General features: G+C 39.6%; 52 protein-coding genes, 2 tRNA genes, 3 rRNA genes and 2 pseudogenes (2 of these 59 running past the window's edge). 34 read left to right on the forward strand and 25 right to left on the reverse strand.

All coding sequences use genetic code 11. From position 1 onward, the window contains the following. Both K6I41_RS18850 and K6I41_RS18855 read right to left on the reverse strand, forming a co-directional pair. Window positions 1–248 carry the 5' end (the start) of a fatty acid desaturase family protein gene (locus K6I41_RS18850; RefSeq protein WP_250374956.1) on the reverse strand. It extends 916 nt beyond the left edge of the window, so only the first 248 of its 1,164 coding nucleotides appear in the window; it begins with the start codon at window positions 246–248; the stop codon falls past the left edge of the window. A 33-nt stretch (window positions 249–281) separates the two neighbouring features. Beyond that, on the reverse strand, window positions 282–1,307 hold the full coding sequence (locus K6I41_RS18855) for a ferredoxin reductase (protein ID WP_250374957.1): 1,026 nt from the start codon (window positions 1,305–1,307) through the stop codon (window positions 282–284). Between the two features lie 173 nt (window positions 1,308–1,480). On the opposite strand from K6I41_RS18855, the gene K6I41_RS18860 reads away from it, so the two are divergent. Together K6I41_RS18860 and K6I41_RS18865 are read left to right on the forward strand one after the other, a co-directional pair. Continuing rightward, window positions 1,481–2,119 carry a TetR family transcriptional regulator gene (locus tag K6I41_RS18860; protein WP_005308931.1) on the forward strand — a complete coding sequence of 213 codons (639 nt, stop codon included), beginning with the start codon at window positions 1,481–1,483 and terminating at the stop codon, window positions 2,117–2,119. Window positions 2,120–2,256: 137 nt separating this feature from the next. Then, window positions 2,257–2,904 carry a TetR/AcrR family transcriptional regulator gene (locus K6I41_RS18865; protein WP_250374958.1) on the forward strand — a complete coding sequence of 216 codons (648 nt, stop codon included), beginning with the start codon at window positions 2,257–2,259 and terminating at the stop codon, window positions 2,902–2,904. 80 nt (window positions 2,905–2,984) lie between these two features. Here the strand turns inward: K6I41_RS18865 and K6I41_RS18870 are convergent, their stop codons facing one another. Beyond that, window positions 2,985–3,602: a thiol:disulfide interchange protein DsbA/DsbL gene (locus tag K6I41_RS18870; protein ID WP_005308926.1), complete on the reverse strand. Its 618-nt coding sequence runs from the start codon at window positions 3,600–3,602 to the stop codon at window positions 2,985–2,987. 180 nt (window positions 3,603–3,782) lie between these two features. Between K6I41_RS18870 and ubiG the strand changes: the two genes are divergently transcribed. The 12 genes from ubiG (at window position 3,783) to K6I41_RS18930 (ending at window position 14,733) form a co-directional block, all read left to right on the forward strand. Next, window positions 3,783–4,496, forward strand: a complete 714-nt coding sequence (gene ubiG / locus K6I41_RS18875) for a bifunctional 2-polyprenyl-6-hydroxyphenol methylase/3-demethylubiquinol 3-O-methyltransferase UbiG (protein WP_003655787.1) — start codon at window positions 3,783–3,785, stop codon at window positions 4,494–4,496. Next, window positions 4,493–5,194 carry an HAD family hydrolase gene (locus K6I41_RS18880; protein WP_128825355.1) on the forward strand — a complete coding sequence of 234 codons (702 nt, stop codon included), beginning with the start codon at window positions 4,493–4,495 and terminating at the stop codon, window positions 5,192–5,194. The genes ubiG and K6I41_RS18880 overlap by 4 nt, the downstream gene beginning before the upstream one ends. 68 nt (window positions 5,195–5,262) lie before the next feature. Further along, window positions 5,263–6,009, forward strand: a complete 747-nt coding sequence (locus tag K6I41_RS18885; RefSeq protein WP_004795498.1) for a YciK family oxidoreductase — start codon at window positions 5,263–5,265, stop codon at window positions 6,007–6,009. Between the two features lie 216 nt (window positions 6,010–6,225). Further along, complete coding sequence (locus tag K6I41_RS18890) at window positions 6,226–6,639, forward strand: RcnB family protein (RefSeq protein WP_004795500.1); 414 nt, start codon at window positions 6,226–6,228, stop codon at window positions 6,637–6,639. A gap of 240 nt (window positions 6,640–6,879) precedes the next feature. After that, window positions 6,880–7,209 (forward strand): RcnB family protein, encoded by a 330-nt coding sequence (locus tag K6I41_RS18895; RefSeq protein ID WP_004640333.1) that lies wholly within the window; start codon window positions 6,880–6,882, stop codon window positions 7,207–7,209. Between the two features lie 120 nt (window positions 7,210–7,329). After that, on the forward strand, window positions 7,330–8,685 hold the full coding sequence (argA, locus tag K6I41_RS18900; RefSeq protein ID WP_107882288.1) for an amino-acid N-acetyltransferase: 1,356 nt from the start codon (window positions 7,330–7,332) through the stop codon (window positions 8,683–8,685). Between the two features lie 333 nt (window positions 8,686–9,018). Further along, the gene (locus tag K6I41_RS18905; RefSeq protein WP_151823249.1) at window positions 9,019–9,987 is read left to right on the forward strand and encodes a sulfonate ABC transporter substrate-binding protein; all 969 of its coding nucleotides are present in this window, start codon (window positions 9,019–9,021) and stop codon (window positions 9,985–9,987) included. A gap of 72 nt (window positions 9,988–10,059) precedes the next feature. Further along, the gene (locus K6I41_RS18910) at window positions 10,060–11,043 is read left to right on the forward strand and encodes a sulfonate ABC transporter substrate-binding protein (RefSeq protein ID WP_111856276.1); all 984 of its coding nucleotides are present in this window, start codon (window positions 10,060–10,062) and stop codon (window positions 11,041–11,043) included. 26 nt (window positions 11,044–11,069) lie between these two features. Then, complete coding sequence (gene ssuD, locus K6I41_RS18915) at window positions 11,070–12,245, forward strand: FMNH2-dependent alkanesulfonate monooxygenase (protein WP_250374959.1); 1,176 nt, start codon at window positions 11,070–11,072, stop codon at window positions 12,243–12,245. Then, a complete protein-coding gene (gene ssuC / locus K6I41_RS18920; RefSeq protein WP_005308906.1) occupies window positions 12,242–13,039 on the forward strand; it encodes an aliphatic sulfonate ABC transporter permease SsuC in 798 nt (265 codons plus the stop codon). Before ssuD ends, ssuC begins: the two co-directional genes overlap by 4 nt. A gap of 13 nt (window positions 13,040–13,052) precedes the next feature. Next, window positions 13,053–13,853 carry an ABC transporter ATP-binding protein gene (locus K6I41_RS18925; protein WP_250374960.1) on the forward strand — a complete coding sequence of 267 codons (801 nt, stop codon included), beginning with the start codon at window positions 13,053–13,055 and terminating at the stop codon, window positions 13,851–13,853. A 259-nt stretch (window positions 13,854–14,112) separates the two neighbouring features. After that, window positions 14,113–14,733, forward strand: coding sequence for a TetR family transcriptional regulator C-terminal domain-containing protein (locus tag K6I41_RS18930; RefSeq protein ID WP_013199284.1), 621 nt, complete (start codon window positions 14,113–14,115; stop codon window positions 14,731–14,733). A gap of 36 nt (window positions 14,734–14,769) precedes the next feature. Here K6I41_RS18930 and K6I41_RS18935 read toward each other — a convergent pair whose 3' ends face one another. Both K6I41_RS18935 and K6I41_RS18940 read right to left on the reverse strand, forming a co-directional pair. Continuing rightward, on the reverse strand, window positions 14,770–15,336 hold the full coding sequence (locus K6I41_RS18935) for a 5'-methylthioadenosine/S-adenosylhomocysteine nucleosidase family protein (RefSeq protein WP_013199285.1): 567 nt from the start codon (window positions 15,334–15,336) through the stop codon (window positions 14,770–14,772). 80 nt (window positions 15,337–15,416) lie between these two features. Next, complete coding sequence (locus K6I41_RS18940; RefSeq protein ID WP_250374961.1) at window positions 15,417–16,550, reverse strand: TDT family transporter; 1,134 nt, start codon at window positions 16,548–16,550, stop codon at window positions 15,417–15,419. 207 nt (window positions 16,551–16,757) lie between these two features. On the opposite strand from K6I41_RS18940, the gene ribF reads away from it, so the two are divergent. The 5 genes from ribF to K6I41_RS18965 all read left to right on the forward strand — a co-directional run bounded on the left by ribF (window position 16,758) and on the right by K6I41_RS18965 (window position 22,344). Continuing rightward, window positions 16,758–17,759: a bifunctional riboflavin kinase/FAD synthetase gene (ribF, locus tag K6I41_RS18945; protein ID WP_049838336.1), complete on the forward strand. Its 1,002-nt coding sequence runs from the start codon at window positions 16,758–16,760 to the stop codon at window positions 17,757–17,759. 61 nt (window positions 17,760–17,820) lie between these two features. Beyond that, the gene (gene ileS / locus K6I41_RS18950) at window positions 17,821–20,658 is read left to right on the forward strand and encodes an isoleucine--tRNA ligase (protein ID WP_013199288.1); all 2,838 of its coding nucleotides are present in this window, start codon (window positions 17,821–17,823) and stop codon (window positions 20,656–20,658) included. Beyond that, window positions 20,651–21,181, forward strand: a complete 531-nt coding sequence (gene lspA, locus K6I41_RS18955) for a signal peptidase II (protein WP_003655819.1) — start codon at window positions 20,651–20,653, stop codon at window positions 21,179–21,181. The genes ileS and lspA overlap by 8 nt, the downstream gene beginning before the upstream one ends. A 1-nt stretch (window position 21,182) precedes the next feature. Next, on the forward strand, window positions 21,183–21,665 hold the full coding sequence (locus K6I41_RS18960; protein ID WP_004640310.1) for an FKBP-type peptidyl-prolyl cis-trans isomerase: 483 nt from the start codon (window positions 21,183–21,185) through the stop codon (window positions 21,663–21,665). A 136-nt stretch (window positions 21,666–21,801) separates the two neighbouring features. Further along, the gene (locus K6I41_RS18965) at window positions 21,802–22,344 is read left to right on the forward strand and encodes an NADPH-dependent FMN reductase (protein ID WP_005308885.1); all 543 of its coding nucleotides are present in this window, start codon (window positions 21,802–21,804) and stop codon (window positions 22,342–22,344) included. Window positions 22,345–22,386: 42 nt separating this feature from the next. Here K6I41_RS18965 and K6I41_RS18970 read toward each other — a convergent pair whose 3' ends face one another. From K6I41_RS18970 to K6I41_RS19010, 9 genes are all read right to left on the reverse strand, one after another. After that, a complete protein-coding gene (locus K6I41_RS18970) occupies window positions 22,387–22,698 on the reverse strand; it encodes an ankyrin repeat domain-containing protein (RefSeq protein WP_005308883.1) in 312 nt (103 codons plus the stop codon). 27 nt (window positions 22,699–22,725) lie between these two features. Then, the gene (locus K6I41_RS18975; protein WP_005308880.1) at window positions 22,726–23,358 is read right to left on the reverse strand and encodes a hypothetical protein; all 633 of its coding nucleotides are present in this window, start codon (window positions 23,356–23,358) and stop codon (window positions 22,726–22,728) included. Window positions 23,359–23,458: 100 nt separating this feature from the next. Continuing rightward, a 5S ribosomal RNA gene (gene rrf / locus K6I41_RS18980) occupies window positions 23,459–23,573 on the reverse strand. 179 nt (window positions 23,574–23,752) lie between these two features. Further along, window positions 23,753–26,645 (reverse strand): 23S ribosomal RNA (locus tag K6I41_RS18985). 352 nt (window positions 26,646–26,997) lie between these two features. After that, window positions 26,998–27,073, reverse strand: a tRNA-Ala gene (locus tag K6I41_RS18990). 55 nt (window positions 27,074–27,128) lie between these two features. Further along, window positions 27,129–27,205: transfer RNA gene (locus K6I41_RS18995), tRNA-Ile, on the reverse strand. A 59-nt stretch (window positions 27,206–27,264) separates the two neighbouring features. Continuing rightward, a 16S ribosomal RNA gene (locus tag K6I41_RS19000) occupies window positions 27,265–28,802 on the reverse strand. The 16S, 23S and 5S rRNA genes sit together here with 2 tRNA genes alongside, the layout of an rRNA operon. A 419-nt stretch (window positions 28,803–29,221) precedes the next feature. Then, window positions 29,222–29,773 carry a peptidylprolyl isomerase gene (locus K6I41_RS19005; protein ID WP_216070975.1) on the reverse strand — a complete coding sequence of 184 codons (552 nt, stop codon included), beginning with the start codon at window positions 29,771–29,773 and terminating at the stop codon, window positions 29,222–29,224. Between the two features lie 149 nt (window positions 29,774–29,922). Then, a complete protein-coding gene (locus K6I41_RS19010) occupies window positions 29,923–30,993 on the reverse strand; it encodes an alpha/beta hydrolase (protein ID WP_198308456.1) in 1,071 nt (356 codons plus the stop codon). Between the two features lie 211 nt (window positions 30,994–31,204). Here K6I41_RS19010 and K6I41_RS19015 point away from each other — a divergent pair, with 211 nt between their 5' ends. Further along, on the forward strand, window positions 31,205–31,573 hold the full coding sequence (locus K6I41_RS19015) for a hypothetical protein (protein WP_005308431.1): 369 nt from the start codon (window positions 31,205–31,207) through the stop codon (window positions 31,571–31,573). 166 nt (window positions 31,574–31,739) lie between these two features. On the opposite strand, the gene K6I41_RS19020 is transcribed toward K6I41_RS19015, so the two are convergent. After that, window positions 31,740–31,970 carry a hypothetical protein gene (locus tag K6I41_RS19020; protein ID WP_000733015.1) on the reverse strand — a complete coding sequence of 77 codons (231 nt, stop codon included), beginning with the start codon at window positions 31,968–31,970 and terminating at the stop codon, window positions 31,740–31,742. 391 nt (window positions 31,971–32,361) lie between these two features. After that, on the reverse strand, window positions 32,362–33,228 hold the full coding sequence (locus tag K6I41_RS19025) for an MBL fold metallo-hydrolase (protein WP_005308428.1): 867 nt from the start codon (window positions 33,226–33,228) through the stop codon (window positions 32,362–32,364). Between the two features lie 107 nt (window positions 33,229–33,335). On the opposite strand from K6I41_RS19025, the pseudogene K6I41_RS19030 reads away from it, so the two are divergent. The 6 genes and pseudogenes from K6I41_RS19030 (at window position 33,336) to K6I41_RS19055 (ending at window position 39,821) form a co-directional block, all read left to right on the forward strand. Next, window positions 33,336–34,264 (forward strand): annotated as a pseudogene (locus K6I41_RS19030) (LysR family transcriptional regulator). A 127-nt stretch (window positions 34,265–34,391) separates the two neighbouring features. Next, entirely contained in the window at window positions 34,392–34,946 is a 555-nt protein-coding gene (grpE, locus tag K6I41_RS19035) for a nucleotide exchange factor GrpE (protein ID WP_004795539.1), read from the forward strand. Window positions 34,947–35,064: 118 nt separating this feature from the next. Continuing rightward, a complete protein-coding gene (gene dnaK, locus K6I41_RS19040; RefSeq protein WP_004795542.1) occupies window positions 35,065–37,005 on the forward strand; it encodes a molecular chaperone DnaK in 1,941 nt (646 codons plus the stop codon). Window positions 37,006–37,335: 330 nt separating this feature from the next. Then, window positions 37,336–38,253, forward strand: coding sequence for a matrixin family metalloprotease (locus K6I41_RS19045; protein WP_192455859.1), 918 nt, complete (start codon window positions 37,336–37,338; stop codon window positions 38,251–38,253). Window positions 38,254–38,364: 111 nt separating this feature from the next. Beyond that, a pseudogene (locus tag K6I41_RS19050) lies at window positions 38,365–39,345 on the forward strand (M57 family metalloprotease). 101 nt (window positions 39,346–39,446) lie between these two features. After that, a complete protein-coding gene (locus K6I41_RS19055; RefSeq protein ID WP_003656007.1) occupies window positions 39,447–39,821 on the forward strand; it encodes a hypothetical protein in 375 nt (124 codons plus the stop codon). 62 nt (window positions 39,822–39,883) lie between these two features. Here the strand turns inward: K6I41_RS19055 and K6I41_RS19060 are convergent, their stop codons facing one another. The 4 genes from K6I41_RS19060 to K6I41_RS19075 all read right to left on the reverse strand — a co-directional run bounded on the left by K6I41_RS19060 (window position 39,884) and on the right by K6I41_RS19075 (window position 44,174). Continuing rightward, window positions 39,884–41,176, reverse strand: a complete 1,293-nt coding sequence (locus K6I41_RS19060; RefSeq protein WP_250374964.1) for a lytic murein transglycosylase — start codon at window positions 41,174–41,176, stop codon at window positions 39,884–39,886. Window positions 41,177–41,878: 702 nt separating this feature from the next. Beyond that, window positions 41,879–43,000, reverse strand: a complete 1,122-nt coding sequence (locus tag K6I41_RS19065) for a 5-(carboxyamino)imidazole ribonucleotide synthase (RefSeq protein WP_250374965.1) — start codon at window positions 42,998–43,000, stop codon at window positions 41,879–41,881. Between the two features lie 9 nt (window positions 43,001–43,009). Then, window positions 43,010–43,525, reverse strand: coding sequence for a 5-(carboxyamino)imidazole ribonucleotide mutase (purE, locus tag K6I41_RS19070; protein ID WP_002115451.1), 516 nt, complete (start codon window positions 43,523–43,525; stop codon window positions 43,010–43,012). 286 nt (window positions 43,526–43,811) lie between these two features. Continuing rightward, window positions 43,812–44,174, reverse strand: coding sequence for a DMT family protein (locus K6I41_RS19075; protein WP_014207671.1), 363 nt, complete (start codon window positions 44,172–44,174; stop codon window positions 43,812–43,814). A gap of 240 nt (window positions 44,175–44,414) precedes the next feature. Between K6I41_RS19075 and mpl the strand changes: the two genes are divergently transcribed. Further along, window positions 44,415–45,788, forward strand: a complete 1,374-nt coding sequence (gene mpl, locus K6I41_RS19080) for a UDP-N-acetylmuramate:L-alanyl-gamma-D-glutamyl-meso-diaminopimelate ligase (protein ID WP_250374966.1) — start codon at window positions 44,415–44,417, stop codon at window positions 45,786–45,788. 69 nt (window positions 45,789–45,857) lie between these two features. On the opposite strand, the gene K6I41_RS19085 is transcribed toward mpl, so the two are convergent. Then, window positions 45,858–47,108 carry a low temperature requirement protein A gene (locus K6I41_RS19085; protein ID WP_151826732.1) on the reverse strand — a complete coding sequence of 417 codons (1,251 nt, stop codon included), beginning with the start codon at window positions 47,106–47,108 and terminating at the stop codon, window positions 45,858–45,860. Between the two features lie 135 nt (window positions 47,109–47,243). Here K6I41_RS19085 and K6I41_RS19090 point away from each other — a divergent pair, with 135 nt between their 5' ends. From K6I41_RS19090 to K6I41_RS19115, 6 genes are all read left to right on the forward strand, one after another. Continuing rightward, complete coding sequence (locus K6I41_RS19090; protein WP_250374967.1) at window positions 47,244–47,840, forward strand: phosphatase PAP2 family protein; 597 nt, start codon at window positions 47,244–47,246, stop codon at window positions 47,838–47,840. Between the two features lie 319 nt (window positions 47,841–48,159). Beyond that, entirely contained in the window at window positions 48,160–49,116 is a 957-nt protein-coding gene (locus K6I41_RS19095) for a TerC family protein (RefSeq protein WP_013199302.1), read from the forward strand. Between the two features lie 297 nt (window positions 49,117–49,413). Then, a complete protein-coding gene (locus tag K6I41_RS19100) occupies window positions 49,414–50,469 on the forward strand; it encodes a Rieske 2Fe-2S domain-containing protein (protein ID WP_250374968.1) in 1,056 nt (351 codons plus the stop codon). A gap of 56 nt (window positions 50,470–50,525) precedes the next feature. Further along, window positions 50,526–51,848 carry a guanine deaminase gene (gene guaD / locus K6I41_RS19105; protein WP_199944078.1) on the forward strand — a complete coding sequence of 441 codons (1,323 nt, stop codon included), beginning with the start codon at window positions 50,526–50,528 and terminating at the stop codon, window positions 51,846–51,848. A 216-nt stretch (window positions 51,849–52,064) separates the two neighbouring features. Then, window positions 52,065–52,592 (forward strand): hypoxanthine phosphoribosyltransferase, encoded by a 528-nt coding sequence (gene hpt / locus K6I41_RS19110; RefSeq protein ID WP_004795560.1) that lies wholly within the window; start codon window positions 52,065–52,067, stop codon window positions 52,590–52,592. Window positions 52,593–52,764: 172 nt separating this feature from the next. Next, window positions 52,765–53,016 carry a GlsB/YeaQ/YmgE family stress response membrane protein gene (locus K6I41_RS19115; protein WP_000269732.1) on the forward strand — a complete coding sequence of 84 codons (252 nt, stop codon included), beginning with the start codon at window positions 52,765–52,767 and terminating at the stop codon, window positions 53,014–53,016. 51 nt (window positions 53,017–53,067) lie between these two features. Here K6I41_RS19115 and K6I41_RS19120 read toward each other — a convergent pair whose 3' ends face one another. Together K6I41_RS19120 and dmeF are read right to left on the reverse strand one after the other, a co-directional pair. Then, a complete protein-coding gene (locus tag K6I41_RS19120; RefSeq protein WP_250374969.1) occupies window positions 53,068–53,766 on the reverse strand; it encodes a DsbC family protein in 699 nt (232 codons plus the stop codon). A gap of 95 nt (window positions 53,767–53,861) precedes the next feature. Next, window positions 53,862–54,827: a CDF family Co(II)/Ni(II) efflux transporter DmeF gene (gene dmeF / locus K6I41_RS19125; RefSeq protein ID WP_250374970.1), complete on the reverse strand. Its 966-nt coding sequence runs from the start codon at window positions 54,825–54,827 to the stop codon at window positions 53,862–53,864. A gap of 57 nt (window positions 54,828–54,884) precedes the next feature. On the opposite strand from dmeF, the gene K6I41_RS19130 reads away from it, so the two are divergent. Then, window positions 54,885–55,148, forward strand: coding sequence for a metal/formaldehyde-sensitive transcriptional repressor (locus tag K6I41_RS19130; RefSeq protein WP_013199307.1), 264 nt, complete (start codon window positions 54,885–54,887; stop codon window positions 55,146–55,148). A 49-nt stretch (window positions 55,149–55,197) separates the two neighbouring features. Here the strand turns inward: K6I41_RS19130 and mnmE are convergent, their stop codons facing one another. Together mnmE and yidC are read right to left on the reverse strand one after the other, a co-directional pair. Continuing rightward, the gene (gene mnmE / locus K6I41_RS19135; protein ID WP_250374971.1) at window positions 55,198–56,553 is read right to left on the reverse strand and encodes a tRNA uridine-5-carboxymethylaminomethyl(34) synthesis GTPase MnmE; all 1,356 of its coding nucleotides are present in this window, start codon (window positions 56,551–56,553) and stop codon (window positions 55,198–55,200) included. Window positions 56,554–56,643: 90 nt separating this feature from the next. Then, on the reverse strand, window positions 56,644–57,671 hold the 3' portion of the coding sequence (gene yidC / locus K6I41_RS19140; protein ID WP_004795565.1) for a membrane protein insertase YidC. 733 nt of this gene lie beyond the right edge of the window; the window shows 1,028 of its 1,761 coding nt (coding positions 734–1,761); the start codon falls outside the window, past its right edge — the gene reads right to left on this strand; the stop codon is at window positions 56,644–56,646.

The following is a 57,671-nucleotide window of genomic DNA, read 5'->3' on the forward strand; positions in this document are numbered from 1 at the left end:
CCTAGCATAGCCGTACCTAACAACCATACTGGTGGAATCCAGCCACCAAACATCAACATGCCACGTGATGCAATTTCGGTGTAGCGTACAAAATTACGTACTTTGTAAATATATTTTGAATCTTTTTCCCCGAGATCCTTCATCACTTCAAGACGAATTTCTTCAATACGGCGACCAAAAGCTTCTGTTTGCTCTGGGGTTAAATGTGCCGATTTTGATGTTGCTTTAAGTTCTACTGCCATATTCATAATGGTATCCTCAAATCTCTTTTATGTTTGTTTTTATAGATCAATAGTGACTGGGCTTAATGCCTGGTTCACGCATAACTTAATTGCACGATTTGGTTGATCGTCAATTTCACCTGTTAATATATTCTGGGTGACACCACTGACTTTGGTACACGTACATTGGTTGCATACACCCATACGGCAACCATGCTGTGGACGTAAGCCAGCTTGCTCTGCACTGCTTAATAATGTTGTCGTGGCAATAAAGTTTTGTTGCGAGCGACGAAATACGATGGGTTGTGCTTCATTAGACTGTTCGACTTGAACAGGCATGAAAAACTCTTGATGAAGCTGCGACTGAGCACTTTGCTGCGCATAAATTTCATTTGCCTGTTCCATCATGCCATGGTGTCCACACACATACGTTGCAGTCTGTGCGTAATCAGGAACCAACTTTTGCAATAGGTCTTCAGTTAAATGCTGCTTTTGCTCGGCTGTATTAAAAAAATGATAGTGAAGCTCGGGATGCTTTTCTGCCAAAGCTTTTAATTCAGCATGAAAAATTTCTGCACGATTAAAGTAAATGACATGAATCTGTTTAAGCTGTTGTTTCAAAGCTTGCTGCAAAAGTGAATAAATTGCAGTAATACCACTACCTGACGCAATTAAAATCGCGGGTTGTTGGCCTTGGTGCAAAGTAAAATCACCTTGAGGCTGTGAAATCTCAATGCACTCTCCGACATGTAATCGTTGAGCTGCACTAGACACCAAGCCTTGTACTTTAATACCTAAAGAGATTTCACCTTGAGGAGTTACTTCAATAATTGAATAACTACGCTGTTGGTAAACGCCATCTATAAGTAGTGTTAATAAAATACTTTGCCCAGCACGTACCTGATCGAACTTAAAATTACGATTCGGTTTAAGCTTAATAAACACCATATCGGTATGTAGAGACTGAACTGCGATAACTTCTGCAAGTACGCGTTTCCAAGCCCAAGTCACGTTAATTTTTTGCAAAACAAAATCAACGAAATCTTCTCGAACCAAATGTGGCTGATAACTAAGTGTTGCGTTCATACGTTCCTCTTTTGTATCTGGCTATTTATTTGAGTGAACACATGTTCGTATAGTGAACATATGTACACTATATTTATAAGCGTTCACTCAGTCAACACTTGTTCACTATTTTTTTTATGAAAGTTTGCTCTTTTTTGTTAGACTCTGGCTCACGGTTTAAATAGGTTCTTTTAATGTCGATACGGGATGAACGAAAACAGCAAAGTCGTCAGGCACTTCTAGATGCAGCCTTGCATCTGAGCACGTCTGGGCGTTCGTTCAGTAGTATCAGTTTGCGTGAAGTTGCACGTGAAGTTGGTTTAGTACCGACAGCGTTCTATCGTCATTTTCAAGACATGGATGAACTCGGTAAGGAATTGGTTGACCAAGTTGCCCTACATTTAAAAAGTGTTTTACATCAACTGGGTCAAAGTTATTTACAACATAAATCGACTAAAACTCAGACCAGCATTGAGCTATTTGTTCAGGCGGTAAATCATAGCCCTAAGCAGTGGCAATTTATGATTTCCGAGCGTTGGGGTGGTTCAGAAACGGTTCGTGCAGCCATTGCTAGAGAAATCGAATTTCTGATTGAAGATCTAACAACTGATCTGACTAAACTCGAAAATTTTAAACATATTCAACAACCTCAAGACTTAAATGTCCTATCCACTATTTTGACTAACATGTCATTTACATGGGCAATGACGTGGCTCAACCTATCAAAACAATATCAAGGTGAACAGCTCAAGCTCCAACAAACTGCCTTTATTGAAAATGCCTCTACACAAGTTCGCTTACTGTTTAGAGGGATTGCAAACTGGGAACGGTAGAAGCGGCAAATGACAAAAAACAGGTTATGTGGTAATACGTAAAGAGAGAAAGAAAAAGGCTAAAAATTTCGAGAAAAGTCTTTTTCTTTTTACAGGAAGTAAATTATTAGTTAGGCCAAACTGGTGTGGGAATACCTATGAATCTTGATCGTCATACACAGTTTTTGATGCGCAAAGAAAAAATTCTAAGCGTGGCAGAAAAGTTGTTACTAGAAAACAATCAGGAAATTACTCTAGATGAGTTAGTGGCCGAGCTAGATATTGCTAAAGGCACTCTTTATAAGCATTTTAGAAGCAAAAATGAGCTTCTACTTGAGCTCATTATTCAAAATGAAAAGCAAATTTTAGAAATTTCTAAAAAATATAATACAGATTTCAAAGAATACGCCCCTCATTACATGCTTCACCATTTGCTTACCCCTGGAAAAACCATTTTATTGCATCAACTTGAAGAAAATCTGACAATGACAGAGTCTAAGTTGAAGCATCTTTTCGAAGAGCTTTATGAAATCCGCCAACAGCGTATTTTATCAATTAAAGATATTACAGAAAATTATTTAAAATCATTAAATTACGACATGTCGATTCGTGATTATTTGTCTTATATCTGGTCACTGACTTACGGCGCATCATTGCTCTTAAATTCTACGTATTATCAGCGCTCTATTGGTTCTCGCCAAAAATTAATTAATTTATATATTAATCAGGCATTATCACTGCCAACTCAAACTGTTAATTTTGATGTTTTAAATTTTCAAATTGAAGATGAAAATAAGCAAAATTAATTGAAATATTTCGTGATAATTAAATAAATATAAAAATGGGCTTCATATGAAGCCCATTTTTGAAGTAAAGCCTAAACAACTTATTTTGCTTTACGTTCTTTCTCAATTAAATAATTAAGAACTTGAGTAACTTTACCATCTTCACCCTGCACAACGTATTTACCATTAACAACAACCGCAGGAACACCTGTTAATTGGTACTGTTGAGCAAGTTTATTTGACTCGGCAACTTTTGCAGTTACAGCAAATGAGTTGTAAGTGCTATTAAATTTCTGTTCAGGCACGCCATAACGAGTAAAGAACTTCGCCGCAGAAGCCTGATCAAAAATTTGCTGACCATTCACCTGAATCGCATGGAACAACGGTAAATGCGTGCGTTTACGTACACCTAATGCCTCAGATGTATAATAAGTACGTGCGCCTTGTTCCCATACTTTGTTCATAGCAGCTGGTGTACGTACAAAACGCACATCGTTAGGAATCTGTTTTAACCACGTTTGCATATGCGGTTCAAGTTTAAAACAGTGTGGACATCCATACCAAAAGAACTCTCGAACTTCGATTTTCCCCGGAACTTCCACTTTGCCTGGATTGGCAATCACGGTGTAGTCTTTACCAGCAACAAAATCTGCTGCCATTACACTACCCGATACGGCCATAATTGCTGCGCTTAAACCACCCAAAACCAATTTTTTCATTGCTACAGCTTTTCCTCTAAGTTGTTATGCATTAGCTTATGCTCTAAATATAAAACAAATATGCTAAATTCGTTTTGCTTCTGTGAAGTTTTTTATTGGGTTTATCGCTTTTTTCCCAATAATCGCTACACTAACGGCGAACTATATCCAAAAAGATAACCCAAGTTTAGAGGTAGCACCATGTCGCAATTGAATGTTGATTTACAAGAAATCGCAAAGTTTGAAGCACTTGCTGCCAAATGGTGGGATCAACATTCTGAATTTCGCCCACTTCATCAAATTAATCCACTACGTTTAAACTGGATTGATGAACGTGTAGGCGGCCTTGCTGGTAAAAAAGTACTTGATGTCGGTTGTGGTGGCGGTATTTTGGCAGAGAGCATGGCACGTCGTGGAGCAGATGTACTTGGTATTGATATGGGTGAGGCACCGCTAGCTGTTGGCCGTTTGCATGCTCAGCAAGACAATGTTCAAAATATTGAATATCGCCAAATTCCTGTAGAAGAATTAGCACAAGAACAAGCCGGTCAATACGATGTGGTCACTTGCATGGAAATGATGGAACACGTTCCAGATCCAGCATCTATTGTAAGAGCTTGTCAGGCTTTGGTTAAACCAGGTGGCCATGTGTTCTTCTCAACCATTAACCGTAACCCAAAATCTTATTTATTTGCCATTATTGGCGCAGAATACGTACTACGCATGTTGCCAAAAGGTACACATGATTATCATAAATTTATTCGACCATCTGAAATGGCACATGACATTCGTAATGCAGGTCTTACTCTAAAAGAAATGACAGGACTGCACTACAACCCACTGACCAAGCATTACTGGTTAGCACCAAATGTTGACGTTAATTATATGGTTCACACGATAAATACAGGTGCATGATGAAAGCTGTTTTATTTGATTTAGACGGTACTCTTATCGATACGGCTGCCGACTTCATTCGTATTATTCAGCAAATGTGCCGTGATGAAAGACGCCCAGTTGTTGATGCCGACCTCATTCGCACTCAGGTTTCTGAAGGTGCACGTGCAATGGTTAAATTGGTCTATCCAGAGTTGGATGTGGCCAATCCAATTTTCTTGGCACATCGTCAAAACTTTTTAGATATTTACGGCAATAATATTGTGGTTGATACAGACCTGTTTGAAGGCATGTATCCACTTTTAGAAGAGTTAGAAGCTCAGCAAATTCCGTGGGGTATTGTGACCAATAAGCCACGCGGATTAAGTGAATCTCTTTTAGAAAAGTTAAATCTGACCGAACGCTGTGCAGTTTTGGTGTGTCCTGAAGATGTCAGTAAAACCAAGCCAGATCCAGAACCAATGTATTTGGCTGCTAAACAGTTAAATATCCCAGCAAATGAAATTATCTATGTGGGTGACCATCCACGTGATATTGATGCTGGTCGCAATGCCAATATGTATACTATTTTGGCTGCATATGGCTATTTACCAATCGAACATCGTGATGATCTCGCTGCATGGCAGGCCGATTCGATTGTAAATACGGTGACAGAATTACACCATATGTTACGTCAAAAGCTTCCTGCTCTACAGGAAAATCAGCGTATGATAAGTTAAGCTAAGAGTTTTATAGGCTTTTTTAACAGTTGTTTGTTTTATCAATATAAAAAGAAGGAGGTTTACCAATGAAATATTCAGAATACCAACCTCGTCCGGATCTACTCAAAGATCGAATTATTTTAATCACCGGTGCTGGCGATGGAATTGGGCGAGCTGCCGCTCTGACTTATGCCCTACATGGTGCGACCGTTGTACTGCATGGTAGAACCTTAAATAAACTTGAAGTTATTTATGATGAAATTGAAAGCCTGGGTGCGCCGCAACCAGCGATTTTACCATTACAACTTTCAAGTGCTTCTGACCGTGACTATGATTTTTTAGTCGATACGCTCGAAAAGCAGTTTGGACGCCTAGACGGCATTTTACATAATGCAGGTATTTTAGGTGAACGCGTAGAGTTAGCACATTATCCAACCGAAACTTGGGATGATGTCATGGCAGTTAACCTACGCGCGCCTTTTGCTTTAACTCAAGCATTATTACCACTTTTGCAAAAATCAGAAAATGCCTCTGTTGTATTTACCAGTTCCGGTGTAGGCCGTGAAGCACGTGCTTTATGGGGCGCATATTCTGTCTCAAAAATTGCAATTGAAGCGGTGAGCAAAATTTTTGCAGCGGAACATACTTATCCGAATATCCGTTTTAACTGCATTAATCCAGGTGCAACACGTACTGCAATGCGTGCTAAAGCCTATCCACAAGAAGATCCGAAAACACTACCTACACCAGAGTCGATCTTGCCTGCTTACCTCTATTTAATGGGTGAAGATAGCTTGGCGCTCAATGGTCAAAGTATTGATGCACAGGATTAAAAGTTAAAGATGAAAAGCTAAAGAAAATTACAGCCGATCATCAAATCTGGCTTGCCTATACCTGAAAAGATATATTCAAGCCTTTTTTATTATTGATAAAAACTCTTGATCTATCCGTAATTTTAATTGAACCATTAAATGATCTTCACAGTTTCTCTGCATTTTGCGCGTAGAGTATTCAACATGAGAGACATCAGATGTAAACGAGGATGCATCATGAAAAAGTTGTTCACAATCTTAACCCTTTCCATAGCTGTACTGACCACAAGTATGGCGAGCTTTGCTGATCCTCCTTTTGACCGAGGCCATGGCCCCAAAGGTCCTAAAGGTGGAGGACCACGCGGTGAATGGAACGATCGTGGGCCAGGATTTGGACGTGATCATGATGAAGATCGTGTCCGTGACGAGCGCCGTATGCGCGAAGAACGTGGTTTTGAACGGCTTAAACAGCATCGCTGGCAGCCTGGCTATGTTATGCCACAGCACTATCGTGGCAATGGCTATAAAGTCGACTATAAAGATAGTAACTTGCCAAAACCAGACCGTAATCAGCAATGGTACAAAATCAACAATGACTATATTTTAGTTGATACTGATTCTAATAGTATTGTGAGTATTCGTGGTTTTTAAAGCGATAGAACCTCGCTATCGCTGAGCAAAAAGGATAAAGCCTTATGGTTTTATCCTTTTTTATTACTTATAGATTAAAAAAAACAAATAGATTTTTATATTCTAATATTTCATATTTTCTTAATTTCTTCTTATTTCATCGTTAGTTTTCACATTTATTCTTCGTAGCCTCCACGATTTATCTGTAATTGTTCACTAATCTTTAGTTATTGAAATTTAATTCATCACTCGAGGTTTACAATGAAAAAACTAACAACAGCGATTGTTCTTTCACTTAGTGGTTTAGTTGCAACAACAGCAATGGCAGCACCAAACGATCATAACCATCATGGCAACTACCAAAACCATGAAGTAAAAACCGTTAAAGTAATTAAAAAAGACGACCATCGTAATGTTTGGCGAGCAGGTCAAGTTGTACCACGTGAATATCAACACTCACGTTATGTGATTGACTATCGTCAGCATCAAAAATTAACGAAACCGGGTCGCTACCAAAAATGGTACAAAGTGAACGGAAATTATGTGCTGGTAAATGAACAAAGCCATAAAATCATTAGAGTGGTTCACTAATTTAAAAAAATTTAAACACCCAAACTTAGATTTGGGTGTTTTTTTATCTAAAACATGCGGCTTTAATCTTTTTTGTTTAGAATCATCTTTATATCTTTTTGCTGTTGATTCGAGATCGGTATGCCAAGCAAGTCTTTAGAAAAGTCGCATAATAACCCCCAGCATTATGTACACTGGTTTCGACACTCAGCACCCTACATTAATGCTCACCGCGATAAAACATTCGTACTGATGTTTGGTGGTGAAGCAGTCCGTCATCCTAATTTCGAACATATCATTCATGATATCGCGTTACTTCATTCTCTGGGTATTCGCTTAATTCTTGTACACGGCGCACGTCCGCAAATTAATCAAAATCTTAAAGAGAAAGGAATTGAAACCCCTTTTTATGACAACAGCCGTATTACTACGCGCGAATCTTTAAGCTGTGTCATGAGTGCCGTAGGCTCTATTCGCCTAGAAATTGAAGCATTGCTTTCTATGGGTTTAGCAAACTCACCCATGTACGGCGCTCGAATCGATGTCGTATCAGGTAATTTTGTGACTGCTAAACCCTATGGCATTCGTGATGGCATGGATTTCCAGCTTACAGGTGAAGTTCGTTCAATAGACACCGATGCAATTGAACGACACCTCGATAATCATAATATTGTGCTACTGGGACCAACAGGTTATTCCACTACAGGCGAAGTCTTTAACTTGCGGGCAGAAGAAGTTGCGACCAAAACTGCAACTTATTTAAAAGCAGATAAACTGATTTTTCTTGGGGAGCAACAAGGTCTTCTGAATGAAGATGAACAAATATTACGTGAATTAAGCCCACATCAACTAGACTACTATATTCAACAATATCAAACCATTAGTCCAACACTAACCCTGCATTTACAACAAGCAAAAAAAGCGTCTTTATCAGGTGTACACCGCGTTCATCTCATTTCCTATGCCTATGATGGCGCCCTTCTCGAAGAGTTATTTACTCGAGATGGTATAGGCACCATGATTACCGATGCGCATTATGAAGAAGTTCGTACCGCTCATATTAAAGATGTGGGTGGTTTAATGAATTTATTGCGTCCGTTGGAAGAAGAAGGCATCTTAGTTTATCGTTCACGTGAACGTCTGGAGCAAGAAATCAGCCAGTTCGCTGTTATTGAACGCGACGGTATGATTCTAGCGTGTGCTGCGCTTTATCCAATTCCAACCGAATTCAACGAAACTCGTTCTGCAGAAATTGCCTGTGTTGCAGTACATCCAAGTTACCGTAAATCAAATCGTGGTAGCCAAATTCTGCAATTTCTTGAAGAAAAAGCCAAAGAACAAGGTATTCGTCAGCTATTCGTTTTAACAACGCGTACCGCTCACTGGTTTTTGGAACATGGTTTTCATCAAGTCAGCGTTGATGAGTTACCTAATGCCCGTCAGGCGCTCTATAACTATCAAAGGAATTCTTTAGTCTTTAAGAAACTGCTTCCCTAGCCTTTGCTCTTTTTAAGATATTCTTATTTCAGATAAGCTTAGTTAAAAAAGTACAACCATGAACGCTATTAATTTATGGTTGTATTTTTTTAAATTTCTATTTTTAATGTTTTAATATTTTTTTATTTTATTTACATCAACTTACTTCTAATTTATTAAATATATTTCTATTAGATAAATCACTTTTTTGCATAAGTTTATAGCCTATTGTTTTTAGCTTTTTTTTGCATAAATAAAGACCGAATACTTATTTTTTCTGAAATAAAAATCCCTTTAGGGTATCTGCTCATCCAATTATTTTTTCTTTTTCTCTTTCGGGGAGCACGAAATCTCATGGCACTTTTCAACACCACTTCATGGGCAAAATATTCAGTCATCGCAGCCAGCCTTGCAGGAGTGATGATGTTAAGTGGTTGTGCCAAAAAAGAGGAACAGGCCACCACAACTTTAAATATTGGCTATCAAAAATATGGCATTCTTCCTATTTTAAAGGCTCGTGGTGACCTAGAAAAAGTACTAAAAGAACAAGGCGTGCAAGTAAAATGGGTTGAGTTTCCTGCTGGCCCTCAATTGCTTGAAGGCTTAAATGTAGGGAGCGTTTCACTCGGTGAAGCAGGTGAAGCACCACCTATTTTTGCTCAAGCGGCCAATCCAAATTTAGTCTATGTCGCAAACCAACCTGCTGCGCCAAAAGCCGAAGCATTATTGGTACAAAAAGACTCTCCTATCCACTCTATTAAAGATTTAAAAGGCAAACGTGTTGCTCTTAATAAAGGTTCGAATGTTCATTACCTATTATTAAAAGTTCTAGAGGCCAACAACTTAAGTTTAAGTGACATTCAACCAGTTTATTTACCACCATCAGACGCTCGTGCTGCCTTTGAAAAAGGTGCAGTAGATGCATGGGTCATTTGGGATCCGTTCTTTGCAGCAGCTGAACATCAAATTCAAGCTCGAGTTTTAGCGACTGGTGAAAATTTAGTAAGCAATCATCAGTTCTATCTAGCTGACCGTAAATTTGCAGAAAATAATCCGAAAGTTCTCAATACAGTTGTTCAAACTCTTAACCAGACAACTGAATGGGTGAGTTCACATCAGGATGAAGCTGCTAAATTACTCGAAAAACCTACAGCACTTGAGTTTGATGTACTGAAAACTTCCATTTCACGTATGGGTTTTGGAGTTCAGCCAATCTCTGACAAGGTGGCACAAGAACAACAACAAGTAGCTGATGCCTTTTATGCGCAAAAGCTCATTCCTAACAAGCTCACCATTCAAGAAGCCATTTTAAAACTGAAATAAACCCAGCTTGGGCACGGCTTAAATAATCCTATAAATGCTGTGCCTGGCCTCAAGGGGAACAAGGATATCAATATGCAACATCAGTCATTATTTAATAAGAGTCAGTGGGCACAATTAGCTAAACGTATCAGTGCAGTCACTGTATTAGGTTTAACAATCGCAGCACCCGCTTGGGCAATTGATCCAACTGTAAAAGAACTTCGTATTGGTTTTCAAAAAAGTTCGATTAACTTTGCAATTGCTAAACAGCAAAAACTATTTGAACAAGAATTTCCAAATGCCAAAGTGACTTGGAATGAGTTCCCTGCTGGACCACAAATTCTAGAAGCTTTGGCTGTCGGTTCCCTTGATGTCGGAGTTACTGGGGACACTCCTCCAGTCTACGCACAAGCAGCTGGAAAGCCTTTATATTACATTGCCTATGAAGCAGCTAAACCATTAGCATCAGCAATTTTAGTTCCTAAGAGCTCACAGCTAAAACAACTTAAAGACCTTAAAGGCAAACGTATTGCGCTGCAAAAAGGTTCGAGCTCACATTACTTACTTGTACAAGCTGTACGTAAAGCAGGCCTAAACTGGAGTGACATTACTCCGATCTGGCTTACACCTGCCGATGCTCGCGCAGCATTTCAAAAAGGTGCTGTTGATGCATGGGCCATTTGGGACCCTTACTTCGCTTCAGCACAACTAGAAGATCAAGCTCGTGTTCTTGCATCAGGTAAAGGCTTAAGCCCGAACTATACATTTTATTTAGCAGCTCCAGACTTTGTTAAACAACATCCGAAAGCTGTTTCTGGACTCATCAAACAAATCAATCAAGCTGACAAATGGGTTCAAAGCCATCAAGCAGAAACGGCAACAGCCATTGGCCAAAGCACAGGACTGAAGCCTGCAACCAGTGACTTATTTATTAAACGCCGCCCTCGTCCTTCATCAGCCGCTCCGCTGAACAGCAAAGTGATTGCTGAGCAGCAGCAACTCGCAGACATCTTTACTCAACAAGGCATCATTCCAAAGCCAATCAGCATCAAACAAGCTGTTTGGATTGCCAAGTAATTTCAATAGACATATAGGTAATGCACATGAAAATTTTCTGGTTTATTCCTACCCACGGTGATAGTCGCTATTTAGGTACAAGTAAAGGCGCTCGTCAGGTTGACCATGCCTATATGAAGCAAATTGCTGTAGCGGTAGATAATTTAGGTTACGAAGGTGTACTTATTCCAACAGGTCGTTCATGTGAAGATCCTTGGATTACGGCGGCTAGCCTGATTGATGCAACTCAACACCTTAAATTTTTAGTTGCGTTACGTCCAGGGGTAACAACACCGGCATTGGCAGCTCGCATGGCTGCAACATTTGACCGCTTGTCGAATGGTCGAGTGTTACTCAACTTAGTGACTGGTGGTGATGAGGCCGAACTACGCGGTGATGGTTTATATGAAGATCACTCAACGCGTTATCAAACTGCCAATGAATATGTAAAAATCTGGCGTGAAATTTTAACGCGTTCACATACAGGTGAAGCTTTTACATTCCACGGTGAACGCTTACAAGTAGATGATGCAAAACTACTTTACCCACCTGTTCAAAAGCCTTATCCACCACTTTGGTTTGGCGGCTCTTCAGACGTCGCTGTCGATCTTGCAGCTGAGCAAGTCGATACGTACCTTACATGGGGTGAACCACCAGAAGCAGTCAAACAAAAAGTCGAACATGTTCGTGCCAAAGCTGAGGCTAAAGGTCGTAAATTAACTTATGGCATTCGCTTACATGTAATTGTTCGCGAAACCAACGAACAAGCTTGGGCAGCAGCGAACGAGCTTATCCAATATCTTGATGATGCAACTATTGCTGCAGCACAGAAAAAATTTGCACAAATGGACTCTGTAGGCCAACAACGTATGGCAGCCCTCCACGGCGGTAACCGTGACAAACTTGAAGTATCTCCAAACCTTTGGGCAGGTATTGGCTTAGTTCGTGGTGGTGCTGGTACAGCACTTGTAGGTGACCCAGAAACAGTTGCTGCCCGCATTCAGGAATATGCTGATTTAGGTATCAATACTTTTATTTTCTCGGGCTATCCACATCTTGAAGAGTCGATCCGTTTTGCAGAGTTGGTCTTCCCATTATTACCAATCGAAACTCGCGCCAAACTTGCTCAGCCAAATTTAACCGGTCCATTCGGTGAAATTATTGCCAATAACTATGTTCCAGACGAGAAGAAGCAAAATAGTTCCGTCAAGGAGCCTGCATGAGCAAAGATGAGAGTATTGTTTCACGTGGAACAAAACAAATCGGGCAGCGTTTGCTGCCTTGGATTTTCCCTATTGTTCTATTGGTTGTTTGGCAAATTGCCTCAAGTTCGGGTCTTTTAGAGAACCGTATTTTGCCTGCACCGACTGCGGTGGTTTCCGCTTTTTGGCATCTACTCGTTAGTGGAGAATTATGGCATCACGTTAAGGTAAGTGCTGGTCGCGCTTTGATTGGCCTTTTGGTTGGTGGCGGCTTAGGTCTGCTCTTAGGTTTACTTAATGGCTCCTCACGCTTCGCCTCTACCCTGCTCGATACGACTCTGCAAATGATTCGTAACATCCCAGCATTAGCACTTATTCCACTCGTAATCTTGTGGTTCGGTATTGATGAAACAGCGAAATTATTCTTGGTCGCAGTAGGTGTTTTCTTTCCCATTTATATTAATACCTATCACGGTATTCGATCAGTTGACCCGCAATTGATCGAAATGGGTAAAAGTTACGGCCTTTCTCGCTGGCAGCTTTACAAAGAAATTATTTTGCCAGGTGCAATGCCTTCTATTTTAGTAGGTCTACGCTTTGCTTTAGGTTTGGTTTGGGTATTACTCATTGTCGCTGAAACCATTTCAGCTCAAGCAGGTATTGGTTATATGACCATGAATGCACGTGAGTTTTTACAAACAGATGTAGTTCTGGTCGGTATTCTTCTTTACGCCTTACTAGGCAAACTGGCCGATGTTTTAGCCCAGCTTTTAGAACGCTATTTACTACGTTGGCACTCTGGATATCAGAAATAAGGGAGCTTAGAACATGACAAATCTGAATTTAAATATTAATCAGAATGAAGTGCAGCTCATTCCGGAAGAACCAACAGAATCTCAAGAACCTGTATTAGGTGCAGAGATTCTGATTGAGCAACTTTATAAATTTTATGGCGAGGTAAAGGTCCTTGAAGATCTTGACCTACATATCCAGCCTGGTGAGTTTTTAGCAATTGTTGGTCGAAGTGGCTGTGGCAAAAGTACATTACTACGTTTAATTGCTCAACTTGAAAAAGCCAGTTTTGGAGAAATTAAATTCAAATCTGCTCGACATTTGCGTGAAGGCATTACTAACGATGATATTCGAGTAATGTTCCAAGACCCACGCCTACTTCCTTGGAGGAATATCCTTCAAAATGTTCAACTGGGTTTACCTAAAGCCCAACATGCTTTAGCAAAAGAATTACTGGAAAAAGTAGGTTTAAAAGAGAAATCAGGACAATGGCCTTCTCAACTCTCAGGTGGCCAACGTCAGCGTACCGCCTTAGCACGTGCACTATCGCATACACCACGCATTTTATTGCTTGATGAGCCTTTAGGTGCATTAGATGCTCTAACTCGGCTTGAGATGCAAAGCTTGATTGAGCGCTTGTGGAAAGAACAAGGTTTTACTGCCATTTTAGTCACACACGATGTAAGTGAAGCAGTGCAATTAGCTGACCGTATTATCTTATTAGATAAGGGCCAGATTGCTCAAAGTTTCCAAGTTAATCTTCCACGCCCGCGTAAAAAGAGCATTACTTTTGCCCAACTTGAACAACAAGTACTCGATGCAGTTTTGGCAACTTAAGATTACGATGAGTAATCAGAAATGCTCAGCCGAAAAATGCCCAATTTACGAGCAATAAAACTGCTGTTTTATTGCTCTTTTTTAGGGCGAAATTTAAAAAATATTTTTAAGAATAACAATAAACTAGTGAATCTCTCTATTTTTTGCACAATAGTATATCTATTACGCAAATAACTAGCCGTTTTTTGATTAAAAAAGCAAGACACCTGTGCACAAATCAAACAATTTCCCTTACAATGGGAGTATTATTTTTTTAATTATGCAGCAGATGGAACAAAAAAAGAGTACCCAAAAGCGCAATCAGCTTCTTGCTGCCGCCCTTGACGTATTTTCAGTCTATGGGTTCACTGGCGCAAGTCTGGATGAAATTGCCCAACTCGCCGACATGCATAAGTCGAATATTTTCTATTACTACGAAAATAAAGAGTCTTTATACGTAGAAGTGCTCACAACCGTTTTACAAAAATGGTTGGCTCCCTTACAAACTTTAGAAGCTGAATTAGAACCAGCCGAAGCCTTATCTCACTATTTAATACAAAAAATCGAACTGTCTCGTAGCCAACCGAAAGCATCTAGATTGTTTGCATTAGAAATCATTCAAGGCGCTCCTCATATTTTACCTATACTCAAAGGACCATTAAAAAAACTATTTAAGCGCAAAGCTAAAGTCATTCAGACTTGGCAAGAAGAAGGAAAGATTTCACCAGATATCGACCCAGAATTATTGATCTTAAACATTTGGGGCCTTACGCAAAACTATGCAGATTTTGCAACCCAAATGGAAATGGTGACCGGAAAAACACTGCGTAACCGAAGCATGTTCCAACGCTCAATTGAGCATACAGTCCACCTAATGCTCTACGGCGTATTGCCTCGTTAAAACCAAAAAAAGATCGGCAAATTTGCCGATCTTTTTTTAGAAGTGATTTTGATAAAGCGCTAAAAGTTTTTGAGCACCCAATAATAAATTTTCTTCCCAATCTACATGTGCTGTGTCATCTGCACCATCAGTAATATATTTCACCGAAATCAGGCGTACACCTAACTTATGGCAGACTTTGGCTAAGGCATATCCTTCCATATCCACCACATCACAAGCTACTTTTGGCTGACCCGTTTCAAATGAATCTCCAGTTCCGCAAATTGCTTTTGGCAAATCAGCAAAATGTGATTGAAGATGAATTTCAGCTGGCAAGTGATCATCTAACGGCGTTACACCTACTTCAAACCCTAGGGGTGAAACATCCATATCACGTTGTACAAAAGTTTTCACCTCGACTAAATCATGTCGATTAAATGCAGAGCTTCCAGCTGTACCTAGATTAATTAAAGTTTTGCAGCCAGTTTTTTGAATAACCTCAAATGCTTTAAAGGCAGCATTAATCTTACCAATACCACTGTAATGGACTTCAACACCTGCCTGCTCAAACAAACCTTTAGATTCATTAGGAAGTGCCATAATTAAAGCAATATCAGTGTTCATTCAAAAAGCTCAAATCAAAATTAAATAAATTAGAAAATAAGTATAAATCAGGTGCAAAAGCTTTTTGCACCTTTTCATCATTACTGCATTTTTTGTTGTAAGGCGATTAAACACGGAGAAAAGAACAGTTGGCCGCTATATGCGCCTGCTAGCGTTTTCTTCATTACCACACCCCACATTGTCAATAATAAAAGACTCAATGCCACAGCAACGTATTGTAAAAATACAATTTCAACCTGATGCCCTAAATTAAACAGTGCAAGAATAAATACGCCTAATGGAAAGGTTAAGCCCCACCAACCCAAATTGAATGGAATACCTGTCTTTGCGTGACGAAGCGTTGTTAAAATTGCAAGACCCAGCCACCATAACCCAAAGCCTAAAAGCACGAGACTGCCCACAATTCCTAAAGCTTGAAAGACATTCGCAAATTGGTGAAATCCTACGTTTGGTGCTACTCTTTGGGCCTGCTCTCCTAGCAATAAGAGACCTAAAGCACCTGTACCAATCGGTCCTAAAGACAACCAGCTAGAAATTGCGACTTCTTTTTCCGGTAACTGATGTAAAGCCATACGCAGCATTAAAATCGTCAAAATAGCGAATGCGGGTAAAACAGAAATCCCCCAAAGTACGTAACCCGCCATTAATAAATGAAAGCTATGCAAATCTGCTGGTAAATGAGCTACTAACATGCCGGCAGAACTTGCTGCTACTTCACATGCAACCACAGGTAAAAGCCAGCTTGCAGTCATGGTATGTAGCTGATGGTTCTGACGGCTAAACATACAAAACGGCACGATCCACGCAATTGCTAGCGCTAAAAAGACATCGACGTACCATAAAGCTTGAGCAATATGTATCGCAACTTCACCGTAAAGCCCAACACCGAAGCTTAAAAAGCCATTTAGTATTGTAGCGAGCCCCATCGGAATAGCACCTAAAAACAAGCTCATATTGGGATGATTAAATATTTGCTTCGCTTCATGAGGGAAAAGAAACCACCGCAATAAATAAAGAACTGAAAAAACACTAAATAGGGCAATATTGAATTGCCATAACCAAGTTGCTAGCGTGAATAAAAATGATTGAGCAAATGGAAGCTGAATTAAAATCATACTGACCACGCCAGTACCCATAGTCGCTGTAAACCAATTTGGAGTAAAATGTCGTATAACATCTTTGCTATGATTTAATTGGTAAAAGGGTTTTTTCATCTTAGTTCTCTAATCAAAGAGTGGATAAAGATATAGTAGAGCAAACCATTAATAAGAAAAATTGATTTATTTTTATTTAATTCATCAATATTTTAAATATACAGATATTCATGTTGAAAAATAACTGAGTAAAAACACAACAACAAGACGAATCTGTGAGATTATGGCAATATATAGCCCTTGCAAAAATAGCCATATTTTAAGTTCATGAAACTGCTTCGTCTTAATGCGTTATCGCCCAATTTTCAGTTACCTCAAACAGCGGTAACTATTGGTAATTTTGATGGTGTCCATTTAGGTCATCAAGCGATGATTGCTCAACTCAAAAAAATTGCTGCAGCACAAGGCTTAAAAACATTGGTTATGATTTTTGAGCCACAGCCTCTTGAATTCTTTAAAGGCTACGATGCCCCTCCTCGTATTAATTCACTACGAGAAAAAGTTGAATACCTAGCTGAGCTTGGGGTTGATTACATTGCAGTTGCTAAATTTGATCAGCATTTCCGTAGTATGAGCGCGTCTGCCTTTGCAGACTTATTAAAAGATAAATTAAACGCGCAGTCTTTGGTTTTAGGAGATGACTTTCATTTCGGTAAGGACCGTCAAGGAAACAGCGAATTTTTAAAAGAATACGGATTTGGGGTCACAAATTTACATACGATTGAGCTTGAAGGTGAACGCGTAAGTTCAACTCGTATCCGCCAAGTGCTTCAGGTAGGAAATCTTGCCTTAGCTGCTAAATTATTAGGTCGTCCTTACAGTATTACCGGACGTGTTCAATATGGCGACCAAATTGGCCGAACTCTGGATTTTCCAACGATTAACGTTCGGCTCAACCGCCACAAGCCGTGTTTAAATGGTATTTATGGCGTTGAAGTCATTTGTGAAACAACCTCACTTACTCAAAAAGTGCGTCAAGATACACCCGAAAAACCGGGAATTGCCGGATATCATGAAAACAGCCTATATGGCGCAGGACATGTCGGTACACGTCCAGCCATTCAGCAAGAACATCCAGAGTGGAGATTAGAAGTACATTTCCCTGATGTTTCTGCTAATCTGTATGGCTTATTTATGCGGGTGACTTTCCTTCACTATCTTCATGGTGAATTGAACTACCCTTCGCTTGAGGCACTTAAGGCAGGAATTGATAATGACGTGCAGCAGTTACGACAATACCGTAACGACACGACACAATTTCCTTTTTAATTCGAATTTTGATTGTAAAACATGTCGGCTCCCAAGCTGATTAAACTGGATGAAAACTTGCATGAGCGATAAGCAAACTCCTGAGAATGCAGTGGACTACAAAGCCACGCTAAACCTGCCAGATACTCAATTTGCAATGAAAGCAAATTTGGCAGTACGTGAAGTGAAATGGTTAGAAGAGTGGTATACCGACAACATTTATCAGCAGATTCGTGCATCGCGTATTGGCAAGAAAAAATATATTTTGCACGATGGCCCTCCATATGCGAACGGTACAATTCACTTAGGTCACGCAGTTAATAAAGTACTCAAAGACGTGATTGTAAAAAGCCGTACTTTGGCAGGTTTCGATGCACCTTATGTTCCCGGTTGGGACTGTCATGGCTTGCCAATCGAGCTAAAAGTTGAAGAAAAAGTGGGTAAAGTTGGCGAAAAAGTTGACGCAGCGACTTTCCGTAAGCTTTGCCGTGAATATGCTCTAAAACAAATTGATTTACAGCGTACTGACTTTAAACGTCTTGGTATTTTAGGTGATTGGGATAATCCTTATCTCACCATGAACTATAAACAAGAAGCCGATATTGTTCGTACTTTAGGCTTAATCCAGAAAAATGGCCATATCCAGCCGGGCTTAAAGCCAGTGAACTGGTGTATGGACTGTGGTTCAGCACTTGCCGAAGCTGAAGTTGAATATGAAGATAAAAAATCTGACGCAATTGATGTTGGTTTTGGTGTTGTAGATCTTAAAGATTTAAGTGCCCGTTTAAACGTAGAAGTTCAAGATCCAACTGATATCGTGATCTGGACGACTACGCCGTGGACATTACCAGCTAACCAAGCTGTTGCATTGCATGCCGAAATTGAATATCAATTGGTACAAGTGACTACTGAGCGCGGTAAGCAAAACTTCATTCTTGCTAAAGACTTAGTTGCTTCAGCAATTGAGCGTTACAAGCTTGAAAATCCTGTTGTTTTAGCTGACTTTACAGGTTCAGCTCTTGAAAACCTTACTTTACAACACCCTTTACTTACCGATCGTCAAGTTCCAGTGATTTTGGGTGAACACGTTATTGCAACAAGCGGTACAGGTGCAGTACATACAGCGCCTGGCCATGGTGCAGACGACTATAAAGTAGGTCTTCAATACAACCTTAAAGTAGATAATCCAGTCGGTGGTAACGGTGTTTATTTACCAACTGCTCCAATCTATGCTGGTGAACACATCTATAAAGCCAATCCAAAGATTATTGAAGCTTTGGGTGCTGTAGGCCGTTTATGGGCTCATCAACCAATTAAACACAGTTACCCACACTGCTGGCGTCATAAGACTCCTATTATTTTCCGTGCTACACCACAATGGTTCATTAGCATGGATCAAAAAGGCTTACGTGAAGGCGCGCTTAACGCGATTGAAAACGATATCGAGTTTGTACCGAACTGGGGTAAAAACCGTATTGAATCAATGATTGAAGGTCGTCCGGATTGGTGTATCTCACGTCAACGTACTTGGGGTGTTCCAATTCCTTTCTTCGTTCATAAAGATACGAACGAATTACATCCTCGTACACCTGAACTCATCGAAGAAGTTGCTCAACTGATCGAACAAGAAGGCATCGAAGCATGGTTCAAACGTGAAGCAAAAGACTTCATAGGTGAAGATGCTGAACAGTACAACGCCGTCCGCGATACACTCGATGTATGGTTCGACTCTGGTACAACGCATTATGCTGTACTTGAGCAACGTGAAGAATTAGAAAGCCCTGCTGACTTATATTTAGAAGGTTCAGACCAACACCGTGGCTGGTTCCAGTCTTCTTTATTAACGTCTATGGCAATTCACAATCGCGCACCATATAAAGCCTTGTTAACACATGGTTTTACAGTGGATGAAAACGGTCGTAAGTTGTCAAAATCTTTAGGCAACTACATTCCACTTGAAGAAATCATCAAACAGCTTGGTGCTGATGGTTTACGTCTATATGTAGCTTCTAGCGACTATCGCTATGAAATTGCAGCGTCTAAAGAAATCTTTAGCCGTGTAAGTGATAGCTACCGTCGTATTCGTAATACGCTACGCTTCTTACTTGCAAACTTAAATGGTTTCAAACCAAGTACAGATGCTTTAGCAGTAGATGATCTTATCGCTCTTGATCAATACATCTTGCAACGTGCAAATGAAGTACAACAAACTATTATCACTGCATATGAAGAAATGAACTTCCATGTGGTGTGTAGTGCGTTAACAAGCTTCTGTATTAATGACTTAGGTGGTTTCTACCTAGACATCATCAAAGACCGTCAATACACCACTAAGGCTGACTCACAAGCACGTCGTTCTGCACAAACAGCGCTTTACCATATCGTACAAGCATTTGTTCGCTGGATGAGCCCAATCTTAAGCTTTACCGCTCAAGAAGCTTGGCCACTGATTCCAGAACAAACTGAAAAGTATGTATTTACTTCAGAATGGTATGACTTGCCTGTTTCATCAAAAGCAAACTTGCTTTCTGAAGAAGATTGGCAAACATTGATTAGCGTAAAATCTGCAGTAAATAAACAGATTGAAGCAGCACGTAACGCTAAACTTGTCGGCAGTAATCTTTCAGCCAAAGTTGAACTTTGGGCAAATGAATCATTACAAACAGTTTTAAACCAACTGGCTGATGAACTCCGTTTTGTTCTTATTACTTCTCAAGTAGTAGTACATCCATTTGCTGAACAAGGTGAAGCAACTGAAATGGAAGGCTTACGTGTACAAATATCTGCAGCTGAAGGTGAAAAATGTGCACGTTGCTGGCACGTCCTTCCAGATGTAAATACACATGCTGATCATCCTGGTTTATGTGGTCGTTGTATTGTGAACGTCACTGGTCGTGGCGAAGTGAGAAAATATGCCTAATTCACAAGCTAAAAAAGGCTTATTCCAGTTTTATCCACACAATCTCATTTGGCTTGGACTTTCTGTCCTTGCCATTGTTTTGGATCAATGGACAAAATGGATTGCAAGTACACATCTGAACTACGCAGATCCAGTGCCTGTACTTCCATTTTTAAACTGGACACTTTTACATAACTATGGTGCAGCCTTTAGCTTTTTATCGGATGCAGGAGGATGGCAACGCTATTTCTTCACATCTTTAGCAGGCTTAGTTTCAATCCTTTTTGTATTTTGGTTGCTTCGTATGCCTAAAAAAATGGTGGTGCTACCTGTAGCCATCGCTTTAATTTTAGGTGGAGCTTTAGGCAATTTAATTGACCGTATTACCCTAGGTTATGTAGTCGATTTCATTCATGTTTATTACCAAAATCATCACTTTCCAGCTTTTAATATTGCGGACAGTGCCATTACCTTAGGCACCATCTTGCTACTCATCGATACATTCTTCCTTGAGAAGCAACGCAACCAAAATTCGGATGCATAATATGACCGAAATTATCCAACCTAACGAAGAAATTCGTATTACAGACGGCTCTAAAGTCGATCTACACTTTTCTGTCGCTATTGAAAATGGTGTAGAAATCGATAATACACGTAACCGTGAAGAACCTGTTACCTTGACTATTGGTGACGGAAATCTTTTACCTGGCTTTGAAAAAGCATTATTTGGTTTACGTGCTGGTGACCGCCGTACAGTACATCTTCCACCAGAAGATGCATTTGGTCCATGGAATCCGGAAAATATTCAAACTTTCGATACAGTTAAGTTTGAACAACGCCCTATTCCTGGTCATATGATTGAGTTCGAAGATAAAGCAAAAACAACTTTATTCGGTGTAGTGAAGTCAGTTAATGATGACATTACAGAAATTGATTTTAATCACCCGTTAGCTGGAAAAAACATTACCTTTGAAGTAGAAATATTCAAGGTTACTCCTGAAGGCCAACAAGGCATTAAACTCATGTAAATAAAAAAGCCCTCTCAATGAGGGCTTTTTTATTATCCAATTTTTTTCATAACATAAGAATCCTTACAAATTCTATATTCTCAGCTACCCATTTAATGAATTAAGTTATAAGTATAAAAATCCTTGGGAAAAATACATGCTGGTCTATATTGTCGTGGGAAGTGTTCGTGAAGGACGTACAGCAATTAAAATTGCCAATTGGGTAGAATCAACAATTCCAACATTGAGTCTAAACGATTTCCAAACTGAAGTAGTCGATTTAAAAGAATGGGATTTACCTCTATTTTCAGGATCTCATCCACCCGCTACCGGAATTTATGATCAACCTAAACAACAAGAATGGGCAGACAAAATTGCTCAAGCAGATGCTTTTATCTTTATTAGCCCAGAATACAACCATGGTTACAGTCCAGCTCTAAAAAATGCTCTGGACTATGTAGGAAAAGAATGGAGTGGTAAACCAGCTGCATTTATTGGTTATGGTTCAACGAATGGTTCTCGATCTATTAGCCAAATACGTCAAGTCACCTCAAGTTTAAGTATCATTGATCCCAATGCTGTAATAGAGATACGAGATATATTTAAACGCAATAAAGATGAAAAATTCGAAGCTAATGAGTTTGAAGTAAAAGGGCTTCAATCTATTGTTGAGAAACTACAGAAATATCACTTATCTTAAATTTAAAAAGGCCTCTATAAACAAAATAGGGGCCTTTTATTTTTATAAGCTTTTTAAATAATTTACTACGTCTATATTACCAGCCATTTCTGCAAGCTGTAGCGCTGTATATTCGCTTTTATAAGCGACTTGAGCACCTTTTCCTACCAAGAGTTTAACTATCTCTAAATGATCATTTTCAGCAGCTGCTTGCAAAGCACTATAGCCTTCATCGTCTGTCTGATTAGGATCTTCTCCATCTATTAATAATTGTTTTACTTGTTCTAGATCACCTAAAGATGCCCAATAGATCAACTCTGGAAGAGAAAGTTCTTCATTATCTTCAGGTAATTGAGAGAATGAGTTGAATTTCATAGTTTTCTCTTTAAAATTTTTTTTGAGTTAATAGTCTTCAACGAGAAATTCTCCTTTAGATTCACCAATAAGAAATTGCACAATATTATCACGAGTTTCTAAAACCCATACACCTGTAAACTCTGGTGTACGTATAACAGTAAAATACAACTTAAGAAGTTCACGAATAGAGCTTATACTTTTCTTCACTACTGAAGCAAAGTTTTCCCATTCTTTATTATTTGCCCAAGGATTATCAGCATGTAAATATTTACCTAATCGATCATATAACTTAATAAATTGATTCATATCAAAAAAATTCTCTCTTTTTCTATCAAAATGCCAACTTCCATCTGGTAATTTTTTAGCAGGTAATAAAGGTATTGGATAAAAATCAGAATTTATCTCACTTAATGCTTTTAAAATTGAACTAGCTTTATAATCTTTTGTATAGTCAGGATTTTTATTGGCTTGAGCACGATATTCTTGATATTTAATTTTATTTGGCGCTATGGAAGCCAAAGCCAATATTTCTAAAGCTTTACGCATATGTAATATTGAAGATTCTAAATCTAATACATCTCTGATTTCAAAGTAAGAGTTTATAAGAACTTCACATTTATTTAATCGGAATAATGCCTCATTCACCTTATCTGCATAAATTTTTTGTAAATCTTTCATTTTTAAATCTATATAAAATTAAAATAATACAATAAGTCTAATTATCACGCATATAAAGAAACACCCCGGTTTCTTTCGAGACCGGGGTGTTAGAATAATGAGCTGGCGATGACTTACTCTCACATGGGAAACCCCACACTACCATCAGCGCTAAGAGGTTTCACTTCTGAGTTCGGGAAGGGATCAGGTGGTTCACTCTTGCTATGGTCGCCAGCACAACTGGTATGGATACTTGCATTGGTCTTAATGTGCCGATGCGTTTTCCAAATCTTTGCAGATGGGCTGATTGAATCTTACTTTATTTGTTCATTTTAGCTAAGCGTATAACTAAATCAAGTTGCTTTGCATATTAATGAATCGATTGATGCTTTATATACAACTGCTTGGGTGTTGTATAGTCAAGCCTCACGAGCAATTAGTATTGGTCAGCTTCACATATCACTATGCTTCCACATCCAACCTATCAACGTCCTAGTCTCGAACGGCTCTTTAGAGGACATAAAGTCCTAGGGAAATCTTATCTTGAGGTAGGCTTCCCGCTTAGATGCTTTCAGCGGTTATCCCTTCCGAACATAGCTACCCGGCGATGCGACTGGCGTCACAACCGGTACACCAGAGGTTCGTCCACTCTGGTCCTCTCGTACTAGGAGCAGATCCTCTCAAATTTCCAGCGCCCACGGTAGATAGGGACCGAACTGTCTCACGACGTTCTAAACCCAGCTCGCGTACCTCTTTAAATGGCGAACAGCCATACCCTTGGGACCTGCTTCAGCCCCAGGATGAGATGAGCCGACATCGAGGTGCCAAACACCGCCGTCGATATGAACTCTTGGGCGGTATCAGCCTGTTATCCCCAGAGTACCTTTTATCCGTTGAGCGATGGCCCTTCCATACAGAACCACCGGATCACTAAGACCTACTTTCGTACCTGCTCGACTTGTGGGTCTCGCAGTTAAGCGCGCTTTTGCCTTTATACTCTACGCGTGATTTCCGACCACGCTGAGCGCACCTTCGTACTCCTCCGTTACTCTTTAGGAGGAGACCGCCCCAGTCAAACTACCCACCAGACATGGTCCTCGCCCCGGATTACGGGGCAGAGTTAGAACCTCAACATTACCAGGGTGGTATTTCAAGGACGGCTCCATTGGAACTAGCGTTCCAACTTCAAAGCCTCCCACCTATCCTACACAAGTAAGGTCAAAGTTCAATGTCAAGCTGCAGTAAAGGTTCACGGGGTCTTTCCGTCTAGCCGCGGGTACACTGCATCTTCACAGCGATTTCGATTTCACTGAGCCTCTGCTGGAGACAGCGCCGCCATCATTATGCCATTCGTGCAGGTCGGAACTTACCCGACAAGGAATTTCGCTACCTTAGGACCGTTATAGTTACGGCCGCCGTTTACTGGGGCTTCGATCAAGAGCTTCGCTTACGCTAACCCCATCAATTAACCTTCCAGCACCGGGCAGGCATCACACCCTATACGTCCACTTTCGTGTTTGCAGAGTGCTATGTTTTTAATAAACAGTTGCAGCGGCCTGGTTTCTGTGGCTGCCAATAGCTCAGACCGCAAGGGTCATCACCGTCAGCAGCGTACCTTCTCCCGAAGTTACGGTACCATTTTGCCTAGTTCCTTCAGCAGAGTTCTCTCAAGCGCCTTGGTCTACTCGACCTGACCACCTGTGTCGGTTTCGGGTACGATTCCTGTGTAACTGAAGCTTAGAGACTTTTCCTGGAAGCATGGTATCAGCCACTTCGCTGTACAAGTACAGCTTGCTATCAGATCTCAGCATAGAGCACCCCGGATTTGCCTAAGATGCATGCCTACTTCCTTCCACCTGGACAACCAACGCCAGGCTGACTTAACCTTCTCCGTCCTCTCATCGCATTACACAGAAGTATTGGAATATTAACCAATTTCCCATCGACTACGCCTTTCGGCCTCGCCTTAGGGGTCGACTCACCCAGCCCCGATTAACGTTGGACTGGAACCCTTGGTCTTTCGGCGAACGGGTTTTTCACCCGTTTTGTCGTTACTCACGTCAGCATTCGCACTTCTGATACCTCCAGCATACTTCTCAATACACCTTCATCGGCTTACAGAACGCTCCCCTACCACTTGACTAAAAGTCAAATCCGCAGCTTCGGCACATAGTTTTAGCCCCGTTACATCTTCCGCGCAGGCCGACTCGACTAGTGAGCTATTACGCTTTCTTTAAAGGGTGGCTGCTTCTAAGCCAACCTCCTAGCTGTCTATGCCTTCCCACATCGTTTCCCACTTAACTATGATTTTGGGGCCTTAGCTGGCGGTCTGGATTGTTTTCCTCTTGACTACGGACGTTAGCACCCGCAGTCTGTCTCCCGGATAGTACTCATAGGTATTCGGAGTTTGCATCGGTTTGGTAAGTCGGGATGACCCCCTAGCCGAAACAGTGCTCTACCCCCTATGGTATTCGTCCGAGGCGCTACCTAAATAGCTTTCGGGGAGAACCAGCTATCACCAGGCTTGATTAGCCTTTCACCCCTATCCACAAGTCATCCCCTGGCTTTTCAACGACAGTGGGTTCGGTCCTCCAGTTAGTGTTACCCAACCTTCAACCTGCTCATGGATAGATCGCCTGGTTTCGGGTCTATACCCAGCAACTAAACGCCCTATTAAGACTCGATTTCTCTACGGCTCCCCTATACGGTTAACCTCGCTACTGAATATAAGTCGCTGACCCATTATACAAAAGGTACGCAGTCACCGAACAAGTCGGCTCCCACTGCTTGTATGCATGCGGTTTCAGGATCTATTTCACTCCCCTCACAGGGGTTCTTTTCGCCTTTCCCTCACGGTACTGGTTCACTATCGGTCAGTCAGGAGTATTTAGCCTTGGAGGATGGTCCCCCCATATTCAGACAAGGTTTCACGTGCCTCGCCCTACTCGTCATCATTATGTGTGCCCTTTCGTGTACGGGAATATCACCCTCTACGTTCGCACTTCCCAGAGCGTTCCACTAAAACACACATAACTTAATGGGCTGATCCCCGTTCGCTCGCCGCTACTAAGGGAATCTCAATTGATTTCTTTTCCTAAGGGTACTGAGATGTTTCACTTCCCCTCGTTCGCCTTGCAACACTATGTATTCATGTTGCAATACCTACCTTAAAGTAGGTGGGTTCCCCCATTCAGAAATCTCCGGATCAAAGGATATTTGCCGCCTCCCCGGAGCTTATCGCAGGCTATTACGTCTTTCATCGCCTCTGACTGCCAAGGCATCCACCACATGCACTTAATTACTTGACTATACAACCCCAAACAGTCGTCAACACTTACAAGTGAGTGTTGTCCGTGCGATTCTTCATCGCTACTATCTGTTGTCCGTGTACTTAAACACTGTACAGCTTCAATCTAAATTCATATACCAAAACGCTTGATTCAGTTAATTTGCTAGTTCTCAATTCATCTAGATTAATTGCTTAATCTAAACTCTTGAGTGAACAATTTATTTCAGACTCAATTTTGCCAATCTGTTAATGAATAAACACGCCTTCGTCAGGTCATGCTTAATACCGTGATACTTAAATCACAGAAGTTAATAAACCAAGATCTAAATCTCTATTTACTAATTTCTGTAATCCGAACTTCTCTTAAGTTCTGGTGGAGACTAGGAGAGTCGAACTCCTGACCTCCTGCGTGCAAAGCAGGCGCTCTACCAACTAAGCTAAGTCCCCAGCTTACATCATCAGTCATGTATCTTTTATCTATAACTTCAACCAGTCAAAGTCATGGTGGGTCTGACAAGACTTGAACTTGTGACCCCACGCTTATCAAGCGTGTGCTCTAACCAACTGAGCTACAGACCCTCAGATACATCTATGAAGAACAACTTGTTGTGGATTCTTACCAATCGTCAATCTTTCGTTAAGGAGGTGATCCAGCCGCAGGTTCCCCTACGGCTACCTTGTTACGACTTCACCCCAGTCATCGGCCACACCGTGGTAACCGCCCTCTTTGCAGTTAGGCTAGCTACTTCTGGTGCAACAAACTCCCATGGTGTGACGGGCGGTGTGTACAAGGCCCGGGAACGTATTCACCGCGGCATTCTGATCCGCGATTACTAGCGATTCCGACTTCATGGAGTCGAGTTGCAGACTCCAATCCGGACTACGATCGGCTTTTTGAGATTAGCATCCTATCGCTAGGTAGCAACCCTTTGTACCGACCATTGTAGCACGTGTGTAGCCCTGGCCGTAAGGGCCATGATGACTTGACGTCGTCCCCGCCTTCCTCCAGTTTGTCACTGGCAGTATCCTTAAAGTTCCCGACATTACTCGCTGGCAAATAAGGAAAAGGGTTGCGCTCGTTGCGGGACTTAACCCAACATCTCACGACACGAGCTGACGACAGCCATGCAGCACCTGTATGTAAGTTCCCGAAGGCACCAATCCATCTCTGGAAAGTTCTTACTATGTCAAGGCCAGGTAAGGTTCTTCGCGTTGCATCGAATTAAACCACATGCTCCACCGCTTGTGCGGGCCCCCGTCAATTCATTTGAGTTTTAGTCTTGCGACCGTACTCCCCAGGCGGTCTACTTATCGCGTTAGCTGCGCCACTAAAGCCTCAAAGGCCCCAACGGCTAGTAGACATCGTTTACGGCATGGACTACCAGGGTATCTAATCCTGTTTGCTCCCCATGCTTTCGCACCTCAGCGTCAGTGTTAGGCCAGATGGCTGCCTTCGCCATCGGTATTCCTCCAGATCTCTACGCATTTCACCGCTACACCTGGAATTCTACCATCCTCTCCCACACTCTAGCTAACCAGTATCGAATGCAATTCCCAAGTTAAGCTCGGGGATTTCACATTTGACTTAATTAGCCGCCTACGCGCGCTTTACGCCCAGTAAATCCGATTAACGCTTGCACCCTCTGTATTACCGCGGCTGCTGGCACAGAGTTAGCCGGTGCTTATTCTGCGAGTAACGTCCACTATCCCTAGGTATTAACTAGAGTAGCCTCCTCCTCGCTTAAAGTGCTTTACAACCATAAGGCCTTCTTCACACACGCGGCATGGCTGGATCAGGCTTCCGCCCATTGTCCAATATTCCCCACTGCTGCCTCCCGTAGGAGTCTGGGCCGTGTCTCAGTCCCAGTGTGGCGGATCATCCTCTCAGACCCGCTACAGATCGTCGCCTTGGTAGGCCTTTACCCCACCAACTAGCTAATCCGACTTAGGCTCATCTATTAGCGCAAGGTCCGAAGATCCCCTGCTTTCTCCCGTAGGACGTATGCGGTATTAGCATTCCTTTCGAAATGTTGTCCCCCACTAATAGGCAGATTCCTAAGCATTACTCACCCGTCCGCCGCTAAGTGATAGTGCAAGCACCATCACCCCGCTCGACTTGCATGTGTTAAGCCTGCCGCCAGCGTTCAATCTGAGCCATGATCAAACTCTTCAGTTAAAAATCATTTTGCACCTTATTAAAGACAAGGTGCCAATTCTGGCTCATCAATTTTCTGACTTAAATTTCGCTCAAATAAACTTCGAGTAATTTAAACCAATCAATCAATGATAATATTTCGATCAATCAATCAGTAAAAATCCACACAAGTTGTTCTTCAATTCTCTTAATGATTTTTCTGCTCTTCGTCAGAGACAGAATTCAACACAATACTAAGCTTTCATCTTAACCCTGTAAGCTAAGATATTCTCATGTATCGCGTCGGGATGAGTGCATTATAGGGAAAAAAAACTGGTACGCAAGCACTTTTCTAAATATATGTGTTTGACCGACTCTTTTTTACCCAACCAAAAATCTAAAAAGCCAAAATTATTAACTAACTTATTAATAATTAACAATAAATATTAAATCATTTATTTTCATTCTTTTTTGATTTTCACTTCTAGTATCTTAATAGGTTGTTTAGGAACGTTCTGATGCATGCCATCATTGGTTGTAGGTACCTTTACAATACGGTCAACCACATCCATTCCTTTAATTACTTTTCCGAAAACTGCATAACCTGGGTTACCAGCCGAGCGATTTAGAAAACTGTTATCTGCGACATTAATAAAGAATTGACTAGTAGCAGAGTCTGGATTTGCAGTACGAGCCATTGCTAAAGTTCCGCGGGTGTTAGCAATTCCATTTCCAGCTTCGTTTTTGATTGGTGCTCGGGTTGTCTTTTCCTGCATATTTGCAGTAAGTCCACCGCCCTGCACCATGAAACCAGGAATTACGCGATGGAAGATCGTATCTTTATAAAAGTTCGACTTTATATAGGTTTTAAAATTCTTTACGCTGATTGGGGCTTTCTCGTCATAAAGTTGTATTTCTATGTTGCCTAAATTTGTTTGCATTTCAACTAAAGTGTCAGCCCAAACTGAATGACTGCTTAGTCCTAAGCAACATAGCATTAATAATTTTTTCATATCTTCCTACAGTAAAATGCAAAACTTAATAGAGGTTAAATTTAATCGTCTATATAAAAGAATTCTAGTGAGTATTTATTATCTTTTATTTAAGGTCTAATATTTTGGATGTGTCCATGTTCCACGTGAAACATGGACCAAACTTTTATTTAGCTATTTTTATCCCAAAATTTTCTAAAGTTTTTACTGAACTCAATGGTGTACCGTTTGGCTTTTTTGGAAATAGGCGTCAAATTTATAAAACCATGAGTTTGATCTGAATATTCTTCATAATGCATTTTGACACCATTTTGGCGTAGCTTATAGCTATAGATTTTTCCTTCATCATGTAATACATCATGCCCAGCAGTAATCACAAAAGCCGGAGGATTCTTCTTCAAATTGCCGTAGGTTGGAGAAATAATTGGATCATCTAGTTCTACGTTATGCTCGGTTGCATAATATTGAGTGACATTATTGATATCATTATCCGTCAAAACCAATCCTTCGTTATATGCATAGAAGGAAGGATGTCGACTCTTGAAATCGACGGCAGGGTAAATAAGAAGTTGGGCCTGAGGAGCATAAGGTTTATTTACTGATCTTTGAGCCACGACTGTACTAATGTTTCCACCAGCACTATCCCCCGCTACCGCAATTCGACCTTTTAATATTTTTAACTGTCTACGATTTTGATATACCCAAGCTAAAGCATCTTCACAAGATTGGATTAAATGCTGAGGAGAAACCTCAGGTGCTAGAGGGTAGTCGATACTGAGGACTTGTACTTTTGCATATTTTGCCAATATACGACAAACCTCATCATGAGTATCTAAACCACCAACAACAAATCCTCCTCCATGATAGAAAACAATAAGAGGTAGTTTTTTATTCGGTGCTGGATGATAGTGTCTCGCAAAAACGGTTCCACTTTGGAGTGGTAAACGGATATCTTCTACTAAGTCAATCTCTGTTGACTTGTGGCGTATAGCCAGCATTTGCGTATCGAACTGCCTTCTAGATTCAATTGGGTCTGAACCAATGAAACCGATACGACCCTGTTTAATTTGTACAGCCATCATACATTTAGTAAATGAGTCGAGATCTGGATATTGGTACGAATATCCAAGAATTTTAGTAAGTGATTCTTGAGCTAATCGAGGTAACTTATCAAGAGCTCGAGCAGCAGGCCCTTGGCCCTTATCTAGCAATGTTTGAATTTTTTGATTAAATGCTGTCATGCCTATCTCCATGAATTCCTCTTATCCTTCATATTTTCTACAGAATTCTGTTGTTATTTGACTATATTCGCATACAACTCATGTAATCAAGATACAAAGGTAAAACCCAAATTACGCTAATCTGATTTCAAGCAAATGTCATTAACAAATCTGTCACTTAAAACAGGACTTTTTTGCCAATTATTGTTAACAGACAAAAAGAGGTACGATTATGTCAACAAAACTAGTTGTTACTTTATTAGCAACCAGTCTTTTAACTGTAGGCTGTGTGGCTTATACGGACGACCCTTCTTATCGTGGTGGTTATGGTTACCATGATCATGATAGTAATCGCTATGATCGCAATGATGGACGTCGATATAACGATTGGGAACGAAGACGCTGGGAAGAACGTCAAAGAATATATGAACAACAACGAAGAGTTGCTCGCGAACAGGATCGAAATCGTCATGAATGGGATAAAAGACGCCATGACGAGGATAAGAAACGCTGGGATGACGATAAAAGACGCCACGAGTGGGATAAAAAACGGGTAGAAGATCGTGATCATAATCGTCGAGATTCTCGTCATGATGACTAAATTCATTACTATATAAAAAGCCCCAATAAGCTACGTCTTTTGGGGCTTTTTTGAGAATTCTAAACTCTCTTAATTATAGAGTAATGAGTAGCAGCTCACTTCATACATAAATCGGCATCTTAAATATATGACTCTATAATCTTTTAACTATTCTTATCACTAAGAATTACTGAGCTGTTGCAGAACCTGAAACAGAACCAGAAGCACCAGCATCAACTTGACCTGGTTGTGCTTGGCCAGAAACGCCCGCATCAACACCTACACCAGCTTGTACGCCAGATGGGCTAGCACTTGTTTGAGCAGAACCTGATGCGTTTAAACCAGCTTCAGATGCACAACCAACAGCTGTAAAAGCAACACCAGCAAGTACTACAGAGATAAGACCTAATTTTTTCATAATCGCTTTCCTTTCATTACGACAAACACTTAAATGCAAAGATCATCTTCGCGCTGCCTATAATTCACAATTTTTTTTTCTGGCGTGCGTATCATTGGTTGTCTTTTGTAGTAATAGAAGTACAAATTGTGCAATTTTTTATTAAATTCGCTTCCTTACTCTTAGCTCTATCTTTTATATAAAACTAGCAACTTAAGCTTTTGTTTAATTTTATCAATTTTTAATTTTTATCTGAGCCTTTTGCTCTCCTCAAAAAAATTCTCTTTATAGAAACGCTATATAAGGTGCGTAGAATGTTACAGAGGTTTTTTGCTTAAAAATTCCTATTCTCATTAAAAAAGCCGGGTATAAACCACGGCTTCTCTAAAAATTTACGATATTTCGATTTAAATTACGGCCACTGCATCTCGCCTTTTACAACTTTTGCACCCAGCTCTAGGCTATCCACACTTTTTAATGTTGGATATTGTTTTTGCATGAGCTGACTTAGCTCACTTGCATTTTTACTTACTTTAACGGCTTTCTCATAGCTCTTGAGATAGTCGATCGAAAAGTTAACCGCATCCAAACCTTGTGGCGCTCCCTCAACCATATGGGCAGGAACAACTGTCTGAGGTTGAAGTGCTTTAATGTTTTCTAGCGTTTGAATTACTTCATTACGGTCTTTAACTTTTGGTGTATCTGCCATCCATAAATGAATACCTGAAGATACCGGAATACCACCTACTACTGCCTTAGAAGAAGGAATCCATAAATAAGTGAGTTCTTTCTTACCTTTAATCTCGATTGACTCATTCTCTAGCTTCAAAGTTTTAGCAGTATAAGCTTGAGGCACAATAATTTGGCTAGGCGCATTTGCACCCATTTGTGGACCCCAATACTTCACTTTGAGCGCTTGAGTATCTTGAATATGTTTAACAGTTTCTGGCGTTGCGATGATTTGTACATTTGGGAAGTATTGTTTAAATACGTCTAAGCCAAAGTAATAGTCTGGATCGCCATAGCTTACGAAAATTGTTTTTAGCGTTTTTCCGCTATCGAGAATATCGGCAGCAATACGTAATGCTTCAGATTTTGAGAATTGCGCATTAACCAATAGAACTTCTTTATCACCTTCAATTAAAGTAGACGTCACACCAAAATGTTCGGGCTTAGCCAGAAAACTTTGGATTTTTAGATCTTGTGCAAAAGCTGAGGAAGTTACTGTTAAAGCGGTAGCAGTTGCTAGGGCTGAAGCAGTTAATTTAAAAAATTTCATTATGTATTCTCCAATTTCATGAGAAATACTTTAAATTGCAATTTCTGTAAGGTAAATGCACTAAATTAAGATAAACTGTTGCATATATTGTAATAATGATAATGCATATGGACACATTAAAAGCCATACAAGTCTTTGTTTCTATTGCTCAGCATGGCAATTTAACCAAAGCCGCAGAACATCTGAATTATTCCCGTGCGATGGTTTCTCGTTATCTTGAGCATCTTGAACACACATTCTCGACTCGACTATTTCAAAGAAATACACGAAAAATATCTCTCACGCCAGCAGGTGAAAAAGCCCTCCTCTACTGCGAAAATATTTTACAACAACAGCAACTTCTACAAGAGTTAGCCGCACCTGAGCAACATAACGGTACGATTCGCTTTACCTGCGGTTTGTTTTTATTTCAATTAGGAGTTGGGGAATGTATTCGCCAATTTAAACAGCAACATCCACATATTCAATTTGATGTATATCTGACTGAAAATACGATGGACTTAATTGATGCTCAGGTCGATTTAGCTTTACGTATAACGCAAAAAGTTGCAGATGGATTAATTGCACGACCTGTTTGTCAAATCGAGTCCGTTTTCTGTGCTCATCCTGATTATTTAAAGCACCACAGCCCCCTCTCCCATCCAAGGCAACTTATTCAACATGAATGTTTAGCTCACCACAGCCAACATCAATTTTGGACACTTTTTGATGAAGAGCAGCAACCGCAGAATTACCCTTTAAACGTGACCTTTAAAAGTAATGATGTAAATGCTGTTTATGATATGTGTTTACATGCCCAAGGTGTGGCAATGTTGCCTTCACTATTAGTTAAAAAAGATTTAAAAGAAAAAAGATTAGTTCCTTTATTTAAAAACTTTTCAGCTCCTGAATTAAGTTTGTCAGTGGTATATGCATCTAGACAACATTTACCCAAAATAACGCAGGAATTTATTGCTTTTATGATCGAAAATTTAGATTTTTACTTAAAACCGCAAAATTAAAAGTTTTAAATTGCCGTGTACGCTTGAATTTTTAGGCAATGCCCATACTTCATCCCTATTAATGAATTACAGCATATGCATGGCAGTTCAGGTTTTACCCAGTAAATGCTGATGCCAAAAGGACTGTACATGTTTAAAAACCCATTTAAACGGAGATCATCAATGGCTAATGAGCAAAACGAGCAAGCTCAAGACATTCAACACGAGCAAGCAGAGCAATCTAATGAGCAAACTCAGGCTGAAGGTGTAGAGCAAGCAAACGACGTTACCGTTGAATCTTTACAAGCGCAAATCACCAAATTAGAAGAAAGCCTGAAACTTGAAAAGGCACGTACAGCAAATGCTGTTTACGAAGCACAAAAAAGTGTAGAGCGTATTCAACGTGAATCTGACAAGCATAAAGAAACTGTGCTTGAAAAATTTGCCAAAGAATTACTTGATTCTGTAGACAATCTAGAGCGCGCAATTCAAGCAGCGGGTGATGAAGAAACACCAGTACTTGAAGGTATCAAATTAACCTTAAAGTCACTGTTAACTGCGCTTGAAAAATTTGGCGTTGTAGAAGCTGATACTAAAAATGGTTTCAATGCAGATTTACATCAAGCAGTAGGTATTGATCCTAATGCTAAAGCAAATGAAATCGGTACTGTTTTACAAAAAGGCTATACGTTAAATGGCCGCTTATTGCGCCCTGCTATGGTTATGGTTGGTCAATAAGTAAATTTTTGAGAGTTTTTAGATTTTTTTTAGCTAAAACGCTTGAAAAAAATAGATTCACTCTCATATCGGATAACAAGCAAAAACATTGCAAAAGAATTTTTGAGGAAAACGTCACATGGCAAAAATTATTGGTATTGACTTAGGTACTACCAACTCATGCGTTGCTGTACTTGAAGGCGATAAAGTAAAAGTAATCGAAAACGCTGAAGGCGCACGTACAACTCCATCGATCATCGCTTATAAAGATGGCGAGATCTTAGTAGGTCAAAGTGCTAAGCGTCAGGCAGTAACTAACCCGAAAAATACATTATTCGCTATTAAGCGTTTAATTGGTCGTCGTTATGAAGATCAAGCGGTACAAAAAGATATCGGTCTTGTACCTTACAAAATCATCAAAGCTGACAATGGTGATGCTTGGGTTGAAGTAAACGACAAAAAATTAGCACCTCAACAGATCTCTGCTGAAATCTTGAAAAAGATGAAAAAAACTGCAGAAGACTATTTAGGTGAAACAGTTACAGAAGCAGTTATTACCGTTCCTGCTTACTTTAACGATGCTCAACGTCAAGCAACTAAAGATGCGGGTAAAATCGCTGGCTTAGACGTTAAACGTATCATTAACGAACCAACTGCTGCTGCACTTGCGTTCGGTATGGACAAAAAAGAAGGCGACCGTAAAGTTGCAGTTTACGACTTAGGTGGTGGTACTTTTGACGTATCAATCATTGAAATCGCAGACCTTGATGGCGACCAACAAATCGAAGTGTTATCTACAAACGGTGATACTTTCCTTGGTGGTGAAGACTTTGATAACGCGTTAATTGAATTCTTGGTTGAAGAATTCAAGAAAGAACAAAGTGTGAACTTGAAAAATGATCCACTTGCGTTACAACGTTTGAAAGAAGCTGCTGAAAAAGCAAAAATTGAGCTTTCTTCATCAAATGCAACTGAAATTAACCTTCCATATATCACTGCCGATGCAACTGGTCCTAAACACTTAGTGATCAACGTAACTCGTGCAAAACTTGAAGGTTTAGTTGCTGATTTAGTTGCTCGTACAATTGAGCCTTGCCGTATCGCGCTTAAAGATGCTGGTCTTTCGACTTCTGACATCTCTGACGTAATCTTGGTTGGTGGTCAGTCTCGTATGCCACTTGTACAACAAAAAGTACAAGAATTCTTTGGTAAAGAGCCACGTAAAGACGTGAACCCTGACGAAGCAGTTGCAATCGGTGCTGCAATTCAAGGTGCGGTATTGTCTGGTGACAAAACTGACGTTCTTTTATTAGACGTAACGCCATTAACTTTAGGTATTGAAACAATGGGCGGTGTATTAACACCAATCATTGAGAAAAACACGACGATTCCTGCGAAGAAATCACAAGTGTTCTCTACTGCTGCTGATAACCAGCCTGCTGTAGACATTTCTGTTTACCAAGGTGAACGTAAGATGGCTCAACAAAACAAATTGTTGGGTAACTTCCAATTAGGTGACATTCCGCCTGCTCCACGCGGTGTGCCACAAATTGAAGTATCTTTCGACATCAATGCTGATGGTATCTTGAAAGTATCTGCTAAAGATAAGAGCACTGGTAAAGAGCAATCGATCCAGATTAAAGCTAACTCAGGTTTGTCTGATGCTGAAATCGAAGCAATGATTAAAGATGCTGAAGCGAATGCTGAAGAAGACCGTAAGTTTGAAGAACTTGCAAAAGCTCGTAACGAAGCTGATGCATTAATTTCAAGCTCGAACAAAGCAGTTAAAGATCTTGGTGACAAAGTTACTGAAGATGAAAAAACAGCTGTAAGTACTGCGGTTTCTGAACTTGAAGCAGCAACAAAAGAAAATGATGTTGAAGATATCAAAGCGAAAACTGAAGCTTTACAAAACATCTTAATGCCTATCACTCAACGTGCTTATGAACAAGCGCAGCAAGCTGGTGGTGCAGAAGGCTTTGATCCAAATGCATTCCAAGGTGGCGATGCAGGTCAACAAAAAGCTGATGATGGTGTTGTAGATGCTGAGTTCACTGAAGTTAAAGATGACAAAAAATAATTTGTTTCTTTAATAAAAAAACCGCGCTTAGGCGCGGTTTTTTATTTGTTACAAAAAATAACAATACGTTTTTTCATATATTTTTAAATTATTTAATGTCAAAAAGGTCAATTATAAAAACTAATGTATTCATTATAAAAAAGATTTTCTAAACTAAAATACATTGTTACTTATTACATTAATTATTCCATTATTGCCAAGTCTAAAAACATCTTTTTAAATTTTTCTACCAAGATCACAAAGCTCTCCCACTCTCCTGTACTTTTTATCATTTTGACGAATTAAATTAAGTAGCTAACAATAAGATTTTATTTATATTTTTATTTTGCCATGAAAACATTTCTATGGTGGGGATTAAGCTTATGTTTATGCATAGGCTTTCAAACGACGAGCTTTGCTCAAAATAATTTAGCAATGGGTTCCTCTAATCAACCTTTAAGGTATCGAATTGCTTTTATTGATCCACGGTTTCAATTAACTCGAGAAAAATTAGTTGAGATTAGCCAACAAGCTGCTGAAATCTGGCATAAAGAGACTGGAAAAACCTATTTTATCTATGATTCAGAAGCTCAGTTGGTAATTAACTTAATTTATGATGATCATCAGCTGATGAAAAGCGAGCAACAGGTAAATTTGGATGCACTTTTGCAAAAGCAGGAAGTATGGCGTCTTAAAAATGAAGAAATTATTTTAAATAAACAAGAGATTGATCAGCTATCGTCTGATTTAAACAAAAGAAAGATCAATCTGAAAGCTGAGTTTGAGCAATATGAACAAGACGTAATACGCTTTAACCAAGGAGAACATCGATACTATCGTGCCGATGAGCTAAAAGAGCAGCAAAATCAACTCCAGCAAAAATCTAGAAATCTACAAAACGAATCAAATAGTTTAAATTATAAAATTCAACTACTTAATCTAAAAATTAGGGAGCTCAATCAAGAGCAAAATGATTTAAGCTCTCTAAAAACACGATTCAAACTTGAACAAAAAGCCAGTATTCAACCCTTCCATAAAGGCTTATTCAGCCAAAACCAAATTCAAATTTACGGTTACGCTTCTTTAAATGATTTACGTTTAACCCTTGCTCATGAGTTTGGCCATGCATTAGGACTAAAACATACTACTGATCCTAAATCATTAATGTATCCACGATTAAAAGAGCAAGATATCCATAATTTCAAATTAACAAATTCAGATTTAGAGTTATTAGGCTCAATTTATAGTTCAATTAAGGAAAATCATTAAAGTTAAATAATTAAAAAAACTAAATAAAACCAAACTAAATGAATTTTTTCTAAAAAATAATTTGGCATTTGGTAAAAAATAATGAGACTAAAGTCTCATTTATTTATTTGAATCGTACGTTTTTTGATTGATTTTTCACTTTATATTCTTATAATACGTTTTTTTTAAAATCTCCCCCCTTCAATTATGCGTTTAACATCTTTGTTATTAGGCGTAGCCTTTGCTTTTTCTAATTTTCAGGCTAATGCTAATCTTGCTACTCCAGCTCACACTCAAATTCAGCAAAAAGCAGGTCAACATTTGACTTACAAAATTGCTGATATTGATCCACGTTTTAGTTTAAGCCAAGACCAATTAATTCAAATTAGCCAACAAGCTGCGGACATTTGGAAGCAAGGTACTGGACAGGATTATTTTACTTATGATCCAAATGCAAAGTTAGAAATTCGTTTAGTTTACGATAATAGCCAGAGTCGTTCTGAACAGCGTCAAAAAATTGCTGCTCAGTTTCAGCAAGAACAGCAACGTGTAATTGATGAACAGCAACAAATTAAGCAATTGAAACAAACTCTTGGCCAAACTCAATCTGATCTTGAAAATAAGAAGCAGATTTTGAATGGCAAATTGAAAAATCTTGACGAGCAAATGATGCAGCTTAACCAAGGCAAATTAGCACCTGAATACAGTGCTAAATCTTTGGCTAAAACTCAGAAAGATTTGCAAAAACAAACTGTTGCTTTAAAGAAAGAAATTGCTGCATATAATGAGCAAGCTAAAGATTTAAATGTCAAAGTTACTCACTTTAATCAGATTAACAATGAGTTCAACAATTCATTGACCCAATTTAAGCAAAATGCCCAAGCTGATGTCTTTAAAAAAGGTATTTATAATGGCAAGCAAATTGTGATTTATGAGTTTAAGTCTATTGATGATTTACGTTTAACAATTGCTCATGAGTTAGGACATGCGCTTGGTTTAAAACATAGCGATCAACCAAATGCATTAATGTACTCAGTACGTAAAGATGGTGACAGAAAAGTCACTGGTCTTACAGATGCTGATCGTGATCTATTAAGTGCTTTACCTCAATAATTAAGGACTTGATATAAAATGATGTATCTATTTCTAGGTAGATACATCGAAATTCATATCAAAGTCATGTTATTGTGGTCATAAGAGCTAACTAAAATAGAATGGAGATCAAGATGAGTTACTATCATATCCTGATTGAAGTAAATGATCATATCAGCACAATTGAACAAACACGTGATATTGAACTGTTTGATATTATTGAAATTAAACCATACCTCCATTCTATTCTAATTCCCTTTTTCAATGAGCATGAAATCGAGCTTGAAGATGAAAATATCGAATATAAAGATATTCTACATCTTGAAGTGAAACAGACTCTATTACCGATTGAACATTTAATTGAAGAAGAACAAAAGCAATTACCAAGTGATACAGATGTTACGATCACAGCGTATGAAATCTTTAATGATCGAGATTTAAGCCAAGATGTGACTTCAGTTATTTTTGATATTTTGGAAGCGGTAAAATTAGATTAGCAATCTAATACAAATACTTATAAAAAAGGTCTGCACATGCAGACCTTTTTTATATCTTCATTTTATTGCATCATTTTTTGGGCTTGTTCTTGGCGAAATGCGCGTAAGATTTGTTGCCCTGCTCGTCCTGATGGATTTAAACCTAAACGAGTTTGCTCCTGACGAATAGCTACACGGGTTTTATCCCCAATAAGACCATCAACTGCACCAATATCGTAGCCGCGATTAATCAAAAACTGTTGGATTTCACGACGTTCAGCGCGTGAAGTTCCTGGATCATCAGTTGGCCAAGATGTTGCAAAAGAACGAGCGCCTTTTAAACGATCAGATAGATGGGCAATTGCAAGACCATAACTTTCCGCTGCGTTATAACTGTAGATAGCATCAAAATTCTTAAATACTAAAAATACTGGACCATTTACACCTGCCGGTGCCATTAAACCTGCCGACGTACTGCCAGATAAAGGACCTTGAACAAGTGGAGAGCCGTCAATTCGAGTTACCCCTCGTGCACTCCAGCTACTTAATGCTTTCTTTGAGCGTCGCCCTTCTCCATCAATTGACATGCCTTGAGGAACTTTTACTTCAAAACCCCATGGCATTCCTGTTTGCCAACCAGCTTTATTTAAGAAATTAGCCGTTGATGCTAATGCATCTGCAGTACTTGATACTAAATCGCGACGACCATCTCCATCAAAATCAACAGCTAAACGCTCATAGGTCGATGGCATAAATTGCGTATGTCCAAACGCCCCAGCCCAAGAACCTTTCAGTTGATCTTCGGTTAAGTCACCGCGCTGTAAAATACGCATGGTGGCAAAAAATTCAGTACGGAAATAACTTTGTCGACGACCTTCACAACTTAAAGTTCCTAGTGCCTGTAATAAAGGATATTTTCCAGAAATATCACCAAAATTACTTTCCACACCCCATACTGCCACGATTGTTTCTGGTGGCACGCCGTAAGTTTGAGAAGCACGATTTAAAACATCGCGATGTTGCGCCAGTTTTTGTTTTCCAAGCTCAACACGCTCTTCATCGACTAAGCCAGAAAGATAATCCCAAATTGGTGTCGAAAATTCTGGTTGATAGTTTAATTTATCAATAACTGAATAATCTGGAGTTAAGTTTTGAGTATAACGGTCATAAGTTGCTCCCGAGACTCCCGCAGCAATTGCTTGAGAACGTAAATTTGCCAAACAACTTTGGAAATTATTATTAGGCGTATAATCTTCGCTAGTTACTACTGGAACAGTAGCATTGCTAGATATTGTAGAACCATTAATTACGAGCTCTGCTTGAGCCTGAGTCATTGCTAAAAATACAGAGCCAACAATACAAGAAAAACGTCGCATATTATCCCAGTTTCAATTTTTGAATTTAAATTTTTAAGTACCATACCATTATGAGTCTAAAATTTCAGAGAGAAAACGTAAATTTGAATTCATAATCTCTTCTTTAAATTCATTTTCAGTGTTTTAAATTCAAATTTCCCACTTTATTTTAAATTTAAAACTTCCCCGATGTGCATCACCAGTTTTGAATTCAAAACAATAGCGCATAGTTTAAATTCAAAAGTCTTACTTTAAATTTAAACTATAACGCAGGCGTTTCTGTGGATAAACTTATCCACAATCAAGCAAAAACAGCACTATTTATTGATTCCATTCTATATTTCATTATTCTTGATGACACGAAAAATCCAATCACCCAAACAATCTATATTTTTAAATTCAAAAATCGCGCAATAATTTAAATTCAAACTTACCGCATTATTTTAAATTTAAAACACTTCAACAAACACCATTAATTTTTGAATTCAAAAACAATGAGATCTATCGTCAACTACAAATCAAACGCTCTTGTGGATAACTAACTTTAAATTCAAAACAATCAAGCTTCACTTTTTAAATTTAAAAATACCATCAATATTTAAATTCAAAAATTTTCACAAAAAGTTATCCACAAATAAGAAATTGCTCAGGATTTATTATTTTTTAAATTTAAAAGATAAAAAAAGCGATCCGAAGATCGCTTTTTAGAGAATTAGAAATGCTTTAGAGCGTCATATCCGCTGTTAAAGCGAGTGGTTCTGGCAAAATTTCTGCTAATTGACGGCATAAATTCGTCAATTCATTACTATCCACAGGCATTAAAGTGATATGGCCTAACTTACGACCAGCACGTTCAGACTTATTATAAAGGTGCAGATGAGCACCATTTAAGGCAAGTACATCTTCAGTTTTAGGATGCTGACCAATAATATTGATCATAACCGTTGGGCGAACAACATCTGTTGAACCCAATGGTAGACCTGCAACAGCTCGAATATGGTTTTCAAACTGAGAACAAACAGCACCTTCAATGGACCAATGACCAGAGTTATGCACTCGCGGTGCCATCTCATTTGCACATAAGCCTTGTTCTGTGACAAATAGCTCTAGAGTTAACACACCAACATAGTTGAGGTGATTCAACAAACAAGTAATGTAGTCTTGAGCCACAGGTTGCAAAGCTTCGCTATTCGGCGCTGGAACAATTGAATGCGATAAAATGCCATTATGATGGTGATTTTCAGCCAGTGGCCAAGTTTTTACTTCACCATTTTGGCCGCGTACCGCAATAATTGAAACTTCGCGAGAGAATTTAACAAAGCTTTCGGCAACTAGACTTTTTGCAGGACCAAGTTCAGCCCAAGCAGTATCAATCTGGTCTTCTGAACGAAGTACAAACTGACCTTTACCATCATATCCACCAGTTGCAGTCTTAAGCACAATCGGTAAACCAAGCTCAGCAACAGCCTTTTTCAAGCTTTCTAGACTATCTACAGCACGATACGGCGCAACAGGAATAGTAAGCTCATCAAACAATGCTTTTTCTGACAAACGATTTTGCGCAGTTGCTAAAGCCACACGGGGAGGGTGCAATGCTTTGGTTTGTGTCAAAACATCCACATCTTCAACGGGCGTATTTTCAAACTCAAGACTAAAAACATCAGCACTTTCAATAAACTGCTTTAAGCCTTGCTCATCTTGGCTAGAAAAGACTTGACCTAGAACACCTGCAGGACAATCTGTATTTGCTTCAAAAAAAGTACACTGAATATTTAATGGTAACGCTGCTTGAGCCATCATTCGGCCCAGTTGCCCACCACCAAAAATACCGATAGTTTTATCCATCTCAGCCTCTTACACCTGACCCGGAATATTTTTGCTTGCAACTTTATCAGTTTGCGCAGCACGGAAATCAGCAACATTTTTTGCGATTTCAGGACGAGTTAAACCTAAGATTTGTGCCGCCATAATTGCAGCATTCGTCGCACCAGCTGGACCAATTGCTAAAGTACCCACTGCAATACCTGCTGGCATTTGTACGATTGAAAGCAAAGAATCTACGCCATTTAAAATTGATGATTTAACTGGCACACCCAAAACTGGTAAATCAGTTTTTGCGGCACACATTCCAGGTAAATGCGCTGCACCACCAGCACCAGCAATAATCACTTGAATACCGCGATCACGCGCAGTTTCTGCATATTCAAATAAACGGTCTGGAGTACGATGAGCAGATACCACTTCCGCTTCAAATGGGACACCAAGCTGTTTAAGCATATTGGCTGTGTTTTCGAGAGTTGCCCAATCAGATTGAGAACCCATAATAATTCCAACGAGAGGTTGAGCGTCTTGTGCTGCGGCCGCATTCATTGCTAATGTTCCAGAGACAAAAGTAAAAGAAGATAAATCTCGACGAGAGCCAAGTTTTAAATGGTTCGGAAGCCCATTATTATAGACTGATTTTTCATCTCACGAAAATTTAACTGACCAGCTCTGCGAATATTTTTAATCTCTTCAAAAAATGTCATGGTTTAACAATGACACATTCTCAAATTTTATTAATATTATTTAAACATCCAACAAGATAAACAGGCACTTGGAAGAGCAATGGCTTATTGCAAAGTAGAATAAAACATTCAATGCAAGCCATTGCAGCTTACTGGCTTCTAAATACGAAGTAGACACAGCCAAATAAACATACCATCGCCCACAAATAATCCAGTTTAAATGGTTGTTTAAACAAGAAAAGCATAAACGGTACAAACACAATCAGTGTGACCACTTCCTGTGTAATTTTCATTTCACCGAGTAACCAGCCTTGTGCACTCAGCATACGAGTTGCCGGAATCATAAAACTATATTCAAGTAGGGCTATAATCCAACCGAATAAAATCGCTTGCCAAAGTGGAGCATGGTGCAAAAATTTAAGATGCCCATACCATGCAAGTGTCATAAAGCAGTTAGAAATAATTAATAGCGTAAAAGCTAAAACCGTTGGGCTCAAAGGCACATCCTTCATCTTTACGATGATTTAAGTATTCTAAAGATACAAAACATTATAAAAGATAAAACTGTAATTCAGCTTAAATCGAAAAAATAAAGATGTGCTTTTCTCAGGGCCTCAAACACATAGAACAACAACGATTTTTGACTATCTTTTCGAGTTTAGCCTTGCTATCGTTGCTGGCAAATTTATCAATAATGCACACACAGTCATTCATACGAATATTGTGTACAAAAGCAGTGGAGAAGGCGAGCAATGCATCTGCATATCTTGGGTATTTGTGGCACTTTTATGGGCTCTTTAGCACTTTTAGCTCGTGATTTAGGACATAAGGTAACCGGTTCCGATTCAAACGTTTACCCACCAATGTCTACCCAGTTAGAAAACGCAGGCATTACCCTCATGCAAGGCTACGACCGTAGTCATTTACAGCCTCACCCAGATTTAGTGATTGTCGGAAATGCCATGAAACGTGGTATTGATGCCGTGGAATATATGCTTAATGAAGGTTTGCAATATATTTCTGGTCCTCAGTTCCTTGCCGATCACGTTTTACAAGGTAAACATGTGCTTGGTGTAGCAGGAACTCATGGTAAAACCACGACTACCACCATGCTCGCTTGGGTACTTGATCAGGCTGGTTTAAATCCGGGCTTTTTAATTGGTGGTGTTCCACTTGGTTTTAGCGAAAGCGCTCGTTTAGGCGGTGGCAAATACTTCTGCGTTGAAGCCGACGAATATGACTCAGCTTTCTTTGATAAACGTTCTAAGTTTGTTCACTATCATCCAAAAACGGCGATTTTAAATAACCTTGAATTTGACCATGCCGATATTTTTGATGACCTAGCAGCGATTCAAAAGCAATTCCATCATCTTGTACGTACCATTCCAAGTGAAGGTCGTATTATTGCGCCAATTACTGAAACGCATATTGATGAAGTGCTGGAAATGGGTTGCTGGACACCAGTGATTCGTACAAGTTTAGAAGCGAATGAAAAAGCTGCTTTATCTGCTGAATTAATCTCAATTGATGGTAGTCATTTTAAAGTACTCGAAAATGGCAATGTCGTTGGCGAAGTCAAATGGACCATGACAGGACAACATAGCGTAGCGAATGCTTTGGCAACGATTGCAGCCGCTCAACATGTAGGTGTTGCACTTGAAACGGCTTGTGAAGCTTTATCTAACTTTGGCGGTGTAAAACGCCGTATGGAGTTACTTGGTACCGTGAATGGTATTGAGGTTTATGATGACTTTGCTCACCACCCAACAGCAATTGATACCACTTTAGATGGCGCACGTAAACGCTTAGGTAAACGCCGTTTATGGGCCATTATTGAACCACGTTCAAATACAATGCGTATGGGCAGTCATAAAGATGGTTTAGCACATTCAGCACGCTTAGCAGATGAAGTCATCTGGTATCAGCCAGAAGGTTTAGATTGGGACTTACAACCCGTGATTGAAGCTGCTTCTAACCATGCTCAAGTGAGCCGCTCTCTTGACGAAATTATTGACCGTATTGTCAATGAAGCAGGTGAGGGCGATGCCGTTGTGATTATGTCTAACGGTGGCTTTGGTGGCTTACATCAAAAACTCATGAGCGCATTAAAAGCAAAAGCTGCTTAACTTCCGCTTTAGATGATTCAATAAAAAAACGGGTTTCAATTTGAAACCCGTTTTTTATATCAATTATTTTTAAACTTTTTCTGGCTCTATATTGGCCATAAATTTATTAGAAACGATTAAACGTAAACTATATACAATGCCCATCGCAAAAACGCTATATCCCACGTTATTACAAATAAACGGAATACATAAAATAATGAGCGCGGTGATCGGATAAAACCATTTCGTGATTCCAGATAAACATTGGAACTCGTAAAGTATCCAAATACAGGTAGTATAGAGCACCACACTCACCGCAACGACTATTCCCATATATAAATCAGAAATATGCGCGTGATGGGTTGTGACATCCACAGCGGCGGCAAGCGCTGCACCCACCGCAGCAATACTGACAAAAACAAAATAATGGCCGTATCCCCAAACAAATGGGCGTACACCTTTAACATGATGATGTTGTTCACTACGGTCAAAATAAGCCCACCACATTGCGAACATCAACATCAATCCACCGATCATTAAGAAAACGGCTGGGATATTCATTGACTGAGCGGCTAAGGCATCACGTATGGCATTAAAACTACCGACGATTGATTCACCCAGAACAATAATCGTGAGTAACGCATAGCGTTCTACAATGTGGTGAGGATGCCACGGCGTTGGTGAATATTTTTCTGCATAGATAGGAATAAATAACTCCATCGCAACCAGAAATAAAAATAAAGGAACTGAAAGTATGTGCGCAAAATTAGCAACGAGCCAACCCACCTGAACCAAGACAATACCGATCGCATAGCGGTAAGCGGTAATTCGCCGCTCTGGATCATGTTTTGCTGCACGTAACCACTGGGTAACCAGTGCCATGCGCATAATCACATAACCAATAATGATGATGTCAAAATCCTGACTACGAAATACATCAGGAATACCGGCGGCCATCACCAATGACCCCACAATCTGTACAAAGGTAAGGCATCGATACAATGCATCATCGTTATCGTAGGCTGAAGCAAACCACGAAAAATTCATCCATGCCCACCACAGCGCAAAAAATACCATCAGGTAGCTTGGTAATGCATGCCAGAGGTGATTTTCAATAATCGCGTGATGTAACTGCTGACCTGCTGTTGCAATCGCGACTACAAAAATTAAATCGAACAATAATTCGAGTGGAGTTGCTGCTCTATGCGGCTGTTTTGGATCTCTTGGAGATAAAGGCCTCAAACTTAATTTTTTCTGTTTTTCTTGAGTAGTCATAAAATAACGTTCTCGAATAAAGTGCCAACACGTTAACACTTTAATATTAACGCCCAGAACACGCATTAAAAAATATCTAGACCTGCTGTTTAATCTTTACTCACAAACAAACTATATTTCATTTTTGTGACAATTCTTTATCAAGACAATAGGCTTAATTCTTTATCATAGCCCACGTTTTTGTTCTTGTTTGGAATATGAATGTCTTTAGAAACACTCAACCTTAGCTTATTCCATGTGATTAATGGGGCTCAGGATGCGAGTCAATTTATCATTCGTCTTGCTATCTTTTTTGCTAATGATCTCCTCTATATTCTTTTATTCATCCTTACATTTTTATGGTTCTATGGTGATCAAGATTTAAAAAATAGAGTCATTAAATCTGTCTTTTTAACCTGCATATCCCTTTTAGTAGGTTACGTTATTTCTCTGTTTTATCATCACGCAAGACCGTTTGTCATGGGTGTTGGCACCACGTTTATTAAGCATGCGCCAACAGCATCTTTTCCAAGTAATCATATGCTGATTTTCAGTACCATTGCTCTGTCTTATTTGTTTGCTCAACGCAAAATGATTGGAATCATTCTTTTAGTCTTATCATTTGTGGTGGCGTGGTCACGCATTTATTTAGGTGTGCATTTCCCTTTAGACATGCTAGGTGCTTTTATTGTCGCACTACTAGTCAATACAGCAGGTTATTACTTCTGGAATGCTTACGGTACAAGTTTGACCGCATTCTTTATTCACCTTTACCAGATTATATGCAAACCGCTTTTAGACCGCGGTTTAATTAAATAATTCGTAGATCTTTTTTATATTAAAACCACGACATTAAGTTCAGTTGCGTAATATAAAAAAATCTGCCATTCTATGTGAAATTGGATATGTTTTATCCAAAACAGAATTTAGTTTGACAAGGGGAGTAGCCTCCTCCAAACATAACAGCAATGTTATGTGTCAGATATCGTCAATACACTTTTATTAAAAAGTCGGTATCTGAGCATCGTGAAATTCATGATGTAGGCAAGACCTTGATCATGTTGATACAGATGTTTTAATTCATCTGGCAACTGGTCGAGGTTTTTTTATGCCCAATTGCCGGATGTGAGGAGGATTTATGGAAACAATCGGCAATCTATGGCTGTACATAGCATTCTTTGGCATTGTCATTGTCATGCTTTTAGTAGACTTTTTAGGCTTTAAGCAAAAGCAAGGTCAGGATGTCTCAATTAAGCAAGCTGCTTACTGGAGCGTGGCGTGGGTAAGCGTCGCGGTCTTATTTGGTGGTGGTTTATGGCTATATCTACAGCAAACTGCTGGTGTGACCTTAGCAAATCAAAAAACCATGGAATACTTCGCAGGTTACTTACTTGAAAAGTCCCTCGCAATTGACAACGTTTTCGTCTGGTTAATGATTTTTGCGGCATTTGCTATTCCAGCTGCACTACAACGTAAAATTTTGCTCTACGGCGTATTAGGCGCAATCGTACTGCGTACTCTGTTTATCTTTATTGGCGCATGGTTTGTTCAAGAGTTTTCATGGGTGCTTTATATCTTTGGTGCGTTCTTGGTATATACAGGTTTCAAATTCTTAAAAGGCCAAGAAGAAGAAACCAATATTGAAGATATCAAGGCTCTAAAATGGTTACGTAAGCACATGCGTATTACGCCGCAGCTGGAAGGTGACAAATTCTTTGTTCGTCAAAATGGTTTATTGTGGGCAACGCCATTATTTTTAGTATTGATTTTGGTTGAAGCTTCAGATGTGATTTTCGCGGTAGACTCTATTCCTGCTATTTTCGCGGTAACAAGCGATCCGTTTATTGTTTTAACAGCAAACTTAATGGCAATTTTAGGTTTACGAGCAATGTTCTTTTTACTTGCTGGCGCTGCTTCTAAACTACATTACTTACCGTATGGCTTAGGCATCATCTTATTGTTCATTGGTGCAAAAATGTTGTTGCTTGATGTATTCCACATGCCAATCTGGATTTCGTTGAGCTTTATCGTAATCGTGTTAGCAATTACCGCTTATCTCTCTTTACGACACAACAAAAAGCAATTGCAGTCTTAATTCATCCTATCGAGGGATCTACATAAAAAAGCACTTTTAAAGTGCTTTTTTATTGGGACTTGCTTGCGATCAATCAGTGCATTTTAAGTACTTAACAAATAATAAGCTTTCATGTTCAAAGCTAAATTAGAACAAAAATTCAAAAACACAATCCTATAAACCTATGTATTTTAATAATTTCACCCTTAATTTCTTCATTAAAAATCAATATTGGCAAGCTCTTTGCATTTCCTAAAAAGAAAAAAGCCTAGATTTTAAGGGCTCGCGAGAGCCCTGATTTTTTTAAGGAGTGATGCCATGAATGCTATTCCAACTTTAACGCCCCTTGCAATGCCGTGTAACAGCAGTTTTGAAGCAAAAGATTGGGAAATTTTATCTACTCACTGGTATCCGGTTGCCCGTATTCAAGATGTCTCTACTGCACCACAAAGAGTGACGTTATTAGATGTGAATATGGCCCTGTATAAGACAGAAAGTGGCGAAATTCACTTAGTTCGAGACATTTGCCCACATCGTGGTGTGCCTTTAACCAAAGGGTGGGTGGATGGTGAAGAAATTGTGTGTCCCTATCATGGTCTACGCTATAACACCGAAGGGAAGTGTACCCAAATACCAGCTCAACCTGATTTAACCAAAATTTCTGATCGTTTTTCTCTTACCAAATTTCCAGTTGTTGAACGATATGGCTTGATTTGGACCAGTATTCACAGTCGGGATATTACTCGAGCTAATATTCCAGTATTAGATACTTGGGAGCATGCAGAACATCAATCAATTTTACCGCCTTTTGTCGATATTGGCGGTTCTAGCGGACGTCAACTCGAAGGGTTTATCGATGTCGCTCATTTTGCATGGGTACATCACAACGCCTTTGCGAATCGAGAGAACCCTGTTGTACCTAAATATCACACAGAACGTACCAGCTACGGCCTAAAAACAGTCTATATCAGCAATGTCAGTAACTATCCACACGAACTAAAACATCTCGAACCAGAAGGCTTTTTGTGGAAGCGCACCTTTGATGTCTATCCACCTTTTTCAGCAGTACTTACTGTTGATTTTCCAGAAGGTGGGGTTTTAAAAATCTTGAATGCCTGCTGTCCTATCTCAAGCAATAAAACCCGTTTATTTGTTCCACTTACCCGTAACTTTGACCAAACAGGTGATTTAGAAAAAGTATATGCATTCAATGCGCAAATTTTTGCTGAAGACCAAGATATGATCGAATCACAAAAACCAGAAGACCTGCCACTTGATTTAATGATGGAAGCACATTTTGAAGCAGACCGTTCATCAACGACTTATCGACGGATTTTGGCTGAATGGGGACTAAGTAAACGTTATACGGTTTAAATATTGGCTAAGTGGGGTACAATCAATCGAAAAAAGTGAAAATATAAAGGCTTTCCATGTCATTGATCGCAAATACCACCGTTGTGCGTGGTCGTTTTTTAGATATCCAACAAACCGTTTCTGAGCCCACTGATATTCCAAATCAAGTGCGTTATTTAGAAGATGGTGTATTGATTAGTGAACATGGAAAAATCAAATGGTTTGGTGCATGGGAAGAAGCTCAACAGCATCTTCCTACTGGAGTCGAGGTTCAACATTACCCAGAGCAATTGATTGTACCCGGCTTTATTGATACCCATATCCACTTTCCACAAACCGAAATGGTGGGAGCTTACGGCGAACAACTTTTAAGCTGGCTCAATACCTATACTTTTCCCACTGAAATCCAGTTTCAAGACAAAGCATATGCAAATGAAATTGCACAATTCTTTGTTCAGGAACTCTTAAAGCACGGTACAACCACGGCCCTCGTTTTCTGTACAGTTCATCCTGAGTCTGTTGATGCTTTATTTGAAGCCGCAGAACGCGTTCAGATGCGTTTAATTGCCGGTAAGGTACTTATGGACCGCAATGCCCCTGAAGCGCTTTGTGACACGCCAGAAACGGCTTACAGCGACACCAAGGCACTCATTGAAAAATGGCATGGTAAAGGTCGCGCTCTTTATGCGATTACACCACGTTTCGCACCAACGTCTACACCAGAACAATTAGAAAGAGCAGGGCAGTTAAAACAAGAATTTCCAGATGTTTATGTACATACTCATTTAAGCGAAAACAAAGATGAAATTGCTTGGGTGAAATCTTTATTTCCAGAACAAACAGGCTATTTAGATGTTTATCAACATTATGGTCTGACTGGTAAACGTTCTGTGTTTGCTCATTGCGTTCACTTAGAAGAGGAAGAATGGCAATGTATGCATGATACGCAGTCGGCTATCGCATTTTGCCCAACGTCGAACCTGTTCTTAGGTAGTGGTTTATTCCCATTGAAAAAAACTTGGGAAAAACAAGTGAAAGTAGGTTTGGGGACAGATATCGGTGCTGGTACATCGTTTAGTTTGCTGCAAACTGTTAACGAGGCTTATAAGGTCCAACAGTTACAAGGCGATAAACTTTCAGCTTATGAAGCACTCTATCACGCGACACTAGGCGGAGCAAAAGCGCTTGATTTGCAGGACAAGTTAGGCAATTTCAACATCGGTAAAGAAGCAGACTTTGTGGTACTCAACCTTAAGCCAACTGCACTACAGCAACTTCGCCAGTCTAAATCCAAATCTGTTGAAGATTCGTTGTTTGCATTATTCACTTTAGGTGATGACCGTAATATTGAGGCGACTTATATTTATGGAAACCGTGCTTATCAAAAAGAAACAGCCTAATAAAAATCGGGCCGTTAAGTTTTTGTTATTATTTGGAATATGTGCTCTTGTATTAAAGCGGGATCGACATATTGCTCAAAATGATAAAACTTCAGAGTCATCAAAGGGTGCATGAAACATCATTTTGCTTTAAAATTTTACCATTAACTCAGATTTTAGAGGTGTTGCAGGTCAACACCTTTTTTATTTTTCTTTTATATCTTGTAGGAATCTGACATGACTGTTGCAATGAGCATCATGATTTCAACCGAAGAAATTCAAGCAAAAGTCAAAGAGCTCGGCGAGCAAATTAACGCTCACTATGCAAATAGTGACAAAGAGTTAGTCCTGATTGGGCTACTGCGTGGTTCTGTTATTTTCATGGCAGACTTGTGCCGAACGATTACCAAACCGCATGAACTCGACTTTATGACAGTGTCTAGCTACGGCGGCGGTACGACTTCAAGTCGAGATGTTAAAATCTTAAAAGATCTTGATGGTGAAATTCGCGGTAAAGATGTACTGGTCGTTGAAGATATTATCGACTCAGGTAATACCTTAAGCAAAGTTATGGAAATGCTGCAAACTCGTGAACCAAATTCGATTCAATTGTGTACGCTAGTGAGTAAGCCATCTCGCCGTGAAATTGATCTCGAAGTGAAATTTTTAGGTTTTGAAGTTGAAGACAAGTTTATTGTGGGTTATGGATTAGACTACGATCAAAAATATCGCCACTTACCATTTATTGGCGAAATTGGTTTATAAATTTCAAAAAAATAGCACCGCGAGGTGCTATTTTTTTATATAAAACTTTAGCTTCGAACAAAAAAGACACAAAAAGTCGCAATCTGCTACAGACAAAATAGATGACTCTGCCGCACGATAGAATATGAAGCAAAATCATTAACTTCATCAAAAAAACAACTGGAGAACAAATATGTGGTCACTCATTGTCGCTATTGTAGTTGGTTTCTTTGCTGGCTTAATCGCTCGTGCCTTACATCCAGGGGATGATAAAGCAGGTTTCATCGTAACGACCCTAATTGGTATTGCAGGTTCACTTCTCGCCACTTACGGTGGACGTTTACTTGGCCTTTATGGAGAAAATTCAGCTGCGGGCTTTATCGCATCTGTAATTGGTGCAGTCATTATTCTCTTTATTTACAATTTAATTGCACGAAAAAGTTAATGACTTTTAGGCAATAAAAAAGCACCTGATGGTGCTTTTTTTTAATTCATTTTATAGACCTAATTCTTTCCAAACGGCTTGAATTTCTTCGGCAGATCGAGCGCCTACCAGTTTAAATCCATTTGCAAAAATTAAGGTAGGGGTACCATTAAAACCTAATTTCTTTCCAAGCTCTAAATTACGGTCAATTGGATTAGCACAGCTTGCCACTGTTGGTTTAACACCTTGTTGAATCAGTTTTTTCCATGAATAGGATTGATTTGGTGCACACCACACCTGTCTAGAAACAACAATAGACTGGGGTTTTAAAGGATAGACGAACGTGTAAATGGTCACATCTTTCAGCTTATCGAGTTCAGGCTCGAGCTGCTTACAATAAGGACAGTTTGGATCAGAAAATACTGCTAGAACATGCTGTCCATTACCTTTAACCGTTTTAATCGCATCTTTTAAAGGTAATTGTTTCCAATCAATTGAGTTCTGTCCTAACACCAGATCTTTGGTCAAATTCTTCTGATCTTTTAATCGAATCATAGAACCAACAAGCATATGCTGACCATCTTCGCCAACATAGATGATTTGTTGATCCAGATTAGCACTATATATCCCAGACATTTCAGTTTTCTGAATATTACTAATTTTCAAATTAGGATATTGTTTTTTAATATTTTCCCTAACAGTATCTACATTAGCGAAACTCACACTTGTAGTTAGGCTAATTAACGCCAATATTCCTAATTTTTTAAGCATAAAACTGACTCATAGGTAGGAGAGGAGATCATTTTAATCAGTTCAGCTTTCTAAAACAGAACTGATTACCGAGTTATAACCAAACTGCCACTCATTTATGCCAATGTTTCACGTGGAACATAAATAGGTTTTAGAGTATTAATTTCTACCGATATATGCACAATTTCATCATGAATTGATAAAGCCTGACGAATCTGATCTGCGGTTAAAGAAATATCATCAGTTTCGAGTGCTAAAATACAGGAAAACTTACCTTTTGCGACTTTCCAGACATGAATATCCGTAATTTCAATATTTTTAGGAAATTCAGCAATCACTTCACGAATTTCTTCAACCACAGGATGGTCCATTTCTGCATCTAAAAGGGTTTTTCCTGTCTCTTTCATTAATCCAAGAGACCATTTTGCAACCAAAATAGCACCTAAAATTCCTAAAAGTGCATCTAAAAAATCCCATCCAAAATATTTACCCGCACAAAGCGCAATAATTGCAAAAACGGAGGTCACAGCATCTGCAACTACATGTAAAAATGCAGCTTTTTGGTTTAAATCGTGATGATGCCCATGCTCGTGATGGTGATGGTGATGGTGATGGTGATGGTGATGGTGCCCATCATCGTGAAGTAACCATGCGCAAATCAAGTTAATGACCAAACCTAAAATTGCAATGGGAATCGCTTCATTATAAAAAATCTCAACTGGATTAAATAAGCGTTGTATCGACTGAAAAGCCATCAAAATGGCGACAACCATCAGCAAAATCGCACTGCTATAACCCGCTAAAATCTCGATTTTCCAAGTTCCAAAACTAAATCGACGATCTTTGGAATAATGACGAGCTGCACGATAAGCAAAATAGGCTAAACCGAGTGCCAACATATGTGAACTCATATGCCAACCATCAGCCAGAAGGGCCATTGAATTGAAAAACCATCCACCAAATATTTCTAACACCATCATGGATGCCGTTAAAATCGTTGCAATCAAAATACGTTTTTGTGCAAGTGGATTTCCTTCATCAAACTGATGTTGATGATGACGTGATACACTATAATCCTGCATAAAATTTAAACCCAATATACTCCCTACCAGTATATTGAATTATACAAGAGAACACAGATGAGTCACATTGGTCAGGATAAAAAAATAGTTAATCGTGTAAAACGACTAAAAGGGCAAATTAATAGTATTGAGTATGCCGTTGAACAGCCTGATATTTCATGCATAGAAATACTGCAACAAGTTGCTGCCATTAAAGGTGCGATAAACGGTTTGATGAGTGAATTGATGGAACAACACTTACATCACCATGTGCTCAAAGAAGCACAAGTTGATCAGAATGAGTTAGATGAGTTTTTAAAGGTTCTAAAAAGATACGGTTAACGAGGTGACTGAATGACACAGCGATGTGCATCATTCAGAATTTTTTGAATTATTTTCCAATACAAAACGAACCAAAGATTTTGCCTAATAGATCATCGGCGCTAAAGTCACCGGTAATTTCACCTAAAGCATTTTGAGCAAGGCGTAATGATTCAGCAACGAGTTCACCTGCGTTAAACACAACAAGTTGCTCATGTGCTTCTGAAAGATAGAGCTGTGTGCGCTTCATTGCGTCTAAATGACGTGTTCTTGCAATAAAGGTGTCTTCCTCAGGATGGAAGCCTGCATGCGCTGTAATCGCATCTACGAGGCCTTGTACGCCCATCTCTTGTTTTGCAGAAACGGTTATATGACGAAACCCTTGAAAATCGCTTATTTCAGCTAATTGACCAGTTAAATCGCATTTATTGCCAATTAACATTAAGCGACGTGGTTCAATGTGTTCAGCAAAATATTCTTGAGCAAGTTTTAATGGGTCATCGCCTTGATTTAAATCATAAACCAGCAATAACAAATCAGCTTGTTCAATTTCTTTAATTGCTCTGCGAATCCCTTCTTTTTCAACAATGTCACCTGTTTCACGTAGGCCAGCTGTGTCTGTTAAGGTGATTGGTAGGCCATTTAAGCTAATTTTTTCATGTAAAACATCGCGAGTTGTACCAGCAATATCGGTCACAATTGCGCGCTCAACGCCAGCTAGCGCATTCAACAAGCTCGACTTACCTGCATTTGGTTTACCCGCAATAACGACTTGTAAGCCTTCACGTAGTAATTGACCTTGTCGTGCAGATGTTTGAACTGCATGTACTGACCGCTGAACATCTTCAAGTAAAGCTAAAATTTTACCGTCTGCCAAGAAATCAATTTCTTCTTCAGGAAAATCAATTGCAGCTTCAACATGTAAGCGTAAATGAATCAGTTTTTCTAAAACCGTATTAATTTTTGTTGAAAAAGCGCCTTGTAAAGAGCGAACAGCAGAACGTGCTGCAGCTTGTGAAGTCGCATCAATCAAGTCGGCAATCGCTTCTGCTTGTACCAAGTCCATCTTGCCATTTTCAAAAGCGCGCATGGAGAATTCACCAGCTTTTGCAGCAATTGCACCCAGCTCAAATAGACGTCCCAGCAAGGCATTTTGGATGACTGGACCACCGTGACCTTGTAGCTCGACAACATCTTCACCTGTAAACGAGTGGGGATTGGGAAAGCATAGAACAATCCCTTCATCCATAATGCTGCCATCAGCATCATAAAACTTACGAAAACCCGCCATACGTGCTTCAGGTAAGTTTTTCTGTGTCAGGTTTTGAGCAATCTCATAAGCTTTAGGTCCCGATAGGCGAATCACGCCCACACCACCACGCCCTGGTGGCGTTGCAATTGCGGCAATCGTGGTTTGACTTTGCATATTATTCACCTAAAAACCTAAAATCCAACCAAAGAAAAATCCGCCTAAGATTACCATCTTAAGCGGATTTATTCAGCAAAAGTTCAACGATTAAGAAGCTGATTCAGTCTTATTTATACGACTTTTTTCAACGCTCTTATTAATAAACGACTGCTGTAAAATAGTAATACTGTTGTTCACAATCCAGTACAGCACGAGACCTGCTGGGAAGAACAACATAAATACCGTGAACATAATCGGCATAATGCGGAACACTTTTGCCTGCATAGGATCAGCGGGTTGCGGGTTCAACATTTGCTGCGCAAACATCGTAGCACCCATGATCAACGGCAAGATGAACCAAGGATCCATTGCTGACAAGTCTTGAATCCAGCCTAACCACGGTGCGTGACGTAATTCCACACTTTCCATGAGTACCCAGTACAAAGCAAGGAAAATTGGCATTTGTAGCAACAATGGTAAACAACCTGAAAGTGGATTCACTTGTTCACGTTTGTATAAAGCCATCATTTCTTGCGAGAAGCGCATACGGTCTTCACCGAATTCTTCTTTCATGCGTTGCATTTCTGGTGCAATCACACGCATTTTCGCCATAGAACGATAACTTTTTGAAGATAAAGGCCACAAAATCATCTTCACCATCACGGTAAGTAAGATGATTGACCATCCCCAGTTGCCCACAATGCTATGGAAGAATTGAAGACCTAAGAACAATAACTTGGCAATCGGCCATAACCAGCCATAATCAACAGTCTGATTTAAGCCAACCGCTAAATCTTTTAATTCAGATTGTACTTTCGGACCTGAATAAAGTTTTGCGTCCACTTCCATTGAAGTGCCTGCTGGAACATTAATCACTGGTGAGGTAAAACCAATGATATTCATATGATCAGCAGATTGACGAGATTCAAGTTTAGCTACATAAGGCTGACCATTTGCTTGAGTCAGTTTAAGATTCCCAGGAATCCAAGCACTTACAAAATAATGCTGAACAATCGCAACCCATCCACCTTTCGCTTCAGTATTTACTTTTTCTTCTGAGAAATTAGCAAACTTAAGCTTATTGTAGTGTGAATCAGGTGTTCCCCAAGCTCCACCTAAGAAAGTTCCTAGAGTGA

The organism is Acinetobacter sp. AS23 (assembly GCF_023612055.1).
GTDB classification, from domain to species: Bacteria; Pseudomonadota; Gammaproteobacteria; order Pseudomonadales; family Moraxellaceae; genus Acinetobacter; species Acinetobacter oleivorans.

Excerpts from the sequence above, each read along its gene's own strand:
- K6I41_RS19045 (WP_192455859.1), top strand. The coding sequence starts at position 37,336 with ATGAAAACATTTCTATGGTGGGGATTAAGCTTATGTTTATGCATAGGC.
- ileS (WP_013199288.1), top strand. The coding sequence starts at position 17,821 with ATGAGCGATAAGCAAACTCCTGAGAATGCAGTGGACTACAAAGCCACG.
- K6I41_RS18960 (WP_004640310.1), top strand. The coding sequence starts at position 21,183 with ATGACCGAAATTATCCAACCTAACGAAGAAATTCGTATTACAGACGGC.
- K6I41_RS19020 (WP_000733015.1), bottom strand. The coding sequence starts at position 31,970 with ATGAAAAAATTAGGTCTTATCTCTGTAGTACTTGCTGGTGTTGCTTTT.
- grpE (WP_004795539.1), top strand. The coding sequence starts at position 34,392 with ATGGCTAATGAGCAAAACGAGCAAGCTCAAGACATTCAACACGAGCAA.
- ssuD (WP_250374959.1), top strand. The coding sequence starts at position 11,070 with ATGAAAATTTTCTGGTTTATTCCTACCCACGGTGATAGTCGCTATTTA.
- mnmE (WP_250374971.1), bottom strand. The coding sequence starts at position 56,553 with ATGCAAAGTCAAACCACGATTGCCGCAATTGCAACGCCACCAGGGCGT.
- K6I41_RS19060 (WP_250374964.1), bottom strand. The coding sequence starts at position 41,176 with ATGCGACGTTTTTCTTGTATTGTTGGCTCTGTATTTTTAGCAATGACT.
- ubiG (WP_003655787.1), top strand. The coding sequence starts at position 3,783 with ATGTCGCAATTGAATGTTGATTTACAAGAAATCGCAAAGTTTGAAGCA.
- K6I41_RS18935 (WP_013199285.1), bottom strand. The coding sequence starts at position 15,336 with ATGAACACTGATATTGCTTTAATTATGGCACTTCCTAATGAATCTAAA.
- K6I41_RS18870 (WP_005308926.1), bottom strand. The coding sequence starts at position 3,602 with ATGAAAAAATTGGTTTTGGGTGGTTTAAGCGCAGCAATTATGGCCGTA.
- K6I41_RS19065 (WP_250374965.1), bottom strand. The coding sequence starts at position 43,000 with ATGGATAAAACTATCGGTATTTTTGGTGGTGGGCAACTGGGCCGAATG.
- K6I41_RS18940 (WP_250374961.1), bottom strand. The coding sequence starts at position 16,550 with ATGAAAAAACCCTTTTACCAATTAAATCATAGCAAAGATGTTATACGA.
- K6I41_RS19025 (WP_005308428.1), bottom strand. The coding sequence starts at position 33,228 with ATGAAATTTTTTAAATTAACTGCTTCAGCCCTAGCAACTGCTACCGCT.
- mpl (WP_250374966.1), top strand. The coding sequence starts at position 44,415 with ATGCATCTGCATATCTTGGGTATTTGTGGCACTTTTATGGGCTCTTTA.
- K6I41_RS18975 (WP_005308880.1), bottom strand. The coding sequence starts at position 23,358 with ATGAAAGATTTACAAAAAATTTATGCAGATAAGGTGAATGAGGCATTA.
- K6I41_RS18910 (WP_111856276.1), top strand. The coding sequence starts at position 10,060 with ATGCAACATCAGTCATTATTTAATAAGAGTCAGTGGGCACAATTAGCT.
- K6I41_RS19115 (WP_000269732.1), top strand. The coding sequence starts at position 52,765 with ATGTGGTCACTCATTGTCGCTATTGTAGTTGGTTTCTTTGCTGGCTTA.
- K6I41_RS18865 (WP_250374958.1), top strand. The coding sequence starts at position 2,257 with ATGAATCTTGATCGTCATACACAGTTTTTGATGCGCAAAGAAAAAATT.
- K6I41_RS18895 (WP_004640333.1), top strand. The coding sequence starts at position 6,880 with ATGAAAAAACTAACAACAGCGATTGTTCTTTCACTTAGTGGTTTAGTT.
- K6I41_RS19075 (WP_014207671.1), bottom strand. The coding sequence starts at position 44,174 with ATGAAGGATGTGCCTTTGAGCCCAACGGTTTTAGCTTTTACGCTATTA.
- K6I41_RS19130 (WP_013199307.1), top strand. The coding sequence starts at position 54,885 with ATGAGTCACATTGGTCAGGATAAAAAAATAGTTAATCGTGTAAAACGA.
- K6I41_RS18860 (WP_005308931.1), top strand. The coding sequence starts at position 1,481 with ATGTCGATACGGGATGAACGAAAACAGCAAAGTCGTCAGGCACTTCTA.
- hpt (WP_004795560.1), top strand. The coding sequence starts at position 52,065 with ATGACTGTTGCAATGAGCATCATGATTTCAACCGAAGAAATTCAAGCA.
- dnaK (WP_004795542.1), top strand. The coding sequence starts at position 35,065 with ATGGCAAAAATTATTGGTATTGACTTAGGTACTACCAACTCATGCGTT.
- purE (WP_002115451.1), bottom strand. The coding sequence starts at position 43,525 with ATGAATGCGGCCGCAGCACAAGACGCTCAACCTCTCGTTGGAATTATT.
- K6I41_RS19100 (WP_250374968.1), top strand. The coding sequence starts at position 49,414 with ATGAATGCTATTCCAACTTTAACGCCCCTTGCAATGCCGTGTAACAGC.
- K6I41_RS18930 (WP_013199284.1), top strand. The coding sequence starts at position 14,113 with ATGCAGCAGATGGAACAAAAAAAGAGTACCCAAAAGCGCAATCAGCTT.
- guaD (WP_199944078.1), top strand. The coding sequence starts at position 50,526 with ATGTCATTGATCGCAAATACCACCGTTGTGCGTGGTCGTTTTTTAGAT.
- K6I41_RS18890 (WP_004795500.1), top strand. The coding sequence starts at position 6,226 with ATGAAAAAGTTGTTCACAATCTTAACCCTTTCCATAGCTGTACTGACC.
- K6I41_RS18880 (WP_128825355.1), top strand. The coding sequence starts at position 4,493 with ATGATGAAAGCTGTTTTATTTGATTTAGACGGTACTCTTATCGATACG.
- K6I41_RS19095 (WP_013199302.1), top strand. The coding sequence starts at position 48,160 with ATGGAAACAATCGGCAATCTATGGCTGTACATAGCATTCTTTGGCATT.
- K6I41_RS18970 (WP_005308883.1), bottom strand. The coding sequence starts at position 22,698 with ATGAAATTCAACTCATTCTCTCAATTACCTGAAGATAATGAAGAACTT.
- K6I41_RS19055 (WP_003656007.1), top strand. The coding sequence starts at position 39,447 with ATGGAGATCAAGATGAGTTACTATCATATCCTGATTGAAGTAAATGAT.
- K6I41_RS19085 (WP_151826732.1), bottom strand. The coding sequence starts at position 47,108 with ATGCGTGTTCTGGGCGTTAATATTAAAGTGTTAACGTGTTGGCACTTT.
- ribF (WP_049838336.1), top strand. The coding sequence starts at position 16,758 with ATGAAACTGCTTCGTCTTAATGCGTTATCGCCCAATTTTCAGTTACCT.
- K6I41_RS19120 (WP_250374969.1), bottom strand. The coding sequence starts at position 53,766 with ATGCTTAAAAAATTAGGAATATTGGCGTTAATTAGCCTAACTACAAGT.
- K6I41_RS18885 (WP_004795498.1), top strand. The coding sequence starts at position 5,263 with ATGAAATATTCAGAATACCAACCTCGTCCGGATCTACTCAAAGATCGA.
- argA (WP_107882288.1), top strand. The coding sequence starts at position 7,330 with ATGCCAAGCAAGTCTTTAGAAAAGTCGCATAATAACCCCCAGCATTAT.
- K6I41_RS19010 (WP_198308456.1), bottom strand. The coding sequence starts at position 30,993 with ATGACAGCATTTAATCAAAAAATTCAAACATTGCTAGATAAGGGCCAA.
- K6I41_RS19015 (WP_005308431.1), top strand. The coding sequence starts at position 31,205 with ATGTCAACAAAACTAGTTGTTACTTTATTAGCAACCAGTCTTTTAACT.
- K6I41_RS18905 (WP_151823249.1), top strand. The coding sequence starts at position 9,019 with ATGGCACTTTTCAACACCACTTCATGGGCAAAATATTCAGTCATCGCA.
- K6I41_RS18925 (WP_250374960.1), top strand. The coding sequence starts at position 13,053 with ATGACAAATCTGAATTTAAATATTAATCAGAATGAAGTGCAGCTCATT.
- K6I41_RS19090 (WP_250374967.1), top strand. The coding sequence starts at position 47,244 with ATGTCTTTAGAAACACTCAACCTTAGCTTATTCCATGTGATTAATGGG.
- lspA (WP_003655819.1), top strand. The coding sequence starts at position 20,651 with ATGCCTAATTCACAAGCTAAAAAAGGCTTATTCCAGTTTTATCCACAC.
- K6I41_RS19005 (WP_216070975.1), bottom strand. The coding sequence starts at position 29,773 with ATGAAAAAATTATTAATGCTATGTTGCTTAGGACTAAGCAGTCATTCA.
- K6I41_RS18855 (WP_250374957.1), bottom strand. The coding sequence starts at position 1,307 with ATGAACGCAACACTTAGTTATCAGCCACATTTGGTTCGAGAAGATTTC.
- ssuC (WP_005308906.1), top strand. The coding sequence starts at position 12,242 with ATGAGCAAAGATGAGAGTATTGTTTCACGTGGAACAAAACAAATCGGG.
- K6I41_RS18965 (WP_005308885.1), top strand. The coding sequence starts at position 21,802 with ATGCTGGTCTATATTGTCGTGGGAAGTGTTCGTGAAGGACGTACAGCA.
- dmeF (WP_250374970.1), bottom strand. The coding sequence starts at position 54,827 with ATGCAGGATTATAGTGTATCACGTCATCATCAACATCAGTTTGATGAA.